Origin of the sequence: Janthinobacterium sp. SUN206 (assembly GCF_030587305.1) — a bacterium.
Lineage (GTDB): Bacteria > Pseudomonadota > Gammaproteobacteria > Burkholderiales > Burkholderiaceae_D > Janthinobacterium > Janthinobacterium kumbetense.
This window is the reverse complement of record NZ_JAPWIB010000001.1, coordinates 1425319-1478482: the sequence shown is the minus strand read 5'-3', so window position 1 is coordinate 1478482 and position 53164 is coordinate 1425319. Positions and strand designations below refer to the sequence as shown.

The 53164-nt window shown below is 58.9% G+C and carries 69 protein-coding genes and 2 pseudogenes (2 of these 71 running past the window's edge); 23 read left to right on the top strand and 48 right to left on the bottom strand.

Features of this window, described 5'->3' with window-relative positions:
• From O3300_RS06625 to O3300_RS06595, 7 genes are all read left to right on the top strand, one after another.
• Window positions 1–344, top strand: the final stretch of a protein-coding gene (locus O3300_RS06625) for a hypothetical protein (RefSeq protein WP_305052503.1). The gene continues 511 nt to the left of window position 1, outside the view; the window shows 344 of its 855 coding nt (coding positions 512–855); its start codon lies off the left edge, out of view; it ends in the stop codon at window positions 342–344.
• Complete coding sequence (locus O3300_RS06620) at window positions 345–2144, top strand: hypothetical protein (RefSeq protein ID WP_305052502.1); 1800 nt, start codon at window positions 345–347, stop codon at window positions 2142–2144.
• Window positions 2145–2212: 68 nt separating this feature from the next.
• The gene (locus O3300_RS06615) at window positions 2213–2641 is read left to right on the top strand and encodes a hypothetical protein (protein ID WP_099667445.1); all 429 of its coding nucleotides are present in this window, start codon (window positions 2213–2215) and stop codon (window positions 2639–2641) included.
• Between the two features lie 14 nt (window positions 2642–2655).
• Window positions 2656–3153, top strand: a complete 498-nt coding sequence (locus O3300_RS06610) for a glycoside hydrolase family 19 protein (RefSeq protein ID WP_305052501.1) — start codon at window positions 2656–2658, stop codon at window positions 3151–3153.
• Window positions 3150–3476 (top strand): hypothetical protein, encoded by a 327-nt coding sequence (locus tag O3300_RS06605; RefSeq protein WP_305052500.1) that lies wholly within the window; start codon window positions 3150–3152, stop codon window positions 3474–3476. Before O3300_RS06610 ends, O3300_RS06605 begins: the two co-directional genes overlap by 4 nt.
• A 155-nt stretch (window positions 3477–3631) precedes the next feature.
• Window positions 3632–3796 (top strand): hypothetical protein, encoded by a 165-nt coding sequence (locus O3300_RS06600; RefSeq protein WP_180278751.1) that lies wholly within the window; start codon window positions 3632–3634, stop codon window positions 3794–3796.
• A gap of 573 nt (window positions 3797–4369) precedes the next feature.
• Window positions 4370–5869: a nucleobase:cation symporter-2 family protein gene (locus tag O3300_RS06595; protein ID WP_305052499.1), complete on the top strand. Its 1500-nt coding sequence runs from the start codon at window positions 4370–4372 to the stop codon at window positions 5867–5869.
• A gap of 44 nt (window positions 5870–5913) precedes the next feature.
• Here the strand turns inward: O3300_RS06595 and O3300_RS06590 are convergent, their stop codons facing one another.
• The 5 genes from O3300_RS06590 to O3300_RS06565 all read right to left on the bottom strand — a co-directional run bounded on the left by O3300_RS06590 (window position 5914) and on the right by O3300_RS06565 (window position 13138).
• The gene (locus O3300_RS06590; RefSeq protein WP_305052498.1) at window positions 5914–10956 is read right to left on the bottom strand and encodes a diguanylate cyclase domain-containing protein; all 5043 of its coding nucleotides are present in this window, start codon (window positions 10954–10956) and stop codon (window positions 5914–5916) included.
• 326 nt (window positions 10957–11282) lie between these two features.
• Window positions 11283–11894 (bottom strand): hypothetical protein, encoded by a 612-nt coding sequence (locus O3300_RS06585; protein ID WP_099667448.1) that lies wholly within the window; start codon window positions 11892–11894, stop codon window positions 11283–11285.
• A gap of 397 nt (window positions 11895–12291) precedes the next feature.
• Window positions 12292–12498 (bottom strand): ogr/Delta-like zinc finger family protein, encoded by a 207-nt coding sequence (locus O3300_RS06580; protein WP_099667449.1) that lies wholly within the window; start codon window positions 12496–12498, stop codon window positions 12292–12294.
• 222 nt (window positions 12499–12720) lie between these two features.
• Complete coding sequence (locus tag O3300_RS06570) at window positions 12721–12924, bottom strand: hypothetical protein (RefSeq protein WP_099667451.1); 204 nt, start codon at window positions 12922–12924, stop codon at window positions 12721–12723.
• A gap of 10 nt (window positions 12925–12934) precedes the next feature.
• Window positions 12935–13138: a CopG family transcriptional regulator gene (locus tag O3300_RS06565; protein ID WP_305052497.1), complete on the bottom strand. Its 204-nt coding sequence runs from the start codon at window positions 13136–13138 to the stop codon at window positions 12935–12937.
• Between the two features lie 80 nt (window positions 13139–13218).
• Between O3300_RS06565 and O3300_RS06560 the strand changes: the two genes are divergently transcribed.
• The 4 genes from O3300_RS06560 to O3300_RS06545 all read left to right on the top strand — a co-directional run bounded on the left by O3300_RS06560 (window position 13219) and on the right by O3300_RS06545 (window position 17163).
• Complete coding sequence (locus tag O3300_RS06560) at window positions 13219–13656, top strand: helix-turn-helix domain-containing protein (protein WP_305052496.1); 438 nt, start codon at window positions 13219–13221, stop codon at window positions 13654–13656.
• Window positions 13657–14164: 508 nt separating this feature from the next.
• Window positions 14165–14785 carry a hypothetical protein gene (locus O3300_RS06555; RefSeq protein ID WP_289914271.1) on the top strand — a complete coding sequence of 207 codons (621 nt, stop codon included), beginning with the start codon at window positions 14165–14167 and terminating at the stop codon, window positions 14783–14785.
• Entirely contained in the window at window positions 14785–15888 is a 1104-nt protein-coding gene (locus tag O3300_RS06550) for a DUF262 domain-containing protein (protein ID WP_305052495.1), read from the top strand. The genes O3300_RS06555 and O3300_RS06550 overlap by 1 nt, the downstream gene beginning before the upstream one ends.
• 465 nt (window positions 15889–16353) lie before the next feature.
• Window positions 16354–17163 (top strand): hypothetical protein, encoded by an 810-nt coding sequence (locus tag O3300_RS06545; RefSeq protein ID WP_289914273.1) that lies wholly within the window; start codon window positions 16354–16356, stop codon window positions 17161–17163.
• 31 nt (window positions 17164–17194) lie between these two features.
• Here O3300_RS06545 and O3300_RS06540 read toward each other — a convergent pair whose 3' ends face one another.
• The 3 genes from O3300_RS06540 to O3300_RS06530 form a co-directional block, all read right to left on the bottom strand.
• Window positions 17195–18172 (bottom strand): contractile injection system protein, VgrG/Pvc8 family, encoded by a 978-nt coding sequence (locus O3300_RS06540; RefSeq protein WP_305052494.1) that lies wholly within the window; start codon window positions 18170–18172, stop codon window positions 17195–17197.
• A gap of 132 nt (window positions 18173–18304) precedes the next feature.
• Window positions 18305–18508, bottom strand: a complete 204-nt coding sequence (locus O3300_RS06535) for a hypothetical protein (RefSeq protein ID WP_305052493.1) — start codon at window positions 18506–18508, stop codon at window positions 18305–18307.
• A gap of 444 nt (window positions 18509–18952) precedes the next feature.
• Entirely contained in the window at window positions 18953–19216 is a 264-nt protein-coding gene (locus O3300_RS06530; protein ID WP_305052492.1) for a hypothetical protein, read from the bottom strand.
• Window positions 19217–19515: 299 nt separating this feature from the next.
• On the opposite strand from O3300_RS06530, the gene O3300_RS06525 reads away from it, so the two are divergent.
• Entirely contained in the window at window positions 19516–20097 is a 582-nt protein-coding gene (locus tag O3300_RS06525; protein WP_305052491.1) for a recombinase family protein, read from the top strand.
• 239 nt (window positions 20098–20336) lie between these two features.
• On the opposite strand, the gene O3300_RS06520 is transcribed toward O3300_RS06525, so the two are convergent.
• The 13 genes from O3300_RS06520 to O3300_RS06465 all read right to left on the bottom strand — a co-directional run bounded on the left by O3300_RS06520 (window position 20337) and on the right by O3300_RS06465 (window position 31427).
• Window positions 20337–22658, bottom strand: a complete 2322-nt coding sequence (locus O3300_RS06520; protein ID WP_305052490.1) for a hypothetical protein — start codon at window positions 22656–22658, stop codon at window positions 20337–20339.
• A gap of 9 nt (window positions 22659–22667) precedes the next feature.
• Entirely contained in the window at window positions 22668–23051 is a 384-nt protein-coding gene (locus O3300_RS06515) for a hypothetical protein (RefSeq protein WP_305052489.1), read from the bottom strand.
• Window positions 23052–23122: 71 nt separating this feature from the next.
• Window positions 23123–23386, bottom strand: coding sequence for a hypothetical protein (locus O3300_RS06510; protein WP_305052488.1), 264 nt, complete (start codon window positions 23384–23386; stop codon window positions 23123–23125).
• Between the two features lie 570 nt (window positions 23387–23956).
• The gene (locus O3300_RS06505) at window positions 23957–25027 is read right to left on the bottom strand and encodes a tyrosine-type recombinase/integrase (protein ID WP_131689423.1); all 1071 of its coding nucleotides are present in this window, start codon (window positions 25025–25027) and stop codon (window positions 23957–23959) included.
• Window positions 25028–25197: 170 nt separating this feature from the next.
• Window positions 25198–25707: a hypothetical protein gene (locus O3300_RS06500; protein WP_305052487.1), complete on the bottom strand. Its 510-nt coding sequence runs from the start codon at window positions 25705–25707 to the stop codon at window positions 25198–25200.
• Window positions 25704–27890, bottom strand: coding sequence for an AAA family ATPase (locus O3300_RS06495; RefSeq protein ID WP_305052486.1), 2187 nt, complete (start codon window positions 27888–27890; stop codon window positions 25704–25706). Before O3300_RS06495 ends, O3300_RS06500 begins: the two co-directional genes overlap by 4 nt.
• Window positions 27887–28069: a hypothetical protein gene (locus O3300_RS06490; RefSeq protein ID WP_305052485.1), complete on the bottom strand. Its 183-nt coding sequence runs from the start codon at window positions 28067–28069 to the stop codon at window positions 27887–27889. The genes O3300_RS06495 and O3300_RS06490 overlap by 4 nt, the downstream gene beginning before the upstream one ends.
• Window positions 28069–28422 carry a hypothetical protein gene (locus tag O3300_RS06485; protein ID WP_305052484.1) on the bottom strand — a complete coding sequence of 118 codons (354 nt, stop codon included), beginning with the start codon at window positions 28420–28422 and terminating at the stop codon, window positions 28069–28071. The genes O3300_RS06490 and O3300_RS06485 overlap by 1 nt, the downstream gene beginning before the upstream one ends.
• On the bottom strand, window positions 28419–28658 hold the full coding sequence (locus O3300_RS06480) for a hypothetical protein (RefSeq protein ID WP_305052483.1): 240 nt from the start codon (window positions 28656–28658) through the stop codon (window positions 28419–28421). The genes O3300_RS06485 and O3300_RS06480 overlap by 4 nt, the downstream gene beginning before the upstream one ends.
• Complete coding sequence (locus tag O3300_RS06475; RefSeq protein WP_305052482.1) at window positions 28655–29230, bottom strand: hypothetical protein; 576 nt, start codon at window positions 29228–29230, stop codon at window positions 28655–28657. The genes O3300_RS06480 and O3300_RS06475 overlap by 4 nt, the downstream gene beginning before the upstream one ends.
• Window positions 29227–29430, bottom strand: a complete 204-nt coding sequence (locus O3300_RS28425) for a helix-turn-helix transcriptional regulator (protein ID WP_369812226.1) — start codon at window positions 29428–29430, stop codon at window positions 29227–29229. The genes O3300_RS06475 and O3300_RS28425 overlap by 4 nt, the downstream gene beginning before the upstream one ends.
• A 49-nt stretch (window positions 29431–29479) precedes the next feature.
• Window positions 29480–30130: a hypothetical protein gene (locus O3300_RS06470; protein WP_305052481.1), complete on the bottom strand. Its 651-nt coding sequence runs from the start codon at window positions 30128–30130 to the stop codon at window positions 29480–29482.
• Window positions 30131–30206: 76 nt separating this feature from the next.
• The gene (locus O3300_RS06465; protein WP_305052480.1) at window positions 30207–31427 is read right to left on the bottom strand and encodes an integrase arm-type DNA-binding domain-containing protein; all 1221 of its coding nucleotides are present in this window, start codon (window positions 31425–31427) and stop codon (window positions 30207–30209) included.
• A 664-nt stretch (window positions 31428–32091) separates the two neighbouring features.
• Between O3300_RS06465 and O3300_RS06460 the strand changes: the two genes are divergently transcribed.
• Entirely contained in the window at window positions 32092–33069 is a 978-nt protein-coding gene (locus tag O3300_RS06460; RefSeq protein WP_305052479.1) for a hypothetical protein, read from the top strand.
• 81 nt (window positions 33070–33150) lie between these two features.
• On the opposite strand, the gene O3300_RS06455 is transcribed toward O3300_RS06460, so the two are convergent.
• The 25 genes and pseudogenes from O3300_RS06455 to O3300_RS06335 form a co-directional block, all read right to left on the bottom strand.
• The gene (locus O3300_RS06455; RefSeq protein ID WP_305052478.1) at window positions 33151–34260 is read right to left on the bottom strand and encodes a tyrosine-type recombinase/integrase; all 1110 of its coding nucleotides are present in this window, start codon (window positions 34258–34260) and stop codon (window positions 33151–33153) included.
• 3 nt (window positions 34261–34263) lie between these two features.
• Window positions 34264–34548 carry a DUF4224 domain-containing protein gene (locus tag O3300_RS06450; RefSeq protein ID WP_305052477.1) on the bottom strand — a complete coding sequence of 95 codons (285 nt, stop codon included), beginning with the start codon at window positions 34546–34548 and terminating at the stop codon, window positions 34264–34266.
• Window positions 34545–35561: a hypothetical protein gene (locus O3300_RS06445; protein ID WP_305052476.1), complete on the bottom strand. Its 1017-nt coding sequence runs from the start codon at window positions 35559–35561 to the stop codon at window positions 34545–34547. Before O3300_RS06445 ends, O3300_RS06450 begins: the two co-directional genes overlap by 4 nt.
• A complete protein-coding gene (locus O3300_RS06440) occupies window positions 35558–35800 on the bottom strand; it encodes a hypothetical protein (protein WP_305052475.1) in 243 nt (80 codons plus the stop codon). Before O3300_RS06440 ends, O3300_RS06445 begins: the two co-directional genes overlap by 4 nt.
• Window positions 35797–36123, bottom strand: a complete 327-nt coding sequence (locus O3300_RS06435) for a hypothetical protein (protein ID WP_305052474.1) — start codon at window positions 36121–36123, stop codon at window positions 35797–35799. Before O3300_RS06435 ends, O3300_RS06440 begins: the two co-directional genes overlap by 4 nt.
• Before the next feature lie 9 nt (window positions 36124–36132).
• Window positions 36133–36255, bottom strand: a complete 123-nt coding sequence (locus tag O3300_RS06430; RefSeq protein WP_257224801.1) for a hypothetical protein — start codon at window positions 36253–36255, stop codon at window positions 36133–36135.
• A complete protein-coding gene (locus O3300_RS06425; protein WP_305052473.1) occupies window positions 36252–36890 on the bottom strand; it encodes a hypothetical protein in 639 nt (212 codons plus the stop codon). Before O3300_RS06425 ends, O3300_RS06430 begins: the two co-directional genes overlap by 4 nt.
• Window positions 36887–37603, bottom strand: coding sequence for a hypothetical protein (locus tag O3300_RS06420; protein ID WP_305052472.1), 717 nt, complete (start codon window positions 37601–37603; stop codon window positions 36887–36889). Before O3300_RS06420 ends, O3300_RS06425 begins: the two co-directional genes overlap by 4 nt.
• Complete coding sequence (locus O3300_RS06415) at window positions 37600–37914, bottom strand: hypothetical protein (protein ID WP_305052471.1); 315 nt, start codon at window positions 37912–37914, stop codon at window positions 37600–37602. Before O3300_RS06415 ends, O3300_RS06420 begins: the two co-directional genes overlap by 4 nt.
• Entirely contained in the window at window positions 37911–38327 is a 417-nt protein-coding gene (locus O3300_RS06410) for a hypothetical protein (RefSeq protein ID WP_305052470.1), read from the bottom strand. Before O3300_RS06410 ends, O3300_RS06415 begins: the two co-directional genes overlap by 4 nt.
• Entirely contained in the window at window positions 38324–38632 is a 309-nt protein-coding gene (locus O3300_RS06405; RefSeq protein ID WP_305053135.1) for a DNA translocase FtsK, read from the bottom strand. The genes O3300_RS06410 and O3300_RS06405 overlap by 4 nt, the downstream gene beginning before the upstream one ends.
• Before the next feature lie 240 nt (window positions 38633–38872).
• Window positions 38873–39796 (bottom strand): annotated as a pseudogene (locus O3300_RS06400) (recombination-associated protein RdgC); the annotation flags it as partial.
• A gap of 9 nt (window positions 39797–39805) precedes the next feature.
• A complete protein-coding gene (locus tag O3300_RS06395) occupies window positions 39806–40219 on the bottom strand; it encodes a recombination protein NinB (RefSeq protein WP_305052469.1) in 414 nt (137 codons plus the stop codon).
• Entirely contained in the window at window positions 40216–40482 is a 267-nt protein-coding gene (locus O3300_RS06390; protein ID WP_305052468.1) for a hypothetical protein, read from the bottom strand. The genes O3300_RS06395 and O3300_RS06390 overlap by 4 nt, the downstream gene beginning before the upstream one ends.
• Window positions 40479–41231 (bottom strand): KTSC domain-containing protein, encoded by a 753-nt coding sequence (locus O3300_RS06385; RefSeq protein WP_305052467.1) that lies wholly within the window; start codon window positions 41229–41231, stop codon window positions 40479–40481. Before O3300_RS06385 ends, O3300_RS06390 begins: the two co-directional genes overlap by 4 nt.
• Before the next feature lie 31 nt (window positions 41232–41262).
• Window positions 41263–43044, bottom strand: a complete 1782-nt coding sequence (locus O3300_RS06380) for a YqaJ viral recombinase family protein (RefSeq protein ID WP_305052466.1) — start codon at window positions 43042–43044, stop codon at window positions 41263–41265.
• A gap of 36 nt (window positions 43045–43080) precedes the next feature.
• Complete coding sequence (locus O3300_RS06375; protein ID WP_305052465.1) at window positions 43081–43974, bottom strand: RecT family recombinase; 894 nt, start codon at window positions 43972–43974, stop codon at window positions 43081–43083.
• A 112-nt stretch (window positions 43975–44086) separates the two neighbouring features.
• The gene (locus O3300_RS06370) at window positions 44087–44332 is read right to left on the bottom strand and encodes a hypothetical protein (protein ID WP_305052464.1); all 246 of its coding nucleotides are present in this window, start codon (window positions 44330–44332) and stop codon (window positions 44087–44089) included.
• Window positions 44329–44460 (bottom strand): hypothetical protein, encoded by a 132-nt coding sequence (locus O3300_RS06365; RefSeq protein ID WP_276208636.1) that lies wholly within the window; start codon window positions 44458–44460, stop codon window positions 44329–44331. Before O3300_RS06365 ends, O3300_RS06370 begins: the two co-directional genes overlap by 4 nt.
• Window positions 44461–44796: 336 nt before the next feature.
• A complete protein-coding gene (locus tag O3300_RS06360; RefSeq protein ID WP_305052463.1) occupies window positions 44797–44976 on the bottom strand; it encodes a hypothetical protein in 180 nt (59 codons plus the stop codon).
• A gap of 127 nt (window positions 44977–45103) precedes the next feature.
• Window positions 45104–45370: a hypothetical protein gene (locus O3300_RS06355; RefSeq protein WP_305052462.1), complete on the bottom strand. Its 267-nt coding sequence runs from the start codon at window positions 45368–45370 to the stop codon at window positions 45104–45106.
• A 649-nt stretch (window positions 45371–46019) separates the two neighbouring features.
• A complete protein-coding gene (locus O3300_RS06350) occupies window positions 46020–46487 on the bottom strand; it encodes a signal peptide protein (RefSeq protein WP_305052461.1) in 468 nt (155 codons plus the stop codon).
• A 263-nt stretch (window positions 46488–46750) separates the two neighbouring features.
• On the bottom strand, window positions 46751–46924 hold the full coding sequence (locus O3300_RS06345) for a hypothetical protein (RefSeq protein WP_305052460.1): 174 nt from the start codon (window positions 46922–46924) through the stop codon (window positions 46751–46753).
• 198 nt (window positions 46925–47122) lie between these two features.
• The gene (locus tag O3300_RS06340) at window positions 47123–47434 is read right to left on the bottom strand and encodes a hypothetical protein (RefSeq protein WP_305052459.1); all 312 of its coding nucleotides are present in this window, start codon (window positions 47432–47434) and stop codon (window positions 47123–47125) included.
• The gene (locus O3300_RS06335; protein ID WP_305052458.1) at window positions 47431–48216 is read right to left on the bottom strand and encodes a S24 family peptidase; all 786 of its coding nucleotides are present in this window, start codon (window positions 48214–48216) and stop codon (window positions 47431–47433) included. The genes O3300_RS06340 and O3300_RS06335 overlap by 4 nt, the downstream gene beginning before the upstream one ends.
• A gap of 83 nt (window positions 48217–48299) precedes the next feature.
• Here O3300_RS06335 and O3300_RS06330 point away from each other — a divergent pair, with 83 nt between their 5' ends.
• From O3300_RS06330 to O3300_RS06320, 3 genes are read left to right on the top strand one after another with little or no spacing between them, the layout of a single operon-like run.
• Entirely contained in the window at window positions 48300–48623 is a 324-nt protein-coding gene (locus O3300_RS06330; RefSeq protein WP_305052457.1) for a DNA-binding transcriptional regulator, read from the top strand.
• Window positions 48620–48754 (top strand): hypothetical protein, encoded by a 135-nt coding sequence (locus O3300_RS06325; protein ID WP_305052456.1) that lies wholly within the window; start codon window positions 48620–48622, stop codon window positions 48752–48754. Before O3300_RS06330 ends, O3300_RS06325 begins: the two co-directional genes overlap by 4 nt.
• On the top strand, window positions 48751–49146 hold the full coding sequence (locus O3300_RS06320; protein ID WP_305052455.1) for a hypothetical protein: 396 nt from the start codon (window positions 48751–48753) through the stop codon (window positions 49144–49146). The genes O3300_RS06325 and O3300_RS06320 overlap by 4 nt, the downstream gene beginning before the upstream one ends.
• Here the strand turns inward: O3300_RS06320 and O3300_RS06315 are convergent.
• Complete coding sequence (locus O3300_RS06315; RefSeq protein ID WP_305052454.1) at window positions 49082–49348, bottom strand: hypothetical protein; 267 nt, start codon at window positions 49346–49348, stop codon at window positions 49082–49084. The two genes, O3300_RS06320 and O3300_RS06315, sit on opposite strands and share 65 nt — an antisense overlap.
• Window positions 49349–49463: 115 nt before the next feature.
• Between O3300_RS06315 and O3300_RS06310 the strand changes: the two genes are divergently transcribed.
• The 6 genes and pseudogenes from O3300_RS06310 to O3300_RS06285 all read left to right on the top strand — a co-directional run bounded on the left by O3300_RS06310 (window position 49464) and on the right by O3300_RS06285 (window position 51698).
• Window positions 49464–49754, top strand: a complete 291-nt coding sequence (locus O3300_RS06310) for a hypothetical protein (protein WP_305052453.1) — start codon at window positions 49464–49466, stop codon at window positions 49752–49754.
• A 17-nt stretch (window positions 49755–49771) separates the two neighbouring features.
• Window positions 49772–49987, top strand: a complete 216-nt coding sequence (locus O3300_RS06305; protein ID WP_305052452.1) for a hypothetical protein — start codon at window positions 49772–49774, stop codon at window positions 49985–49987.
• A gap of 76 nt (window positions 49988–50063) precedes the next feature.
• Window positions 50064–50303: pseudogene (locus tag O3300_RS06300) on the top strand (helix-turn-helix domain-containing protein); the annotation flags it as partial.
• A gap of 20 nt (window positions 50304–50323) precedes the next feature.
• Window positions 50324–50488, top strand: a complete 165-nt coding sequence (locus tag O3300_RS06295; protein ID WP_305052451.1) for a hypothetical protein — start codon at window positions 50324–50326, stop codon at window positions 50486–50488.
• The gene (locus O3300_RS06290; RefSeq protein WP_305052450.1) at window positions 50485–51297 is read left to right on the top strand and encodes a KilA-N domain-containing protein; all 813 of its coding nucleotides are present in this window, start codon (window positions 50485–50487) and stop codon (window positions 51295–51297) included. Before O3300_RS06295 ends, O3300_RS06290 begins: the two co-directional genes overlap by 4 nt.
• A complete protein-coding gene (locus O3300_RS06285) occupies window positions 51294–51698 on the top strand; it encodes a hypothetical protein (RefSeq protein ID WP_305052449.1) in 405 nt (134 codons plus the stop codon). The genes O3300_RS06290 and O3300_RS06285 overlap by 4 nt, the downstream gene beginning before the upstream one ends.
• A 44-nt stretch (window positions 51699–51742) precedes the next feature.
• Here O3300_RS06285 and O3300_RS06280 read toward each other — a convergent pair whose 3' ends face one another.
• Window positions 51743–52348: a hypothetical protein gene (locus O3300_RS06280; protein ID WP_305052448.1), complete on the bottom strand. Its 606-nt coding sequence runs from the start codon at window positions 52346–52348 to the stop codon at window positions 51743–51745.
• Window positions 52349–52383: 35 nt separating this feature from the next.
• Between O3300_RS06280 and O3300_RS06275 the strand changes: the two genes are divergently transcribed.
• Window positions 52384–53164, top strand: partial view of a DNA cytosine methyltransferase gene (locus O3300_RS06275; protein WP_305052447.1) — the start only. 1151 nt of this gene lie beyond the right edge of the window; 781 of the gene's 1932 nt are visible here — the first part of the coding sequence; the start codon lies at window positions 52384–52386; its stop codon lies beyond the right edge, outside the window.

The following is a 53164-nucleotide window of genomic DNA, read 5'->3' as shown; positions in this document are numbered from 1 at the left end:
GGTCACCGCAATACAACGCCGAGTATGGCGCCCAGTTGCAGACGCAGGATAGCAGTGAAAATTACCGCACGGGTGCGGGCAACCTGAAAACCGTGCTGGGCACGAGCAGCGACAAGCTGAGCATCAATCTGGCGCATCTGACTTCGATGGACCGCGCGCGCTTCATGCGCATCCTGCGCGAGAACGGCAAGGGCAAGGCGATGCTGTTCAGTTTGTTTCCGGAAAACCCGGATCCGCTGCTGGAGCAGGACTACATGCTGTATGGCAAAGCCAGCAATAGCGATGCGGTAACTACGCCGTACTTTGACACTTATTCTGCACCACTACAAATTGAAGGAATTTAAATGGCTGACAAATTTTATGACGGCATGCCCAACGTCAACGAGAAATTGAATGAGATGGATCGGGCGTTTGCGGCGGGACCGTACAACGCGCTGCCTTTAACTGGCGGCACCATGTCGGGACCGATCACGACGCCGAGCTTCATTACCATGGCGGTGCGTGGTCCTGGTCAGCAACAGAATGTTGGTCTAAGCAATGGCTGGTGGCGTATTGCCAAATTCAATGTGGCCGCCTTGAGCGGCGAAGCCACTATCCGGATTTCCGGCGCGACCTCGTATTCATCCTACGAAGGTTCTTCCAATGGCATCGAAACGGTGATTTTGTTGCGCTGTGATAATGACGGCAAGATTCGCGGCTCCTGGTATAGCACCGGCGATGGCAAGCATGCCGATATCCAGGGAGTAAAGATAGGCAGCGATGGCGTCATTTATGTGGGCGCGGTGCAGTTTTCCACGCTGTCCTGCTATATCGATTCAAATATGTGGTTTCAGCAAAAACTGGAATTCCTTGGTACCGAGCTGCCCAAGGATTCGTGGGATGCCATCGCAGTATATGCGCTGAGCGTTGGCGGCGCACCAGCCATGACAGTAAGGCCGGGAGCCGTCGAATTACAGACTAATTCGACGTTGAATGGCCCTAAAACCATTCATGTAGGTCTACGCGGCGGACAGCAAAGTAGCCTGCTGGTGCCAAACGGCGGCAATCCATTGTTGCCCAACACATATTACGAAGTGGGCGCGTTGGGTGTCGGCGGCATAGCCGGCGCTGCATTTCCCGGTCGCTTCCTTTGGTCAACTTCCGCAGGAACCGGTAGTCTTTACTATCAAGGCTACAAGATGAATCTGCGGGCTTATGACGAAAGCAGCGGGAATCTCTCCGCACCCTTGCTGGGCGTTACCGGCACGGGCCAGGTGGCGTGGCCGGGCAATATGCGGTGCGGCCCCGCTTCCACGGGCGCGGCGGCGCGTGATCTCCATACGATTTACAAGGATACGATACCGGCGGGGGAGATACTGTACGTGGGCCGCACTGGCGAACCGGCGACGGCCACCCTGGCGGTACTGGCTGGCGCCGGTACCGCATCATGGGCAGGGAGCACCGCCGTGCTGTATGTGGGCCTCCAGACCACCGGCCGCAGCATCAATGCCGCCGGCACGATCAATGCCAGTGGCGCCGACTATGCCGAATACATGTTGAAGTCTCCTGCATGCGGCATCGTCGTCGCAGGACAGGTGATTGGCATCGGCGCAGATGGCAAGCTTACCGATCGCTGGGTTGATGCCATCTCGTTTGCCGTGAAATCCACCGATCCCTGCATGGTGGGTGGCGACAAATGGTCGCAGCGGCTCGGTCCCCGTCCGCCATCCGTGACGCGTGTACCCGATAGCGTCGAATCGCAGCTGGTCAGCGAGGCGCAACCGGCCGTCGAAGCCGTCTACGATGGCCTGACCCTGCTCACGCCAGCGATTCCCGCCAAGGCTGCCGTATACCGCGAGGTGCCGCTGGCAGGCGATACGGATGAAGAGTGGGCTGTTCGGCAGGCTCCCGGGCTTGCCTTCGATGCAGCACTCGAAGCGCTGCGCCAGACGGTCGACCGCATCGCTTTCGCCGGTCAGGTGCCATGCAACGTCCTGGGAGCCACTTCCGGACAGTTCATCTTGCCGGTACAGCAAGGCGAGGGCATTGCGGGCATTGCCATCAATGAGGAAGATATGACGCTCCAGCAATACATGCGTGCCATCGGCAAGGTCATCGCCATCGAAGATGATGGACGCGCCCGTGTCATCGTGAAAGTGGCATAAAGATTGCGCTTGTAACATCCCAACCCGCTTCGGCGGGTTTTTTCATTTCCACCACCTGAAAGGCAATCATGGCCCTCGAAACCACCGCCGCCGGCGGCGCATTGATCAAACTGTTTGGCGTGCCCGTGCTGGCCGGCGCCGCCGCCACGTCGCTGGGCTTCATGTTCATGTGGCCCCAGTCCACCAAGGAGGCATTCATTCGTTTTTGTTCCAGCATCATCATTTCCACCTTTCTCGGTCCCGTGCTCGTGGCCGCCGTGCTGTCGTGGTGGCCCAGCCTGTTCGACAGCGCGAAGACCGTGGCGGGCCTGTATGGCGGCGATCCGGCCACGGGGTTTTTGTTCATCGCCGCGCCGCTGATGGTGGCGGCCGGCTTGCCCGCCTGGTGGGTGCTGGGCGCCTGCGTGCGCTGGTTCGACAAGCGGCGCGGCAAGGATATCGGCGAACTGGCGGCCGATGCGGCCGCCACCGTCAAGGATGTGCGGGGCATGCTGTGACAGGCGCCCAATTGATGCAGATCATGCCGTTGGCCGGCCGCCGCGCTATGCTGTTCCTGGCGCCCTTGAATGCGGCGATGGCAGAATTCGGTATTGATACGCCGCTGCGCCAGGCAGCGTTCCTGGCACAGGTGGGTCACGAATCGGGCCAGCTGCGCTATGTGCGCGAGCTGGCCAGCGGCGCGGCTTATGAGGGGAGGGCGGATCTGGGCAATGTGATTGCCGGCGACGGCGTGCGCTTCAAGGGGCGCGGCTTGCTGCAGGTGACGGGGCGCGCCAATTATGCGGCGTGCGGCGTGTCGCTGGGCCTGGACTTGCTTGCGGCGCCGCAGTTGCTGGAGGAAACGATGTTCGCGTGTCGCTCGGCGGGCTGGTTCTGGCAATCGCGCGGCTTGAACCGCCTGGCCGACGCGGGCGACCAGGAAAGGGTGACGCGCCGCATCAACGGCGGCGTGAACGGCCTGGCCGAACGTCTGGCCTTGTATGCAGCAGCGCGCAAGGTGCTGGCATGAAGCCGTCGTTGAGCATTATGGCCATGCTGCTGTTGCTGGGGGCAGCCGTGTTTTGCGCCCAGCGCTGGGGCCGCGAAGCCAGTCGCGCCGCGTGCACGGCGCAAGTGCAGGAGGTGCAGGGCCTGTTGCGGCGCCAGACCCAGGCGCTGAATGCGATGCGGGCAGAGGGCGCACGCCGGTCGGCGCGGGTGCGGCAGGCTCTGGCCACGGCGCAGGCCGGGCAGGCAGATGCGCAAGCGGCAGCGGCGCGCATCCTGGCGCTGCAGCCCGAAGGTGACGCCTGTCGTGCCGCCGAGGCGCTGATCGCCGGCGAAATGCCATGAGGCCGCCGCGTGCGAGTGCGGGGTGGAGTGCGGGGTGGCGGGCCGGGAGGAAGGCAGGGGGGCGGAGTGCCGAGTGCGCCGCCGCGCTGTTGCTGGTGAGTTTATTGACTGGCTGTGCGGCATGGGCGCCGGCATCAAAGGGGGAAACTTGGCCGGTGAGCGTGCCATGCATCGCCACGCGTCCTGCCGCTCCCGCCTTGCCGGCGGTGCCATCCCACGGCATCTTCGAGCAAGTGCAAGCCTTGCTGGCGCGCGAGCAATTGCGTGCCGCCCATGTGCGCCAGCTGGAAACGCTGCTTGATGCCTGCTCTGGTGGCTAAGCGCCTATTCCGGTAGGACGCGTCTTCTGCTGGCAGCGCATCAGGAGCGTGGACAATACGTGAGGGGGGCGCGTGGCGAGCCACGCGACGACGATCAATGCAGTCTTCGCTTCCGAGAGGCGCCAGCAGGGGATGTATGCATCTACTGGGATAGGCTCTCAGCACCAGTCGCCAGGTTCCAGTTTCAGACTCCAGTTCTCAACGCCAACTCCAACTCCAACTCCAACTCCAACTCCAACTCCAACTCCAACTCCAACTCCAACTCCAGCCATCCGCCATCAGCGGCCTGCTAGCCCCGCCGCCTTGTGCCGCCTTCTGGTGCAGGCGCGGGGCGGTATGCGAGAAAACGGTGCATCTGTTGTTAAATTGCCTGATCTCTGGCGATTTTCGGCACGATTCATGTATACAATCGGTGCTGGCACGATGCGTGCATGGCATACCTTGGTCGTCCCATCCAAGGAGCTTCGTATGCCTCATCCGCCGCCAGTGTCTTCCTGTCGTCCCGTTTCTCTCTTGCTTTTCCCTTTCACCTGCGTCCATCCGGGCCGCGGTAACCCAGGAAATGGAGCGTAAATGGCCACTCCCCGTCTGAAATCCATCCATCGCAGCGTGCCCGGCACCGTGCCTGCCGCGCCATCGCCCGTCGATGAAATCCTGCCGACCGGCAAACTGTTTACGCTGGGCTTGCAGCACGTGCTCGTCATGTATGCGGGCGCCATCGCCGTGCCGCTGATCGTCGGCCGCGCCCTCAAGCTGCCGCCCGAGCAGGTGGCGGCATTGATCAGTGCCGACCTGTTCTGCTGCGGCCTCGTCACCCTGATCCAGTCCCTGGGAATTGGCAAGTACTTCGGCATCCGCCTGCCCGTCATGATGGGCGTGACCTTTGCCGCAGTCAGTCCCATGCTGGCCATGGCGAACAATCCCGCCCTGGGCATCACGGGCATCTTTGGCGCCGTGATCGGCGCCGGCGTCGTTTCCATGCTGATCGCTCCCTTCATCAGCCGCCTGCTGACTCTGTTTCCACCCGTGGTCACCGGCAGCATCATCGCCGTGATCGGCGTGTCGCTGATGCGTGTGGGCGTGAACTGGGCCATGGGCGGGCCGCCCGCCATGGCGCAAATCGCCGATCCCGCCTTCCTCAAGATGGCCGCTGCCGCCACGGCGGCCGGCTTGCCCGCGCCAGCCGGTCCCGCGCCCCTGATCGCCAATCCCGGCTACGGGGCGCTGGATAACATGGGCATCGCCTTCTTCGTGCTGGCCGTCATCTTGCTGGTGGCCAAATATGGCCGCGGTTTCCTGTCGAATATCGCAGTATTGATCGGCATCATCGCCGGCACGGCCCTGTCGTTTGCGCTGGGCAAGGCCGATTTCGCCAAGGTGGCCGGCGCCAAGGCCTTTGCCATCGTCACGCCGTTCCAGTTCGGCATGCCGACCTTCGACGTGGTCGCCATCGTTACCATGAGCCTGGTGATGATCGTCGTCATGATTGAGTCCTTGGGCATGTTTCTGGCGCTGGGAGAGATGACGGACAAGCGCATCACGCAGGACGACATCAGCCGCGGCTTGCGCGTCGATGGCCTGGGCACCCTGATCGGCGGCATCTTCAATACCTTTCCCTACACCTCGTTTTCGCAAAACGTGGGCCTGGTGGGCGTGACGGGCGTGCGCAGCCGCTGGGTCTGCGTAGCGGCCGGCCTTATCCTGCTCGTCATGGGCGTGATTCCGAAGATCGCGCAGACGGCCGAAGCCGTGCCGGCGTTCGTGCTGGGCGGGGCAGGGCTGGTGATGTTCGGCATGGTCGCCGCCACCGGCATCCGCATCCTGGCCGGCGTCGATTACAAGAGCAACCGCAACAACCTGTTCATCGTGGCCCTGTCTATCGGCTTCGGCATGCTGCCGCTGGTGGCGGAACAGTACGCGCAGCACATGCCGAAGGCCCTGTCACCGCTGCTGCACAGCGGCATATTGCTGGCCGCCATCGTCGCCGTGCTGCTCAATCTGTTCTTCAACGGCTTGGCATCGCAGGAACAGGCGCGGGAGCAGGCGCGCGAGCACACCCATGGCAGCGAGTGAAGCGCCGTCAGCGCCGTGAAAAAAGGGCGGGTGCCGCATGCGGGTCAGCCAGGCGGCAGAATCCTCAGCACCACGCAATTGCGCCCCGCATCCTTGGCCTGGTACAGCGCGGCATCGGCCAGCCGCAACAGGGCGTCAGGATCGGCGGCGCCCGGCGCCGACTGGACCGCGATGCCGACGCTGATCGTCACCTGCTGCGCTTCCGTACTCGCGTGGACGATGCCCAGGTCTTCGATGGCGCGCCGCAGCGCTTCGCCGATCTGGCGCGCTTCGTCCGCGCCCGTGTTCGGCAACACGATCGAAAACTCTTCGCCGCCGTAACGCGCCGTCAGGTCGCCTGCGCGCCGCATGCCGGCCGCCAGCGCCTGCGCGACCCGGATCAGGCATGCGTCACCGGCCTGGTGGCCGTGGCGGTCGTTAAAGAGCTTGAAGTAGTCGACATCGAGCATGACGACGGCAAGCGGCTGGCCGACGCGCGTGGCACGCGCGCATTCGGTGCGCAGCACGTCGTCGAAATGGCGCCGGTTCGACAGGCCCGTCAGGCCGTCGGTGATGGACAGGGTCGCCAGCTTGCGGTTGGCGTCTTCCAGTTGCCCGGTGCGTTCGGCAACGCGCCGTTCCAGGCTGTCATGCAGTCTGGCGCTGGAGATCGAGATCATCGCCTGCGCGCCAAGCATGCGCAGGAATGCGACGCGTTCCTCCGTAAACGAGGCGTCGGCCAGCCGGTTCTCGAAGTACAGGATGCCGTCGATCCGGCCGCCGTGCCGGATCGGCAGGCACATGACGGCGCGCGGCAGGTGCAGCTGCACGTACGGGTCGGCGGCAAAGCGCGAGGCGCCCGTGATGCAGTCTTCGATCACCTCCGCGCCAGTGCGGATGACGTAGCGCAGCAGCGACAGCGGGAATTGCGGGTCGCTGGCGGCGTTCAGGTCGAGCGGGCGCGCCTGCAGGACGGTGACGCCATCGCCATCGATATTGGCCTCCAGCTGGTAGCTGCCTTCGGACAGCAGCAGCAGGCGCGCTACCTGCCCGCCGGCGTTTTCGCACACGATGGCAATGAGGCGTGTCAGCACGTTGCGCAGGCCGACTTCGTTCGACAGGATTTGTGCCGCCTTCAGCAGCGACACCAGGTCGAGCGCGGAACTGCCGTGCGTGTGGGAGACGGAATGCCGCTGCGTGCCGCGGCCATCCATTCTTGACAGCAGCGCGGCATGGCGCTCCCGCAGCTGCGCCACTTTGCCCTCCGCGCCCCACTGGCCATAATGCGCGATGGCGTCCCCGATGAAGACGGCTGCCACGCGCGGCTGCCCCTGGTCGCACCAGCATTCGCCGCACAGTTCATTGCCCAGCGCTTGCATGTTGACGTAGCCTGCCAGGCCAGCCGCGTCGATCGCCTGCTGGTAAAGGCGCGTGGCCAGCTGCAGATCGTCCCGGTAGCGTGCCATCTCGGCCATCACCAGCAGGTGCTTGGCCGCGCTGTTGTCCGAGCCTTGCCTGGCCCACTCGGCGAGACTCGCTTGCAGCGTGCCGATCACGGCGCACAGATCGCCCGCATCGGCGCGCGCGGGAGCGCGCCGCAAGGCGCGGATCAGGATCAGCGCGGCGTAGAAGCTGCACTCGGCCACTTTGGCCTGGCCGCGCATGATCTGCGTGACGATGCCGAGCTGGCCGGCCAGCTGTTCGGCATCGGCGTTGTCGAACAGGTAGGCGTTGCGGATTTTGCCTTGCAAGAAGTAGGCGCGGTACAGGTGCGAGTCGCCATACCGTGCGAGGAAGCCTGCCTCGCTGAACACCGCATCGTCGTAGCTGTCATGGCGCGGCAAGAGGCCCGTCAGGCACTTGATCGGCTGGACCGCGGCGGCGACGCAGCAATCGGCCATCGCCTGCTGGCCGTTGGCGCGCATCAGCGCCAGGTCGTGCTCGATGTCGTGCATCAGGTGCGGCAGGTAGTCACCGAGGATGATCCGGTCGGTGGCGCGCACGGCGGCCACCACGCCGACCTGCACGAAATCGGCGATTTCCAGCGCCCAGCCAAACGCTTCCTCGTACAGGGCGTCGGAACTGCGCAGCGGCTGCGTCCAGTGGTTGCTGAGCGCGCCGAACATCAGCCCCGTGAGCGTGCGCGTCTGCAGGTTGGCGCGGCGCCTGGCCAGCGCCATCGCCATCGCGCCGAAGTGGTAGCCGCGCGCGATGTCGCCGCTGTACAGCGCCAGCATCATCGCGTAGCCGACATACGCGACAGCGCTGAAATCGCTGTTCCCCCGCTGCATGGACAGGCGCGTCATCGACACCACCATCAGCGCGCTGAGATCCTGCTGGCCGGCGTAGTAGCTGGCCATCCACAGGCCCTGCATCATCTGCATCGCGGCCACCGCGTCCGGCTCGCACATGTCGGCGGCCGCCAGCAAGGTCTCGGGCGCATGCGCGCCGGGCTGCCGCCCGATGTCGGCGAGAATGTCGGCGAAGCGCGCCTTCATGTGCGCCACATCGTGCGGAATGTCGATGTCCAGCTGTGCCAGGCCGTCGCGCTGCACGGCGATGGCGTCGAGCAGGCGGCCCTGCAACTGATACTGGTGCGCCTGGATGGCAATGCAGCGTACCTGCTGCAAGGGGCTCAAGGCACGGGCGCGCACCAGTGGATAGATCGCCTCGGCGGCATCGAACTGGCCGCACAGGTAGGCCGCTTCGGCGGCGCCCAGCTGCAGCTCGAGCCAGAGGCCGGCGTGGGTGTTCCATGCGTCCGCCGGCAGCAGGTCGAGACCGATGCGCATGTGCTCCAGGGTCGACTGGAACGCGGCGGAGCGCCGCGCCTTGACGCCGGCCTGGAGATTGAGCGTCGCCAGATGCACGCGCTCGCCCGCTTCGTCGATCAGCGCGCGGCCGGCGTTGAGCTGCTCGACGATGTCGAACAGCGTCTCGTCCTGGCGCTCCGGCGGCGTATGCCGCAGGAGCAGGCGGCCGATGAGAAGATGGTTGGCCGCGCGCGCACCGGCATCGGCGACCAGGTAGGCTGCCTGCTGCACCCGGTCGTGCAGGAAGCGGTAACTGACGCCGCTGTTGCCCGCGACGGTGTCGCCATTGACGTATTTGTAGCGTTCGTCGAGCGGCTGGATCAAGCCTGCCCTGAGCGCCGGCCACAGGTCTTGCTGCGTTTGCCGGGGAGCGCGGTCCACTGCCAGGGTGAGCGTGTCGAGCGTGAAGCGGTTGCCGCTGGAGGCAGCCAGTTGCAGCAGGTGCTGCGTCACGCCGGGCAGGCGGCGGATTTTCTCCAGCAGCACCTCGACCACGTTGTCGGCGTATCCGGCCTGTTCTATCGCAGGCAGGTCCCAGTCCCAGCAATCGTCGGCGGGCCGGTAGCGCAGGTGGCCCGCCTCGTTGAGCGCGGCGAGGAACTGGTTGAGGAAGAAGGGATTGCCGGCCGTCTTGCGGTAGCAAATGCTGGTCAGTGGCGCGCAGTAAGGCGCCGCCACGCGCACGGTGGCCGAGACCATTTGCGCCACCTGCGGCTCGGTCAGCGCGCTCAGTAACAGCGTCGACTGGCGCACGTCACGGGCGAGCAGCTTGTCGCGCAGCGCGCTGAGCGGATGCGCGGGGCCCACTTCATTATCGCGGTACGCGCCGATGAACAGCATGCAGCTCTTGTCGCAGGAGACCATCAGCAGCTCGATCATCCGCAGCGTGGCCGCATCGGCCCATTGCAGGTCGTCGAGAAACAGCACCAGCGGATGTCCGGCGCAGGCGAAGACTTCGACGAAGCGGGGGAAGAGTCGATCCAGGCGCAGCTGGGCCTGTGCCGGCGCCGACGCGGGCAGCGGGTCGGTGGGGCCGACGATCAAGGCCAGCTGGGGAATCAGCTCGACGATCACGCCCACGCCGCTGCCCAGGGCTTCGTGCAGTTTTTCGGACCATTGCCGCAGCGTTTCTTCCGGCTGGTCCAGCAACTGGCGCACCAGCCCCTGGAAGGCCTGGATCAGCGAGGCATACGGCACGTCGCGCTGGAGCTGGTCAAATTTGCCGGACAGGAAGCGGCCGCGCCGGGCGATGATGGGCTTTTGCACTTCGTTGACGACCGCCGACTTGCCGATACCCGAATGGCCGGCCACCAGCAGCATCTCGCATGTGCCGGCGGCACTGCGCTCAAACGCCGCCAGCAGCGTGGCGATGGCATCCTCACGCCCGTGCAGCGTTTGTGGAACGAGGAAGCGGCCGTCGTGGTCGGACAGCTTGAGCGCCTGCGCTGGCTTGTTCGCGCGGCAGGCTTCGAGGTCGCTGCGCAAGCCTTGCAGGCTCTGGTAGCGCTGATCGGCATTTTTTTCCAGCAGCCGCTGGATGATCGGCAGCAGCTGGCCAGGCAGGCTGGCCAGCACCGGGTGCGACCAGTCCGGACTGCGCGCAATATGGCAATGCACGAGTTCCATCTCGTCGCCCGTCTCGAACGGCGTCTGGCCGGTCAGCATTTCGTACAAGGTGGCGCCGAGCGCATAGAAATCGGCGCGCCAATCGACCCGCCGGTTCATGCGCCCCGTCTGCTCCGGCGCCATGTAGCGCAGCGTGCCTTCCAGGGTCTGGAGATTGACGATGCCATGGCTTTCGCAGGGCAGTTCACAGGCGATGCCGAAATCGATCAGCTGCAGCAGGCGTCGTTCGGCATTCCACACCAGATTGGAAGGATTGACGTCCTTGTGGATCACGCCCTGACGATGGACCTCGTCCAGCGCCGCGCACAGTTGCAGCGCGATGTCGAAAAAATCGTCCAGCGCCAATGCGGGCTGCGACGGCGTCCTGCGCGCCGCCACCTGCGCGCGCAACACCTGGTCGAGCGCCAGGCCGCCGGTATCTTCCAGGATCATCGTCCAGCGCCCGCCGTGCAGCTGCAGCGCCAGCGGATGCGCCACGCCCGGATGGCGGCAGCGGCGAGCAATCGCATACTCGCGCTTGAATTGTGCCAGTTGCTGAAAGGAGGGGAACGGCTGATTCGGCATCTTGACGATCAGCGCAGTGCCATCGGCGGCCCGGGCGCGATAAACCCGCGAGCGCGTACCGCTGTGCAGCTGTTTGATGATCTCGTGGTCGAAAAGGGGGCGCATGGGCAGGGCTTAGCGGTACACAGACGGTTGCGGGAGCCTTGAGGCGCACATCTCGGAGTACTAGTTGATTGCTAGTATTATATCAGTAGGGAGTTGCGGGGGAGGGCGCGGGGTGATGGGGGCTGTTGTAAAAACGTCAGCGGGGGCAGGCACTGAGGGGGAGCGATGAGGGGATGTGGCACCAGCGCAACCTGGAAACTGGATAATGAGCATGATGGCGCACTTTGTACGCCATCGGAAAAAGAATGTGCAGGCTAATTCGCACAAGCAAACGGTGCGGCTTCCTTTTTTCATGCGTGCTCTGACTCAGCGTGCTCGCGCCCCGCTTACCGGTAAATAGTCAGGTATTTCGCGGGAATGTCGAGCGGGTGGAGCATGCCAGCTAGCGCCAGGTTGATCAGCAGGGCGACCACCAGGCCGACTCCTGCCGGAACGCCGATGGCGAGCCTGCGCACCATTGGCGAGTGCGCTTCGACTTGCCAATATGCGGCACAGCCCAGGTGCGTGAATAGCGCATACACTGCGAAGAAATAATACGGTGCAAACAACAATTCATATGGCATCAGCACAAAACCGGCTGCGGCATAGTAAAAATTGGTGTCGAGCTTGAGCGCGGCGCGGCCAAACAGGACCGCGCCGACATGAAAAAGCAGGAACAGGGCCAGATAGATCCCTGAGCCGGCCTGCAGCCACGCTACGAACCCGCAGCGTTTTTTCCATCCCCGCAGCACCATCCATATTCCGCTGCCACATTGAAACAGCACGCACGCCAACAACACCGACTCGACGACGGCATTTCGATAGAGTGGCCGTGTCGCCTCCATGAAGGCGATGTGCGCATGGGCGCCGGCAATGGCCATCAGGTGATTGACAATATGCAGCAATATATAGGCCGCCAGGACGCATGCCGACAGGCGGTGAAATTTACGAATTGACATATGAATCCATGAGTGAGTGTGATTTTCCCTATGTTGCGCTGGGGCTCCATACCTCATCGAGGGCTACAGATACTGCACCGAAAATTTTCATTTATTAATAAATAAGCAATATCGCGCAAGGCGGACATGGCAGCGGTATTCATCAGACTCCCTCGGTTGGCATCAGATGGAGGTAGTATCGTTTGGTTGCTTAAGCAGGTCTTGAACGTTTGCGACACGCAACAATATTTTCATGACGCTATCGGATGTCGTCCGCCTCGTTGCCTGCGCGTGGCGCTAGCCTCTTGTGTACGAGCCTCGTTGGTGCGCAGCACCGTTTATTTTCCGCCGTTGTGGCCAGCCACCGGTAAAAAGGCGGGGCTTTTGACACGCACTATTTGACAAAAGGACTTGCCGTTCAAGACGGTATCTGACGGATATCCGGCTTGGGCATGGCGGACAGCGAGAGGGTGCGCAGTACTTCCAGGCCTGCCACGAAGGAGTGCCCGCATTCGGGGTTCTGGCACATGTAGGTGATTTCCTTGAACATGGCGGACATCGTGCGGCTTTTGACGGCGCGGACGGTGTTTTCGCAATGCGGGCAGGGCAGGCCGATGACTCTCATTTCAGCTTTCTTTCCACTTGGTACAGGGCGCGACCGCGACCTGTCATGTTTTTCGACTGTATGCGTAAGCGCGACTTGACGAGCCATTCGGCCGCCTGATCGATACTTGCCAGCCCCTGGCGCTGGCGCACGAGTTCCAGAACCGCGCGCTCTTCGTCATTGAGGGTAATTTGATGGTCTGGTATTTTACGTAACTTTAGAGTTGCTCAAAAGTGACTCGGTTTAAACGCTGCGGCGCTGTACGCTGTCGATGGTGGCGTCATCCAAGGCGATCACGGCCAAGGCTTCACGCATCACGATCTGGCGCACCAGCACCGCAAGCTCTTCGCCCTGGTAGTTGGCGATCGAGGAAACAAGCTGGTGCTCGTAATCGTCCAGGCGCAGCATGACGCGGTGGCTGCGGATACGTTTTGCATCGGGGAACATGACGTGGTCCTTAGTGGGTGGGTTTGGATGCGAGTTCGCGCTTGTAATCGGCGAGGCCGCGCAGGATCAGGAAACGTAGAAACCAGGCACGGGAGCGCTCATGTTCCTTTGCGTAGTTCTCGACTTCGTCCACCTCATCAGGCGTCAGACGAACGCCAAGAGGCTTAGTCGTGACGCCCTTGGCAGTGCGCCCGGCATTGGATACGTTTTTCATAATGTTATGATGTGTAATCGCTACGGAATGGCGTAAATATATCACTCATTTGAGTGATTTGGAAAGGTATTTGTACTCAAATGAAGTATTTTTTTGATCGTCTCAAGGAAGAACGGAAGCGCCTCGGCCTTAATCAGGACGAGTTTGCTGCCCTAGGCGGAGTAAAAAAGGGTGCCCAGTTCAACTATGAAAATGGCTCCCGTACGCCTGATTCTGACTATTTGGCGGCCGTTGCTGCAGCTGGGGTAGACGTTTTGTATTTGCTGACTGGAGAACATGCGCTCTCTGCGTTACCTGCGGACGAGCATGAACTGTTGACTGGCTATCGCAAACTAGATATTCGTGCGAAAGCAAGGGTTCTCGGGGTTGTGGAGGGAATAGTCGAGACACCATATGACTCAGCCACCGCTGGTGGAAAACCTCATGTTAAGACAATCATTCATGGTGAAGTAGGTCAGCAAGTGCATGGGGATATAGTGGCTCCCCAAACAATTAACGTTGGAAGTAAAAAGAAATAACCAGCGGAAATTGTGGCGGAAGAGATGCTTTCTACCTCTGAGGTGGGGTACTCAATTGATAATTGCAGCATTTTTAATGTTTGCTTTTGCTTGCAGTTGGTCGCTGTGCAAACGCGAAGTCATGGCCACGGCGGTAACAGGATTCAGCCGAAATTCCTGCTATTACGATGGGAAAGCTTTTACAGTTGGCATCGTTATCGAAACGGCAGAAGGTATCAGATGTGAATGTATTTCTAATGCTTCTAATGTTTTTCCCACTTGGATTGTAGGGAGTGGAAATAAGTTGCAACCATCTTAGCGGCTTCTTGATAGATTTCATTGATGGCTTAAGTGGTATTTTGGTTCGTTAGATATTTATAATTTTGTTTGTAAGTCACTCACTTTTTGTATTGTTATTTTCTGAATATATTTCTGGTGATTTTTTTTGAGTTTTTCTGTAATGGGTAAGGTATTCAGGTAGGGATTAATTGATTTCTTTTTGGGTAAAACCGGGAAAAGGGAGAGTTTGGTGAAGGGACTTGAAGGTATTGCGCTGACGATTAAAAAAAGTTCTCTTGATAAGGCAATTAGTCATGCGCAGGGACTCGGTGAGTCTGATGAGCAAATTGTAAGGAGAATATTTTTCTATCGTCCGTCACCGATTTCTGAAGTGGCGAATGATCCAATTTTCTCAATTTTTGATGCTGTTTCTGCTAAATTTGGAGTTCCATTTAAATCACTTTGCATTTCTGGATCGGCTCAAACAGGACATAGCCTATACAAGCATACTGACTTTGACCCTAGTTCGTCTGATTTGGATTTGGCAATAGTTGATGCTGGAGTTTTCCAGGAATACTCTGAAGCATCACTCATTGCAACTAATGGATATCTGAATAATACAAATTTCCCTGATAGGAGATATTGCGATAACGTTCAGGAATTATTTTTTCAAGGATTGGCCAAAGGGTATTTTCGTCCAGATTTGATGCCTATTTGCAAGAAGCAAATTGAATGGGAAGAATTTTTTCGACGGCTTACAAATAAGTATCGAGGAAATTTTAAATCTATTAACTGTGCAATTTACTTTTCGCAAATATTTTTTGAGAAAAAATTGATGCCAGTTTATTCTAAATATATCGAAAGGAAATAATGAGTAAGTATAAAGTAAGATCGAGAGATTTGGTAGACATGGCATCGGATATCAAAGCCGGGACTATTATTTTATCGCCGCACTTTCAAAGGAAATTGGTTTGGAGGTTGGCCCATAAAGTTGATTTCATTAAAACTATTTTATTGGGTTTCCCATTTCCTGAGATTTTCCTGTCTCGTGGAACTCTGGATGTTGTTACGATGAAATCCACTAGTTGTATTGTGGATGGTCAACAACGTATGAATACAATCGTAGAATATCTGGCGGATAAGTTTGAGGTTGATGAAAGGAAATATTCTGATCTTACTCAAACGGAAAAAGAAGATTTTCTGAAATTTGAAATTGCAATTATTGACCTGGATCTGCCACAAAATGATCCGAAAATTAAAGAAATTTTTCAACGCCTAAATCGGACTTTTTATGCTCTTTCTCAGATAGAAAAAATTTCTTCTGAATATGCATCTTCAGAGTATATGTTGGTAGCAAAAATGATGTGTGGAGAACTACGCGATTTAGAAGATGGCTCTAGTGATAAAAATATTGATCCGGATCTCTATAAGAGTGACCCGAATATCTCAAAGAATTTTATTAAGTGGGGGAACTTGGTAAAGGCCGATAAATTTATTAAGTTTATTGTCGAGGGGCCAATTTTTTCTGTTTACGAGATTCAACGTCAGGTGCATCTGGCCTATACTCTAAATTTAATTTCAACTATAGAAAGCGATTTCTATAATAGGAATGAACAGCTTCAACCAAATTTATTCAATTATGCTGATGAGTATCCAAATAAAGATGAGGTGGTGAATAAGCTTAATTGGGCCGCAAAAATTATTTCTGATTTGAAATTGCCGGAGTCTTCGCCTTGGTATTCAAAGTCGAATGCTTTTACTCTATTGATTGCACTGGTAAGAAACTTCGAAAGCATCGATGGTATTAGTAAAGTTAAGCTGCGATCATTGTCAACGGCTCTAAAGACATTCCTGGAAACACCTCCAGACGATTACGCGCTAGCAGCACGAGAAGCTGTAAATAATAAGCGACAGCGTATGGACCGTAATGACGCAGTTGAAGATATAATTAATGAAGCGCTGGAATTGGTTTGATTGTATTTTAATTGATGTTTACTATGTATTTATATTATAGAGATTTATTTACTATGGTTGCTGGGATTGGGGTTGGGATTGGGATTTGATTAGGCATTGGTTTTTATTCTGGAAGCCGTGGCCATATTTTATTAAAACACTGATCCTTGGCAGCTGTGGGCATCAGATCGATTTATTAATACGGCTGCGGATCCGACTTTTTTCGACTCTACGGTTTCCCAGTTTCCATCAGCATGCGTTCGTTCATGTAAGTTCCAAATGTGCAGGCTTGGGGGCGGTGTCAGGTCTGCCATTCGGACACGAACTCAACCTTGGCGTGTAGACTCACAGCAAACTCTGATGTACTTCTTAGTGTGAATACGACACGACTAGCTATGCTGCATATGCGTTTTGACGCTGAGTTTTAAATTTAATAATAGAAATTTTTATTTATATTATTTTTATTTGTGGGGGGTTTTGGAGTAGATGAAAAGAGATTATATTGGATATGTTATTGCATTATTAAGTATATTGATTGCTGCATATATATCTTGGTATTTTTACGATAAGAGTATTCAGTTTAAACAGCCAACTTTTTCTGCGGACTTTGTTCCGCAAACTATTTACGACGTAAAGGAGGAAGTTCGTATTCCGCTTAAAGTTACTCGCGAAGATGGTACGCCATTGAATAAAAGTGTTCGGCTTGCATCACACACCTTTTGGAATGCTGGAAATTTACCCATTTCCGCACAAGACGTACTTACGCCGATTCGCGTTACAATAAAAGATGATTCTGCAAATATTTTATCTGTATCAACTGAAAGGGAAAGTCGAAAAGTGGTCGGCTGCTCGGTAAAACTTGATGGGAAAAATTCATTTATTATAAATTTTCGAATCCTGGAGCAAGACGATGGTTGCTTGGTTAGAATGTTTTACACGGGAAGTTCGTCAGTTAAGTATGCTATTTCTGGCGATATCGTTGGTGTGAAAAAAATTGCCCTTCAAGACGAAACAGCTTGGGATGTAATCGAGAGGGGTAACAGTAAAACAGAGATTTTTGAGAGGTTTGCCAGTAAGGCATCGGCGATAATTTCTGTTTTGGTAATTGGAGTTTTTGCCATGATTTTTGTTCATGATAATCATGGGAATAGTCGTCGAATGTGGAAAGCTAACTTGGGATTTGTCGTTGCTTTACTTTTGATTGTTGGGGCAGATAAATTGAGTTCACGCATTAAAGAAATTAATTCGCCAGTAACTGTTAATAAGGCAAATTGGGTATCAATTGATGCACCATAGAGCAGAGCTCGGGACTTCTTTTTTGCATTGTTCAAACCTTGGGAATTGTTGATTTTGATTTCTGACGTTCGTCGCTGTTTTCCTGAATGATGTCCCGCACTTCTTCAATATGCTTCCACGCATGCAGCGCCGCCCGCTTGGCGGCCTGCTTGCTCTTGTAAAGATGCTCCAGCGTCTTGAGCGTGCCCGTGGCGCCGGCCTGTTCCTGCCCCGCCTTTTTCTTCTTTGCCGCTACGTCCTTCCACTTGGCTACCACGCCCGTGATGCCTTCGTCCGGGTCTTTCTCTTCCTCGCGCTCCGCCTCGACCGCTTCCGTCTTCGTTTCAAGTTCCACCCGCGTGGTAAAGCCGTTGCCGCCCAGGCTGTGCGTGACCTTGACCGATAGCCATTCGGTGGCGTCGATCTCGGGCTTGAACCCTTTGACTGTCACGGGCGATTGCGGGAACACGGCCGGGTTGCCCAGGGCGAGGTTCATTTCAAAGGTGGCCAGGCCGCGCAGGATGCGCTGCCATTCGGCCACGGCCGCCGCGCGCGCGTCTGTTTCGTTGGCGAAGGTGGCCCGTAGGCGCTTGCTGTTGCCGGGCACGCCGGCCACGACGCTGCGGCGGCGTGCGTAGCGCTCGTCGTGCCAGAAGGCGCGCACGCCCGTGTAGGCATCGCTTTCGGCGCTGTGGTAGCGGTGGCCATCGCCCAGGGCGCGCGTGATGGGAATGACGGGCAGCGCCTTGCCGCTAGCCGTGCGGCTCTGGTTGATGGGGATGAAGAGCAGGGTGTCATTCTTGATGGTGGCCACCGCGTCGTATTTCCTGCCCAGCCGGCGCAGGAAGGCCGCATCGCTTTTGTGGGTTTGGTCGATGTGCTCGATGGCGATGTCGCGCAGGCGCGCCGACACGCCCGACGCCAGCTCGTTGCGAAAGGCAATCGCCTCGATGATGGCGCCCAGGGTTGTCTTGTGAAAGCTGTGTTCTTGCTGCTGTTTAAACGTGTCGGCTGGTCGGACTGACCGCAAGCCATTTCCATTCCCTGCGCGTAGTCGTGAAAACGTGGGAAAGCAAGTTCAGCTCACGATTCACTGTGGCGCCAGTGACCTTGTTTTCCCCGGTCATGCGCTGATCGCGCCAGGCGCCGAGCAGTTCAGGTGTCACGTTGGCCAGCTTGATATCTTGATTTTCACGCCGCCAATGAGCACTTCGCCGATGGCATTGAGGCGCAGCGTTTCCCGGCGCTCGTCGCGCTTGTGGATGGAGACTTCTTCCAGGTATCGGTCGAATGCGTCGCCGTAGCTTTTCCCGACGACAATGCCGCTGTCGGCGCCGCGCCGGATTTCGGTTTTGCGTTCCGACACCCAGGCCGCAGCTTCGGCCTAGGTGCTGAATGTTTTAGATTCCCGTGTGCCGAGGATGGCGATCTCCGCCCGCCAGCCGCCAACCCGTTTCCTGAGTGAAGCCATGCATCCCTCTCGTTGAGGCGTAATCACGGCGTAAGTCTGGCGTAATCGCTACCGGTTTTTGTCGGGTTTAATCTGTATCAAGGGAAATGTCGGGACGTAAAAAAAGCCACTAACCCGTTGATTGTATTGGGTTTAATGGCTTTTTTGATGTTTCTGAATTCTGTGCGCTGGTGCCGGAGCCGGAATCGAATTAACCCCGGAAGCCAGCCTATCATCAAGGGTCTTTGCCGACCTTGAGCTTAGATACCGTCAAAAGTACCGTCAAAAGAAATGGGGGGCCGTTTGAGTGCTACCGGGATTCCCGTAGTTGCACTCACCGCGCTTGGCCGCGCCGGTGATTTATGCGGTGTGCTTTTCGGCCCAGGCGATGACTTCCCGCGCCTTGTACAGCGCCTGGGAGCGTCCCTCCACCGGCAATCGAACCGGCCGGGGAAAACTCGGAAGGCAGACAATATCACTGCGCACGCGGTTTGTTGATCGCTTGAAATACGCGGCGAGGCAGCTGGTGTCCCAGAGGTCGACTGATAGCGGTATCGGTGGCCGCTGCATCTTTTCTATCGCTTCGGCCAGTCTGGTCAGAACATCGATTTCGGTGGGTGTCATACTTGTGGTCCTTTCTCGTCGTGTGGTAACGCCAGGCTTCACCATAGCAGGCAGGTCATCTTGACGTCATTCTCAAGCAGCGTGCGCCTGGCCAATCGCGGTGGCCTGATGGCTCGATCAGGATTGCCAACCAAAATTAAGGCAGCAGTATTCAAGCAACATGTTCAAAAACGACCGTTTATGAACAGGCGATAAAACCCCTTCATAGAACTGTTCATAAAATACCCCTTTGATTTATGGACATGTTCATATATATTGAACACGTTATTGAACATGCTTGCTAACCCTTGGAGATAGAAATGGCAACTTTCGCATACGGCCGAGTCAGCACGGCAGACCAGACCGCCGAGAACCAGCGCCAGGAGATTGAACGCGCCGGGATCGTGATCGATTACTGGTTCGCAGACGAAGGCGTATCGGGAAAGGTACCAGCGGCGCAGCGGCCACAGTTTGCGCAGCTACAGCAGCAGATACGAGCGGGCGAAACGCTGGTTGTCTCCAAGCTTGACCGCCTGGGCCGTGATGCGCAGGACGTGGGTGCCACCATCAAGGTGCTAGCAGCCCGTCGGATCGAGGTGATCGTGCTGCAGCTCGGCAAGCTGGACCTGACCTCGCCGGCAGGAAAGCTCATGCTGACCATGCTGGGCGCTGTCGCGGAAATGGAGCGGGATCTTTTGGTCGAGCGTACCCAGGCAGGACTGGCGCGCGCCAAGCAGCAAGGAACGGAGTTAGGCCGCCCGACCAAAACAAATGACAGCCAGCGGCTGGCCATCGTTGCGCAGCATGCAAAGGGCTCGTCGATCAGCGAATTGGCCCGCACCTACGAAATATCACGCGCCAGCATTGGCCGTATCCTCAAGGCCCAGCCCGATGCGGCATAGCCAGGTGGGGAGTGCACGCACCAGTTGCTTCGCTGGTGCGATGTGGCTGCTGTGATACCTGCACCATAGGAGCATGGCGCCGGTACTGTGCAAGGCCATCATCAACACGATGGGTGGAGCGTCTATAATTGCCAGATCGACAGGCTTGCCGGGAAAAACCATGCACTACGATCCGATCATGCTGGGCGCTTTTATCGCCATGCTCATTAACGCCTGGCTTGAATCCAGGAAGTAGCCCATCACTTTTCCTCCTGCTGCTGCATGAGCACGGCCGGCGACATTGCCAATCCCACCGGGCGGCCTGCTGCGCGTTGCAAAGGGTTACCCGCCAGCGCCTTCGGTACATTCATCGCCGCACTTGATTTGAGTCCGACTGAGATGTTCTGGATCGGCTCCTGTAACGATTTTCCAAATGGCACCTTACTTAGCAGCGAGCTGCCTGCAATACGGTCAAAAATATTGCCGATTGCTGCTGCGGAGTTGGAGTTGTTGACCGCGCTTCCTCTTGGTTGCACTTGTTCATAGCTGGCCACCCGCCCGATCGCCCGCAGTTGGTCGACTTCCGGCCTAGTGAAGAACAACGCTAGCTTCTCGTCGCCGATGGCGTTCAGGGATTTGTTGTAGGCCGATTGGCTTAGGTTGCCCACTTCGTCAGCGGCGCCGTTAAGCGCCTTGGCCTTCAGGTGTGCTGCAATCTGCTCCCGGACGGCCTGAAGCGCATCAGGGCTTGATCGCACTGCTTGGCGCAGCGCTGCCACGTCGGCTACATTCGACTTCGAACCGCCCCCAACGACGAACTGCTGCACGAATTTATCGGGTTCGATACCGTCACGCACGGCCTGTAAAGCGGGCGTCTTTTCGACAATGCCCATGTATTGTCGATGCGTGCTGCGCGCACGATCAAACGCGGCCTGTGAACCTGCTGCAAGCGGCTGCCCTGGCAGCAATGGCGTTTCCTCTAATGCTGTACGTACTTGGCTGATCGCATCGCGTACGCCTCCGTCAGACGATGTCCGCTGAACCTTTGCCATAATCGTCTTGAATTGCTCCGCAGTTTCGATGGTCAGTGGCACGGCTCCTGATGCGAAGTCGTTGAGCTTCTTGCGGATATCTGCGGGCAGTTCAGCATTGCGCAGGTTGTATGTCAAAAGCTCGTCCGCACGCGTTGCAAATGCTTGCGGGTCAAGCGCGGCACTGCGCCCACTTGAATCTCGAGCACGGTCGTACAGTCGACCAATGATGCCAGTGGCGCGGTCGTTGTAACCTTCCACGCCAGCCATTACCCGGCGGCCACCGGCAATCGCCGTATCGGGCGTGCTTGCACCTGCCTCGTTCAAACCGCTAATAAGTTGCCTATTATTGGCATTCTCATTCTGCCCAAGAGTCTGAGCCGAAATGTCCTTACTGTTAATGCCCAGTTTGGCCAGGTTACGTTGTTGCGTAATAACAGCCGGATTGTCCGTCAAGCCTGCGGCTGTTGGTGTTGTACCGGTCATTCGATAGTCGGCCAGGCGTCTGACAGCCATCGGGGTGACAGAATCGCTAATTTTGAAAGCATCGGCCACATCCTTTCGAATGCCCGCTTGTACGCCAGCCGGCAAGTCGGCCAGCGTCATGCCGCTCGGTCCCAATGCACTGTTGATATGTGTATCGATCTGCGCTGGTGATGGCACCTGAGGGCGCGCCATACGGCCAATTGCACCAGCAGCCTGAGCGAGTTTGTTCATCGTCAGCGGTGCGGCAACGCCAGCTGCCACGCTTGCCAACATCTGCGATGTATTGGTGCCGCCAGTTTCGCGCGCGTAACCGCCGGCGGCGCCAGCTGCACCGGCAGAGACCAGCTGTTGCAGAGGGTTGGTCGCAAGTGTCTGTGCAACGCTTTTCGTCACGCCTGATGCGCCCTGGGCGACCCGCCCTGCTGCTGCGACCGGTACCATGCCCCCGGCCACAGTACGCGTCATATCGCCAACCACCCGCTCGATTGCATTGCGAGGCTCTGGAAGTCCGACAGCATCCGCTAAGCCTCTGAAGTTGACGGGCTGGAAAACATCGCGGGGTGTTGCACCGGCTACCAGTCCGGGTAGCGTCTGCTTCTTTGGGGCCAGCATATTGAGGCCCGCCCGAAACGGCGTCGCCAGAAGATTAAACGCTTCGCCGGTACCCTCTATGCCGTAACGCGCAGCGAGGCCGAACTGGCGCGGAATGTCGGCGATACTATCGTTCAGCTGCTGACCGAATGGTTTTGAGGGTGCGGAGGTCTGCGCCCCTGCGCCAAGCTGTGACTGCAGTATTTGGAATGCCTCCTGCTCGGTGGCGCCATCTGGCCCCTCAACGGAATATTTTTTGCCTTCTGGACTGGTGAATTTAAAAGTGCGCTTGTTGGCAGGTGCCGCCTTCGTATTCGCTAAGTGGCCAATAATGTCTTCTGGCTTGTAGCCGGCAGTCGTCGCGGTCTTGATCTTATCGGCGTAGTCGGGAGATGAGGCGAGGTGATCGGTAATCTGTGCATCGCTGTAGCCGGCGGCTTTCGCCTCGGCGATCTTTTCTTGAATTGGGCGCATGATTTACTTTCAGGAGATATCGGACAAGGGCAACTTGGTATCGACAACAGGCTCTAGCTGAGCTGGGCGCGAATCGCACGGTGGTTCTGTCACGTCAGCGGCAAAAGCGGACGTAACCATTGCTACAACGCTGTCGATAGCCGCGGCGTTAGGGTCAAGCAGGCCACCAACCCGCCTTGCCAGCTCCAATTCTATTTCGTAAAGAATCACAACTGCCTCCGCACGCTCGACCTCAGTTTCGGTGGCCTGGCGAATTTCCACATCCGCGCCAGTCGCAAGCACCTCATCGATGTCTTGCAGGGTGAGCCATTGCCCGTTGGGATCCATACAGAAAACACCGAGAAGGTCAGGCGCTCGGGTGCTCAACTCCGGGTTGAAGTAGACGATTTTCATTCAGTTTCCTTTCATGTCGATGGCGCATTAAATCCCGCTTGCGTCCGATTCTCAGGGGGGAAACCGGACAGTTACAGCGCTTCGGCAATGACCAGATAGGCTTGTGAGCGACCGATTCCATACTTCGCCTGCAGGCGCAGGCAGATCGTCGCGCGGCTTTCCCTCTGGTCGAGCAGGTGGCGCGCGAACTTCACGCGCTCCTGCCGGTCGATTGAAGAAATGCCGTCCAGGGCTGCGCTCTTGCGTATCAGCTCTTCAAACTGACGCTTTGCGGGCTCAGGCACCGAGAGAGCCGCCAGCCCATCGAGCATTTTTTGATATGCCCCTTTACGCACCAGTCCACCTGCAGCGTTGCACTATCCGATAAAGTCGTCGCGCCCCCTCACTAAAACCATCACCAATGGGGAGCTTTGGTGCGCACTTAAAGGCACGTCGCGCTTCGCTCAAATAAATTGGTCGGCTGCCAAGGGTTGCTGAACGCCACTCATCAGGACAAGGCGCCGAAAGGCCAGGTAAGTAGCGCCGAACATTCGGTAAAACGTTGCGATAGAAAGCCCTGCGGCGCGTTTGTCCATATCGATATTCCCCTATGAAGGAGCGCTGATTTCTCTCCCCATGTGATTGAGATTTGCTCGGCTTTATTTTGCACCGAATTGCCATGCCGGGAACCGATTTCGCCTCCAATTTCCACTGCGTCGGATCGAAGTATTTCAGCGTAGCAGCACGAAAACCCGTTTTCAATTTGCGCGTTTTCAGTGCGAACTTTGCCGCGAACCAACCCAGTGCGAACCATCTAAACGGCCTTGCCTTTCTTGCATGAAAATGCCTATGGGAATTGCTGCCGCATGGCCGAAAACCACGAAAATGGCCCGAAAATCCCCGATGATTCCCGATAAACATGGTGGTTACTTTTTCGCAGGAGGGAGCAGAGCGGCCGTTTCACTTCCTCGCCGCCCAAAACCCATCTTCTCCGCCATCCTTTCCTGCGCAGCTTTCACGCAATCCATATCCTTTTCGAGGTAGGCCATCGTCGTGATGGGGCTCTTGTGGCGCATGACGGCCTGTATCGTCTGGATGTTCGCGCCGGCCTCCGACAGCAGCGTCGCATAGCTGCCGCGCAGGCGGTGCGGCGTGAGCCCCTTGATCTGGCTCTTCGCATTGGCGGTTTTCATCGCCGTACGGGCATAGCCGGATTGCAGCTGCGTGCCGTCGGCGCGCGGCGCGATCAGGCCTTCGCCTTTGCGCAAGGGTGCCAGATAGTCGACAAGCCATGGCTGGATAGGGCAAGGCTCGGCCTCGCGGCCCTTGGTGATGCCCGGCGTGTAGGTCTTGCGTTCCCAGTCGATCCACTCCCAGCGCGCAGTGGCTGCCTCTCCCTCGCGCAGGCCCAGGCCGAACAGCAACCGTATGGCCACGGCAACTTCGGGCGTGTCTACCGTCGCGGCATCGACCTGGGCGAGCCAATCGCCAGCCGAAGCGAGCGACAAGATGGCACGCGGGACTTTCTGGACCTTCAACATGGTTACTCGCCATGGCAACCGAAGCAGGATCTCGCGCTTGACGGCCCAATTGACCATCAGCTTGATTACCCGCAACCAGGCATTGGCGGACGCTGGCTTGTGGTCGACCAGGTGCAGGTTGCGCGCTTTCTCGATGTGCAGGGTGGTGATGTCGCTCACCGGCAGATCGCCCAGGTCGTAAAGATGCAGGCGCCGGATCACATCCACCGAACGGCGATGCGCAACACTGGCGACGGGTGCGCGTACCAGCTGCCACTCGGCGAACAGTTCGGCCAGCGTTGGTACCGGCTTGCCGCCGTTCGCTCGGGTAACAGCGTCGGCGTAGGCCCGTGCGGCCACAATCTCGGCTTCATGCTTCACCGTCAGGCGCGTGGTGCGCTGGACGCGCTGGCCGGCCACCTGGTACCGGTAATGCCAAATCTTGCTTTCTCCAACTCGAAATAAAGTTGCGCTCATGTTTTTTCCTATCGTAGCTATTTTTTGTGGCAATGTTGAGTAATATGCAGCGGCTGGCGCGGCACCATGGCCGCGCATCCGCACGCGCCGCTGGCTTGGCAGTAGCGAAGTAACGCAGTCACCGTTACAGCGGCGTTACCGGAGCGTTTCCGGGCTTGCGGGCCGCGCCGTCATGGTGATGCTTCGCTATCCCGGAGCACCCGGATCGCAAAGCCGTGGCAGCGCTGCAGTACGTCCACCAGGTCGGCGGGCATGGCCGGGCCCTTCATCCGGTTTTGTCGCCATTGCCCGCAGCGCCTGGCGTTGGCGGTGCCGGCCATGTGCGCGCATTCCAGGCATACCCGCCGTTCATCGTGCTGCTGGTCGCGCACCGTCAGCCGCTGCGCCAGCGCCATTGCGGCCGCCTGACTCAAACCCCGGCCACGAAACAGTGCCGCCCGTGCGCGGGTGGTATCGTCGGGAGGCGTCGTGCTCGATGCCTGGCAAGGCGGCTCCACTTGGAAAAGTGGTTCGGCGATGGGTTGATCGAGGTAACGCACCAGATCTTCCTTGAAAGGGCGCAGCATGCCTGCAGCGAAATGCACCGCATCGGGCTGGCCTTTCAGTTTGAGAGCGCCACTTGCCAGCTCGACAATTACGCCTGCCTTTTGGCATTCCGCCAGCAGGCTTGCGGGGGTCATATCGTCACCTCAACCGAGGAAATTGGTATGACATTGGATGCAACCTTTTGGGAAGGGAGCGCCGAAGGGAGCGAAGGGGGCGCTGTTTTTTCTGTGCTCCCTTCACTCCCTTCGTGCTCCCTTCGTGGAATTGCGCCCGGCAAACACCACATCCATGGACCGCCCATGCTGGCCTTCACCGCCTCAATTCCCAGCGATTTTTTGATGCGTTTGGCCGCATCCCATGAATGTCCAGCATCCCGGATTTCGGCTTGCAAAGCTTTGGTGGCCATGCGACCGCCAGCATCGGTGAGGGTGTCAATCAGCATGCGCTCCAGGTCGTCACGCTGCCCACCATCTCCACCTTCGCTCTCATCGTGCTCAACCTCGCCCAGGATTTCCCGTGCAGTTCCGTCAATGGTGCCTTCCCATACCGCGTGCGTGGCTTCGATGCCGCCATTGATCGTCTTCATGCCTAGGCTGTAAGACACGCCGCCGTCATCCGGTGCGATGTTGGACTTGGCGCGCGCCAGCACACGGCGGGCGCCGTCTTCTTCCTTCGCCGTCACCAGCACCATGCGCGCCAGGGCGCCGAACGCCTGGGAGCCGATAACCCGGTCCTGTGGCGCTTTGCCTGCGCCGCCCTTGGCAAAGTGGGTGATGCCGATCACCGCGCACTGGTGGGCCTCGGCGAAGTCCACCACGGCTTGCAAGCTGCGGCGCACATCATTGGCCCGGTGCATGTCGCCGGCCACGGCGGACACGATAGGATCGATCAGCAGCAGGCTCACGCCACCGATGGCGGCCACCGCGCGGTGCAGCTCCGGAATGTCCTGGGCCGGATCGAATGGCACGCTCTCGCCGTTTTCCGTGATGCCCTCAATAAAGTGGCAGCGGCTCAGGTCGGCGCCGGAGGCGATCAGGCGCGGCACCAGGGTATCGTCGGCCACGTCCTCGCTCGACCACACCAGCACGTTACCCTTGCGCTTGCAGGCGCTGCCATCAGGCCATGGACCGCCTGCCGTCAGCACAGAGGCCAGGCCGAGCGCCAGCGTGGTCTTGCCTGTGCCGGCGGCACCGGCCAGGATGGTCAACTTACCGGCCGGCACCCAACCAGGCCACAGCCAGGTAATCGGTAGCGGCTTGATATCGGTGGCGCAGCGGATTTTCACGGTGCGCGTGTCAGTCGCCGGGATCATCGAACGATCGTTGGTCAGGCTCGTTGCTGGCTCGGCCGGCGGCGCCGCCAGCGCAACAGGCGCAGCATGGCTACGGTCCTGCGACGCGGCCGCGCTGATTGCCGCCATGACAGCCTGGCTTCCCTCGCGGGCATGCAGGTCGTTAAAGTCGGTAGGCTGTCCATCGTCAGACTGAAACACAGGCACCGCCAGCAAGCCGCCAACAGCAGCGGCCGCAGCCTTCGCCTTTATCAGGCCGGTATTGCTACTCTCCTTAAACCTGTCGTCATCGGCGCACACGATGATCCGGATGCCCGGCAGTTTCCCGCGCAATACCCTGGCCACCGCCTCCAAGTTGCCGGCATTGAAGGCCACGGCCACCGGGTAGCCAGTGGCTGCATACAGGCTGGCGCCAGTAGCGAAGCCTTCGCAGACCAGCAGCGTATCGGCAGGCTTGCCGCCAAAGCTGTAGTAGCAGCCCTTGACCTTGCCGTTCGACTTGAGGAGCTTGCTGCCATCCTCGTAGATGAATTGCACGCTGGTGATGGCGCCGGTGGCGTCGCGTATTGGCACGATCAGGGTGCGCTTGTCCTTGAACTCTTTCAGGCCATACGGCTTGATGCCCTTGCGGACGCAGTACGGATTGTCGTCGGTGGCATCGCGCGCGCCGGCCAGTATGCGCACGCACACGGTCGCTGCTTCGCCTTCCAGCTGCAGGCGCGTGAACTCGGCTTCCTGTCTGGCCTTGTCGATGCGCGCGCGGTACTCGGCGCGTTCGGCCGGCGTCAGCACCTGGTCTGACTTGCCGCACCACTTTTCGGACAGGTCGGTTTTCCAGTTGCCGAAGGCGCCGGCCGGCACGCCGTCGCTGTGGAGGATGTACCAGGCCGACTTCTTGCCTTTCTTGTCATCCGGGGCGTCGAAGCGGTGGCGCAGGCCATCGGCGACGATATCGGGCGGGGCCAGGTCGTAGCCGGCCATGGCGATGGCAAACTGTGCCTCAATGTTTGAAAGCGATGCGTTCAATGGATAGCCTCCTTCGGCACAGGAATGCGGATAATGACGGCCTTGAAGGTGCCACCGCGGCGATCTGCCACATCCTGGTGATTGATGCGGATGAAGCGCTTGGCTTCTGCGCGCGTAGAGAAGGAAATGGTTGCGCCAGCAAAGGTGACTCCCCAGGGCTTGTGTGGTGCGGTGGCCATTATTTCGCCTCCTTTACGCGGTATTCGTTCAGCCATGTGATGCGGTCATTAGCGTGCTCGGCCAGCAATCTCGCTGCCGAAATGGCAAAGCGCGTAAGGATGTAGGTATCTACCGGGTCAAGCACAGGCAAGTCTTCGTCGGCCGGATCGGCATCGGTGTTCGTTTCCCTGGCCAGATCGCTATTGCTGGCCATTTCAAGGCACACGCCAATGCCACGGGCGATATCCATCGTGGCGGCGGCGAATTGCGCATCTTGGTCATGCTTCAGGTGGAGGTGCAAGTGCGAGAAGGGCACATGAAACGCGGTGGCTTTTGGCAGCTTGGCCGGTGCAGGTGTGTGACGGGTGTTCATGGTGCACCTCCGTCGATGCCAGCCAACGTGCCCGCGACTTCATCTGCCATTTGCTGTGCCAGCCAAAGCAGATCACCAGGGCCGTCTTCTGGCTGCATTGCCAGCAGAAGCGCGGCCAACTGGCGCGCGCGCATGCGGGCATGCTCGGGAGCGACAGCGTAGGCGAGGTGAATATCAGCAAAGGGCGCATCCAGCACGATGGCCGCATCAATTTGGCTACGAGTGCTCGTTTTCATGCAGCACCGCCGATCTTGGCAACGGCCGTACGCCAGATCGTTTTGCCTTCTTCAATACCGGCAAAGAAAGCGTCAGCGGCGGCCGTGCCGGCTTGGTACGGCAGGTCGAAGTCCTTGCGCTCGATGCGGTGCTCAAGCGCCATGCGGGCGCCGGCCTTGTATTCCTGGCTGCGTGGTGCGCGGCCGTTGTAGAACGCGGTTTGAAAAAGCTGGTCGACGGAGAGGGTGCCGACGAATGAGGGGGAATGTAGGGATGTGGTGGAGCCTGGCATGATTGCCTCCGTGTGTAGTTTTGAAACCGCACAACCCGTCGCCAAACGGGGTGAGCAGCAAATGGTGGGGTTGGCGAACCGGTACACACGGAAACCGGCATACCCGAAGGTATCCCCACCACTGCCGCTCATAGGAGACGCAATGGCTCGGACGAAAAAAAGCCGCCTGGAAGCGGTTGTCCGCCATGTGTAAGTCAGGTCGCCAAACCCGGTCGCTTCTTTTTTTGCGACGTTTTCAGGATAGGTGGAGAATGGCCGCGCGTCAACAGGATTTTTTCTGACATGGTGAGAGAGCATCATGTAGCTCCCTTAGCGCGCTTCGTAATGAAGGCTTCGACCTGGTCCAGATCCCATACAGTGACGGACTCGCCAAGCTTGAAAGGCTTGGGAAACTTTCCTTCTCGAACCCAGCGCCAGACGGTGGCCGGGCTGACTGGCAGCTTGCCGGGCCGCCCCTTGGTAGTCGCCAATTCGGCAATTCTGATAACTTTCTGTGACACGATACACCCCTTGTTTGTACGCCGTAGCGCAATGGGTGCAATGTCCTATTTATTTCCCTTGGCGTGAAGCCGCTGTGCCGGCACGCCGGTTTTTTCGGCCCTCCGAAATCCATTCTCGAACGGTTTTAAGGGTAACTGGAACTAGCTTCCCTGCGGCTGCTTCCGCTGCGGAATTTATGGATTTATACTCATTCTGTTTTTCATCCCAGTCCCAAACTTCGAGCTTCATCTCCCGATTTTCCTTGTGTCTAGCAGCCGCGCCCTTTTTTGCCTGCATCGACAGGCCGTTATTTTTTGGGCCGCGCTCTATCGATAATCCCCTCACTGCACCAAGCCACATGTTGGCCTCACAAGAAAATGCCCATGCCATTTTGCTATTTTTATTTGCTTTCATGGCTTGAACTGCATAGGAGCAACATACCTCTAGCATGGCCATATGCACCAATCCTGCTTTGAAGGCAGGCTTTATGGTTTTTCCCTCCCACTCGGATAATTGTTCAGTTTTTAGAAAATTTTCCAGTTGCGCATCACCATTTGTATTCGGGCTTAGCCAAAAATCCTCGAAAAAAAATGTGAAAAAAGGAAATTCTCTTTCAAGTCCCCATAGATCCCATGTGGCCGCGAGACCGTCGACCACATAAACGGCTTCGGTAAATGATGTGCGCTCTGATCGAGGTAGGCGCAGTTCGTTGTCGCTCATTCCATTCCTTAAAAAAACTGAATAAGTTGTGATTCCAATCATCAGCAAAGTGGGTTTGCAGACATAATCTGTGAATTTATGCGGCACTACCCTGTAGCCGAATAACTTCGGCGCCTGCTCGCAGGTTGTCCAGGTAGTCAGCCCATCGCTGCATCATTTCCCGGCGCGCCGGCAGATGACTGGTGCGGTTGTAGGCCCTGCCGTTCACGTCCCTGACCGCGTGCGCCAGTTGGTGCTCGATCAGGTCGACACGCTCACCCAGCACCTCGTCCATGATGGTCCTGGCCATGGCGCGGAAGCCGTGGCCGGTCATTGCCTCCTTCGGGTAGCCCATGGCGCGCAGTGCCGCATTGACGGTGTTGTCGCTCATGCAGCGCTCTTGCGTGCGAATGCTTGGAAAGACGTACCGGCCGGTGCCGCTCATCGCGTGCACGCCGCGTAGCAGTGCTATGGCTTGGCTCGACAGCGGCACCAGGTGATCGAGGCTCATCTTCATCTTGATGGCGGGGATGCGCCAGAGTGCATCGTCGAAATCGATTTCCGCCCACTCAGCTGCGCGCAGCTCCCCAGGTCGCACAAACAGCAGGGGCGCCAGCTTGAGCGCCGCCACGGCGTAGGGATGGCCGTTGTAGTCGAAGATGGCGCGCAGGAGGCCGCCTGCCTGCTTGGGTTCGGTGATGGCGGCATAGTGCGTGCTAGGCACGGCGGATAGCGCGTCGCGCAGATCGGCGGTAACGTCACGCTCAGCCAGATCTGATGCAACCGCAAACCGGAACACCTGGCCGCACAGCTGTTTGATCTTGTGGGCCGACTCGATGGCGCCGCGCGCTTCAATCTTGCGCAGGGCAGCCAACACGTCGCGGGGTTTGATGGACGAGATCTGCATCGCCCCAATCTCAGGGAAGATATTCCTTTCCAGCCAGGACGTGTTCTTTTGCTGGGTGCTCTCGGCGCGTTCGGCTTGCGTTTTTCGCAGCCACTGCCGCGCGACGGCCTCAAAGGTATGCGATGCGGCCGCCGTCTTGGCATGCTGGTCATCGCGCTTGGCCTGGCTGGGGTCGATGCCGCCGGCCAGCAACTCGCGTGCTTCGTCGCGCCGCTTTCGGGCGGTGGCCAGCGATACGGCGGGGTAGACGCCTAAGGCCAGTGTCTTGCGCTTGTCCAGGAAGCGGTAATCCAGGCGCCAATACTTGCCGGCTTCCTTCACTAACAGGTACATTCCGCCGCCGTCCGTGTGCTTGTCGCCGGCGGGCCTGGTGGGCCTCACCTGTCTTACAAATGTGTCTGTCAGCGCCATGTCTTCCTCCGTGACGGTACTTTTTTTGCGGTATCCGGAAGTACCGCCATAAGTACCGACAAAACTGTACGCTGTCATGCTACGACGTAAGACGATACAAGACAACAAAAAACCCGCGCCTCCTATGAGAAGGGCGGGTTTCGATGCTTCTTAATACGATATGACATGATCATTTGGTGCCCGGAGCCGGAATCGAACCGGCACGCCCTTACAGGCGGGAGATTTTAAGTCAGTAGCAGAAGTTATATAAATCATAGACTTAACCATGCTTTCCGTTCCGCAAAATTATTCACATACTCCTCTGGAGGCCGCATAAATGCTGGGCCTCATTACGATTTGCGGAACGATTTCTGTATCAAGATGAGTACTAGTATCGAACGCAACACTGTTCCGCAGCGCTAAGCGGTCCCCTGGTCGTGCAATCATCTATACGTCTCACGAGAAAGCTTGAAGTGTATGCATTGCCATAGTGAAAAATTTTTCAGGTGGCAGAATTGCTTGACCGGTGCCCTCCGTCTCGAAGTGGCCCCCCGAACCTGGCAATAATGCTCCTACTTGAACTCATCAATTCCTTGGTCCCTTCCTACCCAACCTAACGGAATGCGAACAAGGCAACCAGTACGCTACACTTTGAACCCTAGGAAATTACCGACGGGGAATAATAATGTCAAAGGCAGAAGTAATATGGTGGGAAAAGACTGTTGAGTACAAGTTTTTGCTCGATTTTACCCGCAATATCAGCAACGCAGATGCGTATCCTCTGGCCAGCGTGGAGGAGGAGGCTGGAGACGCTATGTTCTCCGTAGATGGTGCTCAGTGGGCACTGTTCGAATTCAAGCGAGACGAGAATTCGTTTAAATCGGAACTGAAAAAATTCGCAGTAGCGCATAACTTATTCAAAGTACTTGAAGAGGTGCTTAAAGTAAGCTTGCAGGCTTCTGAGGAAGAGCGCAACGAAGCCCAAGCAAAGCTTGAAAATTGCAAAGTTCAAATTTCGAATGACAATTTAGGATTGTCCGATTTGAACGAAAAAACCGCTATTGAAGCTGACGCAAGTACTCACTGCTTTGGCACCCGACTTCAAGCCGCCCCGGCAACGATTGTATCCTCGGTAGAACCGACCGTCCCGACGGCTAGTTCTTTGCATTCAGCGGCAAAGGCTTTAATACAGAAGCTCCAGAACAAGGCGTTTGAAGCAGCAAAGACTCATCTCTTTGCCCCAGGCAGCGACAGCAGTTGCCATTGGATCGTCTACGGCAAATTCGATGCAGAAACCAAGTGCATGAAGCTTTGCAATATCCAGTACTTCCAACTTTTTGATAAGCGAGATGCCGGCGCTCTGACAGAAGGCAACGCCCCAAGCTCCTTCGTTGGCTGGAACAGCACGCAGCTGAAAGAATACGTTGATCAGTTCATTAACTTCAAGCTGTATGGTGTGCCGCTCAACGAAGACGATAAAAATGGTGGCGGCCGTAGTTGGCCACAGGGCGTTCTCCCAGCGAATCCGTCATATATTATCGGCGTTAATGACAAAAAAGTACTGGTAGCGCCCCTGGACAACTCGACCGAGACATGTAATTTACTGCAACGCTTGTCACCACCTAAGGCTCCGCCTACAGCAAGGCGACGACCATCCGCATGAATCGTACTGATCACTCCGACTCTCTGTTCAGAGTCCTTTAGCGTAGGTATTCATCATGAGGCTGTGGCACGTTATCTCTCTCTACTTTGTCGGCTTTACCAATTTGCCGCGGCGGTGGCGCACGTAGTGTGCTGTCATCGTGGACGTCGAATGCCCTAGCTGGGCCTGGGCAGCTTCGATCCCACGCTCTTGCTCGATGTCCGTGCCTGCCTTGGCGCGTAAGTCTCGAAACTGGAAATTGCGAATGGCGGCCTCGATCTTTGGATGCGCTGCTGCTGCACTGGCCCTTGCGCTTTCGAATGCGTAGCGTAGCATGTAGGGGGTCATTTTCTGACCTTGTTCATTGTTTATGAGCGCTACACCCATTGCGGGGCGCTGGTCAATGCGTGCCATTACGGTGGCAAGTTCGCCGATGATTTCGATACGCAGTTTCTTCTTCGTTTTGTTCTGGCTAATCTCCAGCGCGCCGTCCTTCACATGCGCACGGGTCAGTTTCAGTGTGTCCGCCGGCCGCTGGCCAGTCAGATATGCCAGATCCAGTGCATCGCGCAGCCCAGGCCCCGCAGCGGCGTAGACAGCCTCGAAAATCTCGTCATCGACATACACATCACGCCCATCTTCCTTGTAGCCCATGATGCCGGCGCAAGGGTTTGCAAGGTTTGTCAGACCGGCGCCGCGGGCAAAATTCCAAATGTGCGATAGCAACGCCTTGTCGCGGTTCGCAGCAACCTGGCCTTCTTTCCCTGTCATTTTTGGTACTGGCAGACCGTTTTCCGCTCTGGCGGCATTTTTTGCGTTCAGGTCTGCAACGATGCTGGCAGTACGCCACTCAAGATATTGACGCACCATCATAGGCTGGATCGATTCCATCGGCTCGCGCGGATCATCAAAGAATTTGCGTAAATTGGCCAACTCGTTCATGTTCTTGCGCTGCGTTTCTTTTCCCTTTTTGTGCATCACTTCGCTTACGTAGCGCTGCGCCACCATGCGGAAAGTAGGGCGCGAGGCGGACGGAATGGCGCTCACGGTTAGTTGCCCCCATTTACGCACGGCCTCGATGTAATCTTTTCCCAATGCGATTTCTCTGCGAGGCTTTTCACCGGTATCTAAAAAGTAATATGTCACTTTCCCGCGGTGGCGCGCACGCATGCCTGTCGGTAAGTTCTTATTCTTCGTTGGCACTCTGCCCATCTTCTATTTCTTTCTCAATCCTGGTGGTACCCAGGCTGGTTTTTCTTGTGGCGGCGCCACAGCCTTGCCTTCCACTGCCGAGCGCGCCACTACAGGGTGGCCAATCGCATTGACGAAAAATGGAATGCCCATCTGTCGCAGCGCTTCCACCTGGAGGCTCTTGATCTTTCTGCCCGTAAGGGTTGCCAGATCATCGGGTGCGAGGAAGGCAGGCGCCGTCAGTAATTTGCGTGCTTCCAACTCGGCAATGAGCCTGGCTACTTCCTCTGCCGCGTCGCTCATGTTCATGGCGTACTCCTGGTCGCCACATCAGCGGCATGCCCGCTACCACCGCAAGTGGGGCAGTCCAGCTCGCCGCTACCTGGCTCGGCGCCGTCGTTCATGAAGACCAGGCCGGCCGGCGTCGCCGCGACGGTCTGGCCAGCGGCGCGCGCAGCCGCGATGGCCTGCTGCGTTTCGGGTGAAAGTGGTATGCGACGGCGCACGAGCTGGGCCTCCAGCTGCGCAATGCGCGCATCGCGCTCTCGCACTAGGCTTTGGAACGCTGGCGCTTCACAGCTGCGCGCGCACGGCGCCGGGTGTTCGCCGTGTGCTTGCTGCTCCAGGCGCTGGGTCTGGCCATGAATGCAAGTGCATTCGCCCAGCCATTCGCCGTCTGCGCGGTGCACATCACCCGTACCGCCGCAGAAGCTGCACAGCGCGCGCATTTCGGCGCAGGTGTCTTCGACATTGCTGCGCGCCGGGGCGGTTGCGATGGCAGCTTGCTGGCGGCCCGCAGCAGCCAGTACGCGGAACACATCGCTGTTGCGCAGTAGCGCGCCCGGCTCATTCAAGCCCCACAGGACAGGCAGTGCCGAGATTTGATCCATCAGCCGCCCGATGATCGGCTGAGGCGCTGCAGCTGGCAGCGGTGAATGCTTCGGCTTCGCCGCCTGCTTGGCGCGGATCGCCACGACTTTCGTCCAGATCCTAGCCAGCTCCGTCTCGCCAGCGGCGTGCATGTCCAAGCCCTGAGGCAGGCACAGCGCGGCCAGCGTGACCATTACGCCACCAACCTCCTGCTCGCGCTCGCCGACCGGGCGGCCGTACACATAGTCGACCAGCTGGTGCGCCTCGCTGGCCGTGCAGCCGCATGCCTGCACCAGTTCCAGCGATTCTTCCAGGAAGCGGTGATTGCGCTCAGCGCCGTCGGCGGAGATTTCGGCACCGAAGCACGCCATCATCCAAGGCTGTACGCGGCCCTGGAATGAATCGGTGGGCGTTGCACGGACAGGCGGATTGCGTTGCTCGTTGTTGATCATTCTGCATGCTCCAAAAAGGTTATCTCGCTGGGCTGGCGCGGTGTCGCGTCGCCCATCAGGTAAATCACGGACGACACGCCGCCGCCCAGCACCTGGGCGCCCATGGCGCGCAGATGGTGCTGCTTGCCCTCGAACAGCACGGGCTGGCAGGTGTGGATCGCACGCAGCACGGCGCGGTCCAGTTTGTAGGCGGCCTCGGCCGGGGTTTCTGGCGCAGGCGCTGGGCTGCGGCTGCTCATTGAGCCGCCGGAGAGCGACGGCCCCATACCCAGTACGGGCCATCCTCGGAGTCGTGAGTGGACAGCGTGAACCAGCCGTCACCAGCAGGTGGCGCCGGGTTCCAGTCGGAGACGTCCGTTCCGCCCTGGTCGAAGTAGACGATATAGGCCGGATGCTTATCATCTTCGCCGCACAAGGTGGCATAAGCGGTTTCCAGGCCTTGCGCAGCTAGCCAGGCGCGATACTCCGCCTCTTGATCCTCGTTGAACTCTGGCATATCTGGGTGCGAGTACCAGCCTTCGGCATCGCGAAAGACCGGCGCCCATTCAATAAGCTTGCTCATATTTACCTTTCAGGTTGTCGCGGCCAGGACGCCCGCCAGGGTCGCTGCCACGTAAATCAGGATCAGGGCCGCCGCCACGCGCGCGGCGCCGGGGCTGCGCTCGCTGTTTGGCACTTCGTCGTTGTCGGTCATGGTGCCTCCGTTGTTGGCATCTGGATGCCGCGCCAGGTGTAATACGCGTGCAGGTCGACCACCGTTACCCGCATGCGATCCTCGCCAAACGTGAACGTTGCGCAGTGCTGCGCACCAGGGAACTTGAAGTAGAGCAGCGCTTGAGCATGGCCCAGCCTGTCCGGCCCCTGCAATGGCGCACGGCTCACCCATACGCTTTCGATCAAGCAATCCGGATGCGTGGCCGCAAAGAACTCGATCAGGGCGACTTCGGCAGCCTTACGGGCGCGCCGCTCGACAAACTCTTCCATCACGCAGCTGTGGCTGCAGTAGATGGCATCGCCATCCGTGACGGCTTCCAGGTGCTCGTACTCCTCACCTTCGTCCTCGGCTTCCTGCTGCATGTCGTCGCTGACGCGCCGGCTGCAGTGATGACACTCGAACCACCATCCATGCTCGATCAGCACGGTCTTCGGCACCGGGCCGGGTGCGTACTGGTCGAACTGCGGGCGGCGGTTGCAGGATTCGACTTCGCTGAAGGAGCAGTTCAGTTCATTTCCACCCTCGCGCCGCGCGGTGGCGCTGTTGCTTGCGAAGGCGATGACGCAATGACCCTCGCCGGGCTCGCGCACTTCATAGGCAAGCAGGCGCTTCATGGCGTCACCCGCTTAAAGGTAATGGCCCAGCACCACGGATTTGCATCCCAGTCGCCGCCAGTCGATTCCCACAGCTCGCGCCAGGTCGAGCGCTCGGTTGCGCGACCGCTGGCGCCAGACCCTTTGCACACGATGTCGTAGCGGTCCTGCGATTCCGCCAGCGCTTCCATATCGATGCCCTCGGCCACGATGTCGGCATCACTGATATCCTGCAGGCGCTCGACGCGCACGGACACGATCTCCAGCAGGATCCGGCAGGCCACGCGCGGCATGAAAATAGCGGGGCGCCTGTACCAGCCGGGCAGCGCGCCGCCGCGCCCGGCCGCCAGCGGTAGGTCCGGTGAATCGGCGTCGTACTGGTATGCGCGGTGGCATTCGGCCGTCATGTCGATGAAGTGCCATTCGTCGCGGCGTTTCTTCTCGCTGTAGCGCGTCACCCAGCGGCCGTAGGCGAAGAACGTTTCGCGCACGCGCAGGCCGTCACCATGCCCGCCGTGTGGGCATGCGTCGCCAGCCATGCCGTGGGCGCCAGGTGCACGCGTCTCCGCAACGCTCACCATCGACAGGAATGCGTCGCAGGGCCACTGGTAGTCGCCTGGACGGTGCGGGCTGGGCTCCGGCTGCGGCTTTATAACCCGCCGCGTCTGCGTCTTGCTGCCGTTGAGCAAGGCGCGCACCATGGCGCTGTTCATGAGGATAGGTTGCTCTTTCATGCTTTTTCTCCGGCGACAGGTGCCGCAAACATATCGACGGTTTTGGTGTCGCGCACCACTGGCGGTGGCGGCGCGTCGAGGAATTCACCGATGGTCAGCGCGTTGTCGCGCGGGCCATACGGCAGGCAGTCAACGGTCCAGTCGTCTGGAAGGTCGCACTCGGTCCGAATTTCCTCATCGGCTACCGCGTCGATGGGCTGGTCTTTGATCTCGCCAAAGTTCGACTTAAAGCGGGTTTCGGCTTCGCGCTCGCTGGCGGCCATGATGACGGCCGTCAGGGTGGCGCTGACCGTGTAGAGGCGGTTGATCATGTGGCGCCGCCATTGAGGAAGTTGTTGATCCGGACGGAAAGCGGATTGATGACTGGCTGCTCGCCGGCGGCCTTGAGGGCGGCCAGATGGTCGTCGTGCGGCTTCACTGCTTCGCTCAGCAGCACCCGTGCTGCGGCAAGCTTTTCTTCCAGGCCCTTGGCGTAGGAGCTCATGCCGCGCACGTTCCAGCCACCAGCAAGATGATCGTCGGACAGGCCATCGAGCGCATTCCAACAAGCGACCAGGCGCTGCGCGTTGGCCTCGCGCATGCCCGGATTGTTCGCGCCAAAGTCAATGGCCACCGCTACGCCAGCACTGCCGCCCATCCCACGGATCACGGTTTCCGGGCTGCAGCCGTCATCCTGGCCCGTTTCGGCAACGAAAAGCAGGCCAGGGGTGCGCACGCCGCTCATGCTGCCGCTCCCGTCACCGCCGTCACCGTGTAGATGCCCTGCGTGCCCTTGACCACGCCTGCGGCTTCCATCGCCTCGATCAGCCGGGCCGCACGGTTGTAGCCGATGCGCAGGTGGCGCTGCACCAGTGATATCGATGCTCGCTGCTGCGTGCGCACGACTTCGACGGCTTGCTCGTACAGCGGATCGCTCGCGCTGCCGTCGCCAGGCAGCACGGCGCCTACCGCTTCGCCATTCAGCTGCAGCGCCGGGCGCTGTTGGCGGACAGGGGCATCGCCCGCTGCCGGTCGTGGGCTCGGTTCCATGATCTCAACGGCGGCTACCAGCAGCAGGTCGGCGGATTGCGAGCCGCCAGGCAGCTCCTTGGCCAGCGTCAGCGCCGATTTAATCGCGCCCTCGGCGGTCTCCGCCATGTGCTCGCGCACGCGGGCAACGGCCGGCTGCACGGTGCTGTCATACAGCTCGTTGAGCACATCGCGGTAACGGGTGCGAAGCTTGTACAGATCGGCAGTCAAGTTCACGGCGCGCTCGATCTTCTGCTGGCCGGCAGCAGCCGGGCCCGGCGCCTGCGTCTCCACGTCGGCCTCGCCACCCAGCGCCTCAACCAGATTGACCAGCATCTTGACCAGCTCGCCGGTCATCAACGTGAAGTCGCTGTCGAAGCGCTCGTCGGCCGCCTCGCCAATCGCGCATTCCCGCAGTATGTCCAGCGCTTTGACGCTCTTAATGGCCAGGCTCTCGTCCAGCACGAAGGAAATCTTGTCGTTCCAGGTCATGGCCAGGCGCGTGCACTGCTTGCCGGCCGCGATATGGCGGCGGATATCGTCCGCTTCCAGCGTGTGGCGCTTGTACGCCACCTGGGCCTTGCTTTCGCCGGTGGCGCGCATGATCGCGTCCTGGTCGACCGTGAAGCCGGCCGGGGATTCGTCCGCTTGCAGCCATTCCGTCATCGCGCCGACCGGCGAGCGCACGACGCGCAGGCTTTCCAGCGGCAACTTGTCGACGGATTTCAGCAGCAGCTTGATCACCTCGTCCGCCTTGCTCGGGCTGGCCGCGTCCACCACCAGCCAGCCATTCACCGGATCGATCCACACGGCGGTGGTGCTGAGAATGGCGAACGCGCGCGGCAGCAGCTCGTCGGTGACGCGCTCTTTCAATTCCTTCATGGCCTTCTTGCCGGGCGCGAAGCCCTGGGCTTCTTCCATTTCCAGCGCGCGGGCGGCGGCCACTTGGTTGACCACGGTCGACGGCAGCAGCTTCTTCTCGGTTTTCAGCTGCAGCAGGAACTGGCCGCCGACGGCGTGCACCAACGGTGCGCCGGCGCCGCGCGGTGCGGTCCAGCCCTGGCGCACAAGATCCATGCTTGTGGCGGGCGTGAAGGCTTGGCGCTCGAGCATGCTATTGAGCTCCGGGGCGCTCATGGGCCAGTTTGCGGGCAGGCGGTAGATTTGAAGATTCTTGAAAAACATGGCGCTTCCTTATTCTGAGAACACGACGCCGCGCGCGGCACCGAAGGCATACAAAAATTCAATGAACTGCGCGGCTTCCTTCACGTAGAAGTCGCTGGTCTGGACGCCCAGCTGCACGATGCGGCGCCCGTCGAAGCTGGGTGTCACGCGCCCGTCGTGGTGCAGCGGCGTGCCGGCCAGGCGCATTTCGTCGGCAAACTCGTCCACCAGCAGCCGCTTCATGTCATCCGCATCCCACTTGCGCCCGATGTGTTCGATCTGCTTGGCGATTTCGCCGATCATCGCGTGATACTTTTCTTCCTGGGCCCGCTTTTTCTTCGGCTCGGAAAACACCACCATCCAGCCGGGCGGCGCGGTCTTGGCAAATTCGACCGCCCGGCGACGTGCGTCGTCGTGCACGAGGAAGTAGGTTTGCTTCGTCATGGCGGCGATCCTGCGGCGGTATTGGCCGGCGGCAGCGCCGTCACGCGTTCCAGGGTATAGCAGCCGCTGATGCCATCCAGCCAGATGACTGCGGTGTGGCCGCTGAGAACCTGGGCTTCGCTGACGGTAATCGTCTCGCGGACCTCGCCACTGTCCAGCTTGACGCTGACTGCGGCGCCGATCTGGTGCGCGGCGTTGAACTTGTCGCATGCGGCCTGGAGCTGCGCGGTCGCCTTTGCCTGGCGTTCGGCGCGGCTGCTCACGCTGCACCGCCCAGGTCGGCCACGTCGATCACGATGCCGCGGCAGTACGGCTCGCCGTCTTCCACGATTTCGAACGTGGCGTGCGGCACCTCGGTGCGGTAGGTCCAGCTGTAGCCGTCTTCCTTGTTCCACAGGGCATCCACGGCGCGCACCTGCGGTGCTCGGGCGAAATAGTCCTTGAGCGCATCGTCGTCGTGCTGGATATCCTCGCGGAACGGCAGCAGGCCCTTGGCATCGAGCAGTGCGATGGTCGGCGCTCCGCGCTCGTCGTTCACGAAGCCACGGAACTCCATCAGGTTGTCGCTGGCGCCGAAGATCACGATCAGGCCGGCCGCCTTGGCCTGCTGCTCTTCTTCCTTGACCATTTCGCGTCCGTATTCGCGGCCCGTCAGCAGGCCGGCCAGCAGTTCCTTGCTCAGCTTGACCGGCGCGGCTTCGGGCAAGCTGGCCGGTTTAACGGCCGGCTGCGGCGCCGTGTGGTTGAACGCCGCCTGATCGATCTTCGAATACGGAAACTGGTCGGCGAACTTCTTGATGCGATGGATGAAAAACTTGCCTTGCGACTCAGCGCCCAGGAATTCAGCGAACAGATCGGCGCTGAAATTCTGGTAGTGGTAAATGTCGCTCTGGCCGGTCGACTTCTTCGGGTGGAACTGGATGGCCAGCACGTTCAGTTCTGGCACGTGGCCGATGGCTGCAAACTGGCTGGACTCGACCTGGTGCATGACGATTCGAGGGATGGTGCTCACAATGTTCTCCTAGTAATGATTGAGGCGGTGGTTATGCGGCTTCGGCGACCAGGCCGGCGCGCGCGGCGACAAAGTCGAACTTGGCCAGGCGGTCGATGGCCTCGGCCGGCGTCAGGCCGAACTGTTCGAACAGCACATCGAGGATGTCGCTGTCGGATGGGTAGAGGTCATCGGCAGCGGCGTCGAGCAGGTCAGGTGCTGGCGCTGGGCGGCTCGGCGCCGGGACCGGTGCAACGGCTGCTGGCGCGCGGCGCGTGGTGATAGGCGCGGTAGGTTTGGGCGTCGCCACTTGGGTGACCGGCTCGGCGGCGCGCTCGGCAGCGATCTGCGAGGCTTGCTCCGCCAGCTGGCGCTGCGTGTCGGCGGCCGTGCGCTCGCGTTCGGCCTGTGCCGCCTCAGCCGCGAGGCGGTCAGATTCGACCTGGGCCAGGCGGATCGTTTCGGCGGCTGCCTTTTCTGCCTTGACGCGCTCCTCTTCCCGGATCCGTGCCCGCTCGGCTTCGGCATTCACTTCTTCGGCACGTTTGTGGTCTGCAATGCGGCTGGTAATGACGAGCTGGAAGTCTTCCATGGGCTTGCCGATGATGTTGGCCATGTCCATGAACAGGAAGCCATAGGTAGCGGCGTGCTCGCGGCACCAGGCCTGTTTGGCGCGGTAGTCGGCTGCCTGGGTATTGGCCGCAATCTTGGCATTGGCCAGGGTGGTGCCGACAGCATCGTGCAGGCTGGCCAGGGTGCGCTTGGCCTTCATGGCGCCGGCAAAGTCGGGCGTGACCAGTTGCAGCCGGATCGGGGCAATCTCAGTTTCCAGCGTGGCAACGTGATCGGCGTAAGCGCGGCGGCCGTCGTTCAGGATCGTTTCCTTGATTTGCTCTTTGCGGGTCTTGACCAGCTTTTCCAGCTCCAGGCGCTTGCTGCGGAATTGCGCCTTGATGTGGTCGACCGTGCGCATCACCTCGTCGATGGTGGAGGTTTGCGCCAGCGCGGCGGCCTTGGCGTGCTCCAGCTTGGCTTCGGCCTCGCCGCAGAACTTGACGTTGTATTCGGCATCCGCGAAGTCTTGGTCGTCCTGCAGGTCGGTTTTGATGGTCGACAGGAACTTCTCGGCCGCCTTCTGGTAGGCCAACAGGTTGCTGCTGACGACCTTGCCTTCGGTCTGGACGACCAGTGCGGGCAGGGCGGCGGCGGGCGCAGCTTCTGGCTTCACCGGATGGTCAACCTGCGTGTAGTTCGCCACATCGACGTCGAACTGCTCCCAGCCGGCGACAATGCGCTCGAACCAGGCCGCGTCTGGATAGACCCACATCCAGACCATGTTGTTTTCAGTGCCATCGGACGCCATGAACAGCCACTTCTCGGCGCCGGTCACCATCAGCTGCTGCTGGACCTGCGGCTGGTGCTCGTCTGGCAGCACGCCGGCACGCACCGATGCGGCCAGCTCGGCATTCCATTGTTTGTGCTCGAAGCCGATGGTCTCTGCCATATTCAGGCCATCGCAGGATGCGCTTTCCTTGCCCAGCGACAGCGTGGCTGGGTACAGGTCGTCGCCGATGATGCGCTCGGCAAGCGGGCGCGCCAGCGCTTCGACTTCGTGGCCGTAGTCCAGGATGTTTTCTTGCACCCAGTCGCTGAATTCCTTGGCCAGGCCGGTAGCCTTCATGCGCACCAGTTCGCTGCGGGTTACTTTTTTCGACAGGCCAAGCATCGCGGCCGCCTCGCTGGCGCCGTGGTGGTCGAAGCGGAAAGCGTGCCAGTCATCACTGCCTTGGAGCAGGTTGTGGATTTCACGGGTGAGTGTGTTTTCGCGTTGCATGATGTGTCCTTGATGATTTTTTGTGTGGTGTGGCGATTAGTCGTTTTCGTGCGCCCAGCTGTCGATCGTCATTTTTTGCGCCTCGGTGAAGGTCGCCCGGGTGCTGAGCATGGCAATCAGCTGCGCTGGCGTTTTCTTCTTGCTGTGGATGGTCTGGCGCCATTCCGGCGTTTTCTGCTGGAACAGCTCGTCGGTGCATTCCGGCAGCAGATCCTGCGCGCCAGCCGCTGCTGATGCAGGGGGCGTGATATCGCGCGGCTCGCGGTAGTCCGCCTCCAACTCGTCCGGCGTGTAGACGCCGAGGATTACGCCTGGTGCATGCTGGCGCGCCCACTTCTTCACCGCGAGGTATCCCAGCTGCTGCTTCGGGTCGTCGGCCCAAAGCGTGGAGTTGCGGGTGCGCGCTTGCGCAAGCAGCAGGTCCAGCACTTTGACCTTGCCAGTGGAGCGAATCGTCGCGGAGACGCGGACGCCCAGGCCAATTTCGTCCGATAGATGCCAGGCGGGGCTGCGGTATTCGCCTTTGTCGCCCTTCCTGATGTCGTATTTGCCGATGACGTTTTCCCACGGGCCGTAATATTCGTAGTCGAAGTCGTCTTGCGTCAGGATGCCCGATGCAGTAATCGCGGCGTGGACCAGCTGCGCCTCATACCCGATGTTCCCGTTGATGAAGTGGGTCTTCTGCGCCACGGCGAAGGGATTCATCTGCCAGGAAATCGCCTGCATGATGACTGCCAGGCAGTCGCCCGGGGAATTGCGGTACGCGGGCGGCAAAGTTGCCTTGCCCGAGGCCATAATGTCGGCAAGGCGGATCATGCTATCCATGTGCGCGACGTCCAGGATCATCTGGCCAGTGGTACGGGGAACTGGCGCGCCTCCGGACTGCGTTGCCTGCATGGCGGTGCGGCTTTCTTGCGTAACTGCGTTCATGACGTTTTCCTTGTGAGTTTTATAATTTCAGCCTTCAACAGCGCCAGGCGGACGGCGTAGACAATGGCGTGGCCGGCATGCCAGTTACGCAGGGCCTGGCTGGCCACGTCCATCACGGCTTGGCTGACGACGTCCACTGCGCCTCCCGATGGGCGCGGCCCAACTGCTTCACGCGCGCGGCGGATGCGTCTAGGTCGATCAGGGCTTCGATCTGTGCGGTGATCAGTTCCTTGCGCATTTCTTCGAGGCCGGCCAGTTCGCGGCGCACGCCGGCCAGGCGCATATTGTTCATGCGGTGCTGGTGCTGCGCCTGGTAGTGGCGGTGGGCGGCAAGCAGGCGGTGGAAGAGGGCGATCATGGGCGGACCATCGCAGTCACGCCCAGGGCGCCGCCGTCGTAGGCGGCATCGATCAGCGCGGCCAGGTTGCCGATGGCGGCGAAGCTGTGCACCGTGCTGGCAGTGCGGATGGTGATGATGTAGCTCATGTCCTGCTCCTCTGGTTAATTGGCGCCCCGGCGGGGAATCGAACCCTGCTGTTGCCGGCCGCACTGTCCGACAACAAGGCCACTCCGGGGCTTTTAATCCTGCGTACGCCAGGAAGCGCGGTACCACAAAAAAGCGGGTCGGGCTTGATACCGACTCGGTGAAGGTCGCGGTTCGCGAGCGCCCAGCCTGGTTCGGGATTCATCGCTGTCCCGAGGGTGTCGTCTGCCTGCGCAACATCAGCGCGTGTCCATCCACGCCGCCGCTTTTGTGTAGTTCCTGCGCTCGCCTGGCGCAGGGCAGGGGCGGCGGCCTGGGCGACAGGCCGCGCTGGTAAATCAGGCTGCCGTCACCTGCGAAGGGCGGAAGCGCTGGCTTTGCGTCGAGCCGTCCAGCAGCACTTCCAGGAAGTCGCCGCGGGCGCCGGGATGCGTCTTCACGAATTTGCCCGGGCGCGGCAGCGGCTCGGTTTTCGTGCCCTTCACATTCACCTTCTGGTTTTCTTTGAAATTCGACATGCTGTAATTCCTTCAAGGTTGGTTGTGGCGCCGGGCTTCCCCGGGCGCCTGATCCTCACGAAGATCAATCGGGGCATGCTGATCCCACAGGGCATTTATCCGGCCCGCCGGCCTGTCCCGCCTTAAACTACGGCACGGGCGACCGCTGATCTGGTTTGGCCAGCTCGACCAGGTGGCCGAGCTCTTTTCCGTAGAAGGTGCTGTAAGGTGAAGCCATGCGTGCATCCGTCAGGGCCATTGCATGTGCCACACTTTTGTTGCGGGCCCGGACCTTGTTGCGGTACGTGCCGTCCGTGAAGCGAATCGTCACGTCGAAGTGAAAGCGCTGGGCCGGTGCCTGGTGCTGTGCCAGCTCGGCTTGCAGCTGGGCGGCGTCGTGGTCGCGGGCGCTCATGACTATTAGCCGCGCGCTGGGATTGCGATTGCCGGGATCACTTCGCCGTGGGCGACGAGGACCGCTTCAAGTGCTGCGAGCTCTGCTGGGGACATGTCGTACTCCTGTGTTTGTTTGTTCGATGACGAATATTAGTCCGACTGCTAATATCATGTCAACAGTCGGACTAATAAATATGAGAAATAATTTCTTGAGACAAAACAACCTCGAAATGTCGATGTTGGTTGGGGTGCTTAGAAGGGGAGCTCGGATGGCGGTTGAGGCCGATAGGCCTGCCATTCGATTTCGTCGGAGTTTATCAGGTGGATTAGAGGTGTGATGTCGAACGTGGCGTAGCTACGCGAGAAGCCGCCGACGCGCGGCGATAGCAGCAAAATAGGAAGGTCTGGGAAGTACCGCTGTGCATGCGCCAGCGCGGCTGGACCGGTGGACGGCCAGGTATGCTCTGGTTCGACTCGGACCACGGCCAACTGAATTTGCTTGATCTTGAGGACTGCGGCGCATAGTTGCATGAATGCATTATGCTGAGAATATGGCCAAGTTGGAAGTGATTGAAAATGGGACTAGGTTAAAATGCCCGCGCGAGGCGGGCTGAGGCGAGGGTGGTTAAGGCATACCAATGACCGGCAATAATCCGCTCAGTGCATGATTATTTACCGCAAGCCTTTCCATGCTCACCATGGAACCCTTTGGCTTTAGCATCTGCTTCAGCCATGTATTCACCTTTTTTTGTTTTCCCATAGTACTTGTCACCTTCGCAATGATAGACCTTGCTTGAGGTGTTAATCCATACCTTGCCATCGCCGCCACCTGGAGCCATCTGAGCAGGGGGGGCCTTGCTAGCAACTGCCGCAGCAGAAGCTGTACCAGACGCCGTCTTCGCAGATGCTGCATTGGCCATCATGCCACCGTGGCCCCGACAACCGTGTGTGGACTGGCCTACTGGGGCTGAGCCATCTTTGCACTTGAGCATTGGCGCTGCATCGGGCGACGCCGGATTCCCCATTGCAGTGGCCGAAGGTTTAGGTGCAGCCGATGGTGCGGTCGTCGGGGTCTGCGCGAACGCCTGTGACGCGAAGGTGGCACTTACTGCGAGCATTGCTAAAATTTTCTTCATCTTGAGTCTCCGGTATGCACGGAATGACGTGCCTGCATGCATTAACGCACCTACGCATGTGCCGTTGACTCTGCAGAGAAAATACATTGGCGATCGCGCAGATGTAGAGAGGGCATCAAGCGCCTGAGCGCCGATCAATGAACAATTGAATTGCTGCTACAGGCGTCAAAAAAGCCCGCGCGCGGCGAGCTGATGCTTAAGGCTTGGCGGTGGGCGCCGCCGTCGGCGACGCAATGCTTATCGAACCATGCCATGGCCAGCGATCATGCGATGTCTGTATTGTCGGATACTAGGCCGCCACGTGTGCCGCCTTTGGCCAGCTGCTCACCGTCTTGCATGTCCGTTGCGTCGATGGCATCCATCAATTCTTTGTCGCTACCAGGCACGGCGTTGTCTGCTATGGATTCAGCTGGCGCCGTTTTTGTAGTATTGGTCATGATGTATCCAGGCATAAATTGTTGCGGAGTTGAGTTTGATATATGTCCAGTGCACTGCCAAGTGATCGCCTTCGATACGCCATGTGGCGAATTCGCGGATACCGACCTGCACGTCTAGGGCGTCCTGCTTGTTGCAAGAAGTCGCATTGGCTGAGACCGACTAGGCAAGGCCGGCAACAAATAGAACTGATTTTAAAATCATGGCGTCAGTCGATAGGTCTGTTCATATTGCTTCTGCATCTGCTGGCAGGCATCCCGGGCAATCTGCGCTTCTCCCGAGCCGGCCGGCAATGACTCTGCTTGCTCGCGGCAATACTTGACTGCATACCAGGCTTTGTATTTCTCTTCTGATGCTGCTTGTTGCTCGTTTGTTTGCGTGCTGCCCGATTGAAGGTGCAGTGACCAGTACACTAAAAACAGCAAGCCTATCACAACCAGTCCAACGAAAAAAGTCAGTGCGGCCCGCAACGTGGATCGTTTTGATTGAATTGCGTCACGCTCAACGCTCATAGCCGATCCTTGAAGTTGCGCGGCTCGAATCGCACGACGCGGCCGACGACATTACAGTCGCTGGTACGGCAGGGCACTTGTTTGAACGCGGGATTCTCAGATGAGAGATACCACTCGCGACGCTCATATTTCAGACGCTTTACAACTGCCTCGCCTTTAAAATTTAAGGCAAAGACGCCGCCGTTCACACGATTCGTGTTTTTTATGTTAACGATTGCAATGTCGTCTTCGTATAGCACGGGCACCATACTTTCGCCTTTCACTTTGACAGCTCGAAGCATGTCGGGCGTAAGATCGTTTTCTTCGAGCCACTGGCGTGGCACATAGAGGTGCTCAGCCTCTTCGAAGAGATGGTCGGTTTCAAAACCGGTGATTCCTGCTCGTAAATGCTCGGGAAGCATCCGAATGGGAACCATTACAGGCGCATGATCATCGTCGGTAGTGATCCGTCGTGCCCCCGGTAGGCTTATGGTTCCATTCTCATCGGCGCTCGGAGACACTGCTTGCGCAATATTTTCAGCCTCTTCCGCTAATGCCGGACTGAACTCCGTAAGGGCGACACCCAGGAGGTTTGCGAACTTGATTCCTGCGGTGACGTTAAGCGGAATGCGGCCATTTAGATATTGCGTAAGGGCGCTCTGGCCGAAACCAAGTGCACTAGCTGCAGTTTCCTGCGAGTGTGGGAGGTTGTTTTCTTTGCGCGAGTGCTGCCACTCCTTGAAAAGGTTTTTTAGTTTCGCCGCGTCGGCGAGTTGTTCTGATGAGAGTGGTAAGGCTGGCATCGTGCGAGATTATAAGGAAAGCTAATAAATTTCAAACAGTCCGACTGTTGACATAATTAAGCAGTCCGACTAATATTCGTTGCATGAACCCAATCCAAACGATTCGTGGACGGATGCGCGTGACCCAAGTCGCTTTAGCAAAGGCCCTTGGTGTTACTCAAAGCAACGTTTCACACTACGAGCAAGGCCAGGAAATGCCGCCGCAGGTCGCAAAGTTGTTGATTAAGTTTGCAGCTTCACTGGGCGAGATCGTCAGCTATAACGACATCTATGGTGAGCCGACTGGCGCGGCAGGGCATTGCCAAACGCCAGGCCACGCCGGCCGCCAGCCGCCGACCACCAACGCCATCTTCGACACGGTTCCTGCCCGCGCCGCCGTCGGCATCGACGTGGGTGCAAAGCCATGATCCGCCTGATCCCCATTTCCCCGCCGCGCCCGACGGACTACTTCGTGCGTATCCCGCTGCTCGAACCGCACGAACTGCCACCTGGCGTGCCGTTCGATGAATGCCTGAAACAACTAAAGGAACCAGCATGAGTACCTCGAAAAGGAAAAAAGCAGCACGGCCAGCGGCCAATCCAAGCTTCCGCACTACCCAGCTGGCCATTCTGGCCGAGTTACGCGTCCACACGGCGTTGCTGACGACTCTTTGCCAGCACCAGCATGACGCTGCTACCTTGCGAGATTGTTCGGAACCGCAACCCCCGCCCGCTATCGCTCCCGTTGCCGTGAGCCTGTCCGCCGACCCGTTCGCGCCAACCATTGAAGTGAGGCCCACCGCCGGTGGCTACACGGCGACCATCGCAATGCGCGAGAGCTCCGTGGTGTACCTCGTCAATGCGGCCGGCCCGCGCTCGAATGCCGTCAAGGTTTCAGCGGCTGGACTGTTGCCGATTTTGGTGGCGCCACTGATTGAGATTCCACAGTGATCGTCAGCACTGCGGCAATCACCGCTTTTCCAGGAGCGAAGTCGACACCCCATTCACGTTCGACCACCGTCCCTTTGACCGCGAGGCCGTGGATTAAGCCAGTAATTTTGTCGCCAACAGCCGGCGCAGGCACGCCTTTAGGCCAAGGCACCGGTGCGTTCGCATCCAGAGCGAGCCTTACCACATAGGTTTCGTTTTCCATGGAGGTTGCCTTTCTTGTGAATTGATACGTGGGAATAGAAATTTAACACGTTGGCAACTTCTACCTATTTTTCGCTGTACCCAAACCCTGTAACACCGACCACCAGGAGAAAACCATGAAACAGAAGCAAAAACGCACCGCGCTCGTCAAGGGCTACATCACGGACGACAACAAGGATGCCTTGCAAGCAGCGTGCACTGCGCTGCGCAAGAGCGTCAGCGATGTGCTGAACGAATGCACGATCGTGATCATCCGCGATCACCTGGACGCCAGGCCGAAACGGAATGATACGCCGCCGTTTCCCAGCGGGACTAGGCCCAAATCAGTAAATAACAGGGCCCAGATTTTGCCGGCGCCGCGCCCGTGCTTTGGCGTCGTCCCGCGCGTCGTGCGGATGCGGGTTTAACGGCATGGAGGCAGCTATTGAATAAACAAGCCCAGGTCACAGCCGATGAAAAGGAGCTGATCTTCCAGCGTTCGATGATCTATCGCCAGGCCGAGAAAGACCTGCAGGGCGCCAAGGACGGGGAGGGCGAGAGCGCGGCGAAGGCCGCGCACAAGGAGGCGCGTCAGAAATGGCGCGATGCCACCGACAGGGTGGCGAAGAAATACGAGGTGCCGCGGCGCGAGCCTCCATAACGGCCCCGCACCCGACAGCTACAGGATCGCATGGCCGGAATGGGCCACTTTAATCACCATCAATTAGGAATATGACATGACGCAAACAACTGCAATCAAGCCGTACCGCTCGCTAGACGACGCCCACGGTAATAACGAATTGCTCGACATGCTGCTGGCCAAGGGCCCGAAGAATGACGCAGCTCTGGCCCGCGCGCTGGAAGTGGCGCCACCCGTGATTTCCAAGATCCGCCATGGCCGCCTGCCAATCGGCGCCTCGCTGCTGATCCGCATGCACGAGGTTTTCGACGTGTCGATCCGCGAGCTCAAGCGCATCGCGCGCGCCGAGGTGGCGGCTTGACCTGGACGACCATGCGGCCGGAAGGCGGCGCGCCGGCGAAGGCCGCGCAGGGCGCCCAGCAGCAAGAGCACGTCGAGCGCGAATTGCCGGTCGACCCCGGCCACGTCCGGACGCGCCAGCACTACGAAGCAATGCTGCAGGAACTGCAAGGCCAGAAATGAAAAAAGCCCGCTGGCAGGCGGGCTTCCTTGAACAACAAAAATTCGCGAAAGAATTTATGACCGAAATTGTACAACACAAAGGCATCACCATAGCGGATACGCTGATTGCGACTGACGCCGAAGGGCGCTTTCGTCTCAACGATCTTCATCAAGCTGCAGGCGGCGAGCGCCGTCATGGCCCTTCATTGTGGCTGGAAAACGAGAAAACCAAGGCTCTGGCTGAGGAAATGACGGATACAGAAATCCCTGTATCCGTCATCAAAGGCGGCCTAAATCAAGGCACCTATGTGTGCCGTGAGCTGGTCTACGCCTATGCCATGTGGATCAGCGCCAAGTTCCACCTGGAAGTTATCCGCACCTTCGACGCGGTGGCCACCGGCCAGGCGCCAGCCGCGCCGACTGCGCGCAGCGCAATCTCGCCCGCCAAGGAATTCCGTGCCATCTTCGGCATCGCACGCCTGATTGGCCTCGACAAGAATGCCGCAGCCATCAGCGCGAACCAGGGCACGGCCGCGCTGACCGGCGTCAACATGCTGCAGCTGATGGATCGCACGCACCTGGCCACGCCCAGCCAGGAGATTTATTACACGCCGACAGAACTGGGTAGCCGCTTCGTCAAGAGCGGCAAGGCGTTCAACCAGATGCTGGTGCAGGCCGGCCTGCAGGACAATATCGCAGGCCATTGGGTGCCGACGGAGAAGGGGCGTGCGCATGCTTTCGTGGCGGACACGGGCAAGGCGCATTCCAGCGGCGCGCCTATCCAGCAAGTGAAATGGCGCGATTCCGTTCTGGCCGAGGTGGCATTGTGACTGGCCAAGCTGACAATCGCCCGCGCCCGACTTTTGGCGTAAATAAGACGAAGCGCCGCCGTTCTGGCGTCTCGCTCCCGAAACATGGCTCCCGCTCTTACGCGCTGCTGCAGGCGATGCTGGCCGGGCCCGGCACCTTCTACCAAATCTGTGAGCGCGCGGGCTTCGATATCGAAGAAGCAGGCATGGAGCACCGCTTGCGCATGATTTTTTCGCGCTTCATCCAGGGCAATGTGCGCCTGGTGGGCATTCGCTACGTGCTGAAAGACGCCTCGCGCGCGGCGCTGCTGGGCGCCGAGCCCGAACAGGCTGGCCAGGTGGCCACGCCACACTTTCGTGGCACGGTGGGCGCCATGCCTGTCGTTGTTGTGCGTCGGCCAGAAACTGAGGTGCGTTTATGAAGCGCAGTGTTAAAGCTGACATTGTGCAGCATGAGAGCAGAATACTACTCACGCCTGAGCCGCTCGATGCCCAAGGAAAAAATATCTTTCGCTTCCTTGGAGGAGTTAGTGGCTATCACCAAAGACGTTCCAATATCCGTTGGATGGGGAAGGTTGGTTCCCTGCAGCCACGTATCTATTATCTTATCGAAAGATGTGAGCACTTCCATGGTCTTGTTCAAGCCAGTAACCATTTCGTAGGAGCCAAGTTCGTGGGCAGGGATGGCACGAATGGCAGCCTGCACTTCCTTAAGCAAATATTTTGCTGTAGCCATGGTGGAGCGAACGAGACCCTCGTTTCTGATGGCTACGCTATTAGCGATCAATTCGCAGAGCTCCGGAATCTGCTCATGAGCACGATCCAATATTGCCGACACAGCTTGAGCTCGTCGCAGCAGTGCCCGTTTGTCAGCATCGATAAGAAGCTTCGCGGCGTGCCTGTTTTGTCTGCTCATTACGAAAATCGCCACTCCCAAAGCAGCTATCGAACCTATCGCTTGCACCCATCCAGACCAGTCCGACTTGGTCAGGTCGAAGTTATTTCCCAAGATAATAATGTCGATAACGCCAAAAATTACCAGAAGTGCGACCGTGAGGTAGGGATATTTCATGCGCTTGCCGGAAGTTGTTTGAAAGGAATCTTAGCATGAAGCGCGATTCCTTCACTATGGTCAAGCCCTTTACTTTCGGCTCGGTCTGCAGCGGCCTCGAAGCAGCCAGCGTAGCTTGGCATCCACTCGGCTGGCGCGCCGCCTGGCTTGCCGAGATTGAGCCGTTTCCCTGCGCCGTGCTGGCGCACCACTATCCGGACGTGCCGAACCTGGGCGACATGACCAAGGTTGCTGCCTTGGTCCGTGACGGCTTCGTGCCGGCGCCCGATGTGTTTTGCGGCGTCACACCGTGCCAGGCATTCTCGATCGCCGGCCTGCGCAATTCGCTCGACGACGAGCGTGGCAACCTTTCCCTTGTTTTTTGCGAGATCGCAGATGAAATTGACGCACGACGCGCTGCAGCTGGACTTCTTCCAGCCGTTGTCTTCTGGGAAAACGTTCCTGGAGTCCTCTCCACAAAAGACAATGCCTTCGGCTGCTTCCTTGCTGGCCTTGCCGGTGAAGATGATCCAATCGAGCCGCCAGGGGGTAAGTGGGCGTACGCTGGTTGTGTGTATGGTCCCGCGCGAACAGTCGCGTGGCGGACCCTCGACGCCCAATATTTCGGAGTGGCCCAACGACGCCGTCGTGTGTTCGTTATCGCAAGTGCTGGAGAAGGGTTCGATCCCGCATCGGTACTTTTTGAGTTCGACGGCGTGCGCCGGGATTCTCCGCCGAGCCGAGAATCGCCGCAAGACATTGCCGGCACAGTTAGAGCGAGCGCTGCGCGCCGTGGCGGAGTGCAGGACGAATGCGGCCTCGGGTTGCAGCCAGTCA

Excerpts from the sequence above, each read along its gene's own strand:
- O3300_RS06620 (WP_305052502.1), top strand. The coding sequence starts at position 345 with ATGGCTGACAAATTTTATGACGGCATGCCCAACGTCAACGAGAAATTG.
- O3300_RS06615 (WP_099667445.1), top strand. The coding sequence starts at position 2,213 with ATGGCCCTCGAAACCACCGCCGCCGGCGGCGCATTGATCAAACTGTTT.
- O3300_RS06610 (WP_305052501.1), top strand. The coding sequence starts at position 2,656 with ATGCAGATCATGCCGTTGGCCGGCCGCCGCGCTATGCTGTTCCTGGCG.
- O3300_RS06605 (WP_305052500.1), top strand. The coding sequence starts at position 3,150 with ATGAAGCCGTCGTTGAGCATTATGGCCATGCTGCTGTTGCTGGGGGCA.
- O3300_RS06595 (WP_305052499.1), top strand. The coding sequence starts at position 4,370 with ATGGCCACTCCCCGTCTGAAATCCATCCATCGCAGCGTGCCCGGCACC.
- O3300_RS06590 (WP_305052498.1), bottom strand. The coding sequence starts at position 10,956 with ATGCGCCCCCTTTTCGACCACGAGATCATCAAACAGCTGCACAGCGGT.
- O3300_RS06585 (WP_099667448.1), bottom strand. The coding sequence starts at position 11,894 with ATGTCAATTCGTAAATTTCACCGCCTGTCGGCATGCGTCCTGGCGGCC.
- O3300_RS06580 (WP_099667449.1), bottom strand. The coding sequence starts at position 12,498 with ATGAGAGTCATCGGCCTGCCCTGCCCGCATTGCGAAAACACCGTCCGC.
- O3300_RS06570 (WP_099667451.1), bottom strand. The coding sequence starts at position 12,924 with ATGTTCCCCGATGCAAAACGTATCCGCAGCCACCGCGTCATGCTGCGC.
- O3300_RS06565 (WP_305052497.1), bottom strand. The coding sequence starts at position 13,138 with ATGAAAAACGTATCCAATGCCGGGCGCACTGCCAAGGGCGTCACGACT.
- O3300_RS06560 (WP_305052496.1), top strand. The coding sequence starts at position 13,219 with ATGAAGTATTTTTTTGATCGTCTCAAGGAAGAACGGAAGCGCCTCGGC.
- O3300_RS06550 (WP_305052495.1), top strand. The coding sequence starts at position 14,785 with ATGAGTAAGTATAAAGTAAGATCGAGAGATTTGGTAGACATGGCATCG.
- O3300_RS06545 (WP_289914273.1), top strand. The coding sequence starts at position 16,354 with ATGAAAAGAGATTATATTGGATATGTTATTGCATTATTAAGTATATTG.
- O3300_RS06530 (WP_305052492.1), bottom strand. The coding sequence starts at position 19,216 with ATGACACCCACCGAAATCGATGTTCTGACCAGACTGGCCGAAGCGATA.
- O3300_RS06525 (WP_305052491.1), top strand. The coding sequence starts at position 19,516 with ATGGCAACTTTCGCATACGGCCGAGTCAGCACGGCAGACCAGACCGCC.
- O3300_RS06520 (WP_305052490.1), bottom strand. The coding sequence starts at position 22,658 with ATGCGCCCAATTCAAGAAAAGATCGCCGAGGCGAAAGCCGCCGGCTAC.
- O3300_RS06515 (WP_305052489.1), bottom strand. The coding sequence starts at position 23,051 with ATGAAAATCGTCTACTTCAACCCGGAGTTGAGCACCCGAGCGCCTGAC.
- O3300_RS06505 (WP_131689423.1), bottom strand. The coding sequence starts at position 25,027 with ATGAGCGCAACTTTATTTCGAGTTGGAGAAAGCAAGATTTGGCATTAC.
- O3300_RS06500 (WP_305052487.1), bottom strand. The coding sequence starts at position 25,707 with ATGACCCCCGCAAGCCTGCTGGCGGAATGCCAAAAGGCAGGCGTAATT.
- O3300_RS06490 (WP_305052485.1), bottom strand. The coding sequence starts at position 28,069 with ATGGCCACCGCACCACACAAGCCCTGGGGAGTCACCTTTGCTGGCGCA.
- O3300_RS06485 (WP_305052484.1), bottom strand. The coding sequence starts at position 28,422 with ATGAACACCCGTCACACACCTGCACCGGCCAAGCTGCCAAAAGCCACC.
- O3300_RS06480 (WP_305052483.1), bottom strand. The coding sequence starts at position 28,658 with ATGAAAACGAGCACTCGTAGCCAAATTGATGCGGCCATCGTGCTGGAT.
- O3300_RS06475 (WP_305052482.1), bottom strand. The coding sequence starts at position 29,230 with ATGATGCTCTCTCACCATGTCAGAAAAAATCCTGTTGACGCGCGGCCA.
- O3300_RS06470 (WP_305052481.1), bottom strand. The coding sequence starts at position 30,130 with ATGAGCGACAACGAACTGCGCCTACCTCGATCAGAGCGCACATCATTT.
- O3300_RS06465 (WP_305052480.1), bottom strand. The coding sequence starts at position 31,427 with ATGGCGCTGACAGACACATTTGTAAGACAGGTGAGGCCCACCAGGCCC.
- O3300_RS06460 (WP_305052479.1), top strand. The coding sequence starts at position 32,092 with ATGTCAAAGGCAGAAGTAATATGGTGGGAAAAGACTGTTGAGTACAAG.
- O3300_RS06455 (WP_305052478.1), bottom strand. The coding sequence starts at position 34,260 with ATGGGCAGAGTGCCAACGAAGAATAAGAACTTACCGACAGGCATGCGT.
- O3300_RS06450 (WP_305052477.1), bottom strand. The coding sequence starts at position 34,548 with ATGAACATGAGCGACGCGGCAGAGGAAGTAGCCAGGCTCATTGCCGAG.
- O3300_RS06445 (WP_305052476.1), bottom strand. The coding sequence starts at position 35,561 with ATGATCAACAACGAGCAACGCAATCCGCCTGTCCGTGCAACGCCCACC.
- O3300_RS06440 (WP_305052475.1), bottom strand. The coding sequence starts at position 35,800 with ATGAGCAGCCGCAGCCCAGCGCCTGCGCCAGAAACCCCGGCCGAGGCC.
- O3300_RS06435 (WP_305052474.1), bottom strand. The coding sequence starts at position 36,123 with ATGAGCAAGCTTATTGAATGGGCGCCGGTCTTTCGCGATGCCGAAGGC.
- O3300_RS06430 (WP_257224801.1), bottom strand. The coding sequence starts at position 36,255 with ATGACCGACAACGACGAAGTGCCAAACAGCGAGCGCAGCCCCGGCGCC.
- O3300_RS06425 (WP_305052473.1), bottom strand. The coding sequence starts at position 36,890 with ATGAAGCGCCTGCTTGCCTATGAAGTGCGCGAGCCCGGCGAGGGTCAT.
- O3300_RS06420 (WP_305052472.1), bottom strand. The coding sequence starts at position 37,603 with ATGAAAGAGCAACCTATCCTCATGAACAGCGCCATGGTGCGCGCCTTG.
- O3300_RS06415 (WP_305052471.1), bottom strand. The coding sequence starts at position 37,914 with ATGATCAACCGCCTCTACACGGTCAGCGCCACCCTGACGGCCGTCATC.
- O3300_RS06410 (WP_305052470.1), bottom strand. The coding sequence starts at position 38,327 with ATGAGCGGCGTGCGCACCCCTGGCCTGCTTTTCGTTGCCGAAACGGGC.
- O3300_RS06405 (WP_305053135.1), bottom strand. The coding sequence starts at position 38,632 with ATGGAACCGAGCCCACGACCGGCAGCGGGCGATGCCCCTGTCCGCCAA.
- O3300_RS06395 (WP_305052469.1), bottom strand. The coding sequence starts at position 40,219 with ATGACGAAGCAAACCTACTTCCTCGTGCACGACGACGCACGTCGCCGG.
- O3300_RS06380 (WP_305052466.1), bottom strand. The coding sequence starts at position 43,044 with ATGCAACGCGAAAACACACTCACCCGTGAAATCCACAACCTGCTCCAA.
- O3300_RS06375 (WP_305052465.1), bottom strand. The coding sequence starts at position 43,974 with ATGAACGCAGTTACGCAAGAAAGCCGCACCGCCATGCAGGCAACGCAG.
- O3300_RS06370 (WP_305052464.1), bottom strand. The coding sequence starts at position 44,332 with ATGATCGCCCTCTTCCACCGCCTGCTTGCCGCCCACCGCCACTACCAG.
- O3300_RS06365 (WP_276208636.1), bottom strand. The coding sequence starts at position 44,460 with ATGAGCTACATCATCACCATCCGCACTGCCAGCACGGTGCACAGCTTC.
- O3300_RS06360 (WP_305052463.1), bottom strand. The coding sequence starts at position 44,976 with ATGTCGAATTTCAAAGAAAACCAGAAGGTGAATGTGAAGGGCACGAAA.
- O3300_RS06355 (WP_305052462.1), bottom strand. The coding sequence starts at position 45,370 with ATGAGCGCCCGCGACCACGACGCCGCCCAGCTGCAAGCCGAGCTGGCA.
- O3300_RS06350 (WP_305052461.1), bottom strand. The coding sequence starts at position 46,487 with ATGAAGAAAATTTTAGCAATGCTCGCAGTAAGTGCCACCTTCGCGTCA.
- O3300_RS06345 (WP_305052460.1), bottom strand. The coding sequence starts at position 46,924 with ATGACCAATACTACAAAAACGGCGCCAGCTGAATCCATAGCAGACAAC.
- O3300_RS06340 (WP_305052459.1), bottom strand. The coding sequence starts at position 47,434 with ATGAGCGTTGAGCGTGACGCAATTCAATCAAAACGATCCACGTTGCGG.
- O3300_RS06335 (WP_305052458.1), bottom strand. The coding sequence starts at position 48,216 with ATGCCAGCCTTACCACTCTCATCAGAACAACTCGCCGACGCGGCGAAA.
- O3300_RS06330 (WP_305052457.1), top strand. The coding sequence starts at position 48,300 with ATGAACCCAATCCAAACGATTCGTGGACGGATGCGCGTGACCCAAGTC.
- O3300_RS06325 (WP_305052456.1), top strand. The coding sequence starts at position 48,620 with ATGATCCGCCTGATCCCCATTTCCCCGCCGCGCCCGACGGACTACTTC.
- O3300_RS06320 (WP_305052455.1), top strand. The coding sequence starts at position 48,751 with ATGAGTACCTCGAAAAGGAAAAAAGCAGCACGGCCAGCGGCCAATCCA.
- O3300_RS06315 (WP_305052454.1), bottom strand. The coding sequence starts at position 49,348 with ATGGAAAACGAAACCTATGTGGTAAGGCTCGCTCTGGATGCGAACGCA.
- O3300_RS06310 (WP_305052453.1), top strand. The coding sequence starts at position 49,464 with ATGAAACAGAAGCAAAAACGCACCGCGCTCGTCAAGGGCTACATCACG.
- O3300_RS06290 (WP_305052450.1), top strand. The coding sequence starts at position 50,485 with ATGAAAAAAGCCCGCTGGCAGGCGGGCTTCCTTGAACAACAAAAATTC.
- O3300_RS06280 (WP_305052448.1), bottom strand. The coding sequence starts at position 52,348 with ATGAAATATCCCTACCTCACGGTCGCACTTCTGGTAATTTTTGGCGTT.